The 57,671-nt window shown below is 44.2% G+C and carries 58 protein-coding genes (2 of these 58 cut by a window edge); 29 read left to right on the plus strand and 29 right to left on the minus strand.

The window, feature by feature from the left end; all coding sequences use genetic code 11:
* From BUC50_RS01135 to BUC50_RS01265, 27 genes are all read left to right on the plus strand, one after another.
* Positions 1–1,190, plus strand: the 3' portion of a protein-coding gene (locus tag BUC50_RS01135) for a UDP-N-acetylmuramoyl-L-alanyl-D-glutamate--2,6-diaminopimelate ligase (RefSeq protein WP_013048213.1). The gene continues 313 nt to the left of window position 1, outside the view; the window shows 1,190 of its 1,503 coding nt (coding positions 314–1,503); its start codon lies off the left edge, out of view; its stop codon occupies positions 1,188–1,190.
* A gap of 1 nt (position 1,191) precedes the next feature.
* Positions 1,192–2,598 carry a UDP-N-acetylmuramoyl-tripeptide--D-alanyl-D-alanine ligase gene (locus BUC50_RS01140; protein ID WP_013048214.1) on the plus strand — a complete coding sequence of 469 codons (1,407 nt, stop codon included), beginning with the start codon at positions 1,192–1,194 and terminating at the stop codon, positions 2,596–2,598.
* Positions 2,595–3,542 (plus strand): phospho-N-acetylmuramoyl-pentapeptide-transferase, encoded by a 948-nt coding sequence (gene mraY / locus BUC50_RS01145; RefSeq protein WP_013048215.1) that lies wholly within the window; start codon positions 2,595–2,597, stop codon positions 3,540–3,542. Before BUC50_RS01140 ends, mraY begins: the two co-directional genes overlap by 4 nt.
* Positions 3,543–3,574: 32 nt before the next feature.
* On the plus strand, positions 3,575–4,948 hold the full coding sequence (gene murD, locus BUC50_RS01150; RefSeq protein WP_286677055.1) for a UDP-N-acetylmuramoyl-L-alanine--D-glutamate ligase: 1,374 nt from the start codon (positions 3,575–3,577) through the stop codon (positions 4,946–4,948).
* Positions 4,945–6,045, plus strand: a complete 1,101-nt coding sequence (locus tag BUC50_RS01155; protein ID WP_013048217.1) for an FtsW/RodA/SpoVE family cell cycle protein — start codon at positions 4,945–4,947, stop codon at positions 6,043–6,045. Before murD ends, BUC50_RS01155 begins: the two co-directional genes overlap by 4 nt.
* Positions 6,042–7,130 (plus strand): UDP-N-acetylglucosamine--N-acetylmuramyl-(pentapeptide) pyrophosphoryl-undecaprenol N-acetylglucosamine transferase, encoded by a 1,089-nt coding sequence (locus BUC50_RS01160; RefSeq protein WP_013048218.1) that lies wholly within the window; start codon positions 6,042–6,044, stop codon positions 7,128–7,130. The genes BUC50_RS01155 and BUC50_RS01160 overlap by 4 nt, the downstream gene beginning before the upstream one ends.
* The gene (gene murC, locus BUC50_RS01165) at positions 7,131–8,546 is read left to right on the plus strand and encodes a UDP-N-acetylmuramate--L-alanine ligase (RefSeq protein WP_013048219.1); all 1,416 of its coding nucleotides are present in this window, start codon (positions 7,131–7,133) and stop codon (positions 8,544–8,546) included. It abuts the gene before it with no gap.
* Between the two features lie 3 nt (positions 8,547–8,549).
* The gene (gene murB / locus BUC50_RS01170; RefSeq protein WP_013048220.1) at positions 8,550–9,449 is read left to right on the plus strand and encodes a UDP-N-acetylmuramate dehydrogenase; all 900 of its coding nucleotides are present in this window, start codon (positions 8,550–8,552) and stop codon (positions 9,447–9,449) included.
* Positions 9,450–9,479: 30 nt separating this feature from the next.
* On the plus strand, positions 9,480–10,250 hold the full coding sequence (locus BUC50_RS01175; RefSeq protein WP_013048221.1) for a hypothetical protein: 771 nt from the start codon (positions 9,480–9,482) through the stop codon (positions 10,248–10,250).
* Positions 10,251–10,284: 34 nt separating this feature from the next.
* Complete coding sequence (ftsA, locus tag BUC50_RS01180; protein ID WP_013048222.1) at positions 10,285–11,601, plus strand: cell division protein FtsA; 1,317 nt, start codon at positions 10,285–10,287, stop codon at positions 11,599–11,601.
* A 22-nt stretch (positions 11,602–11,623) separates the two neighbouring features.
* Positions 11,624–12,787, plus strand: a complete 1,164-nt coding sequence (gene ftsZ, locus BUC50_RS01185) for a cell division protein FtsZ (protein WP_013048223.1) — start codon at positions 11,624–11,626, stop codon at positions 12,785–12,787.
* 107 nt (positions 12,788–12,894) lie between these two features.
* Complete coding sequence (locus BUC50_RS01190; RefSeq protein WP_013048224.1) at positions 12,895–13,566, plus strand: SPOR domain-containing protein; 672 nt, start codon at positions 12,895–12,897, stop codon at positions 13,564–13,566.
* 15 nt (positions 13,567–13,581) lie between these two features.
* A complete protein-coding gene (locus BUC50_RS01195) occupies positions 13,582–14,808 on the plus strand; it encodes a molybdopterin molybdotransferase MoeA (RefSeq protein WP_013048225.1) in 1,227 nt (408 codons plus the stop codon).
* Positions 14,802–16,709: a substrate-binding domain-containing protein gene (locus tag BUC50_RS01200; RefSeq protein WP_213700981.1), complete on the plus strand. Its 1,908-nt coding sequence runs from the start codon at positions 14,802–14,804 to the stop codon at positions 16,707–16,709. The genes BUC50_RS01195 and BUC50_RS01200 overlap by 7 nt, the downstream gene beginning before the upstream one ends.
* Positions 16,697–17,674, plus strand: a complete 978-nt coding sequence (moaA, locus tag BUC50_RS01205) for a GTP 3',8-cyclase MoaA (RefSeq protein WP_013048227.1) — start codon at positions 16,697–16,699, stop codon at positions 17,672–17,674. The genes BUC50_RS01200 and moaA overlap by 13 nt, the downstream gene beginning before the upstream one ends.
* Positions 17,675–17,680: 6 nt before the next feature.
* Positions 17,681–18,172 carry a cyclic pyranopterin monophosphate synthase MoaC gene (gene moaC, locus BUC50_RS01210; RefSeq protein WP_013048228.1) on the plus strand — a complete coding sequence of 164 codons (492 nt, stop codon included), beginning with the start codon at positions 17,681–17,683 and terminating at the stop codon, positions 18,170–18,172.
* Positions 18,169–18,984 carry a MogA/MoaB family molybdenum cofactor biosynthesis protein gene (locus tag BUC50_RS01215; RefSeq protein WP_041459334.1) on the plus strand — a complete coding sequence of 272 codons (816 nt, stop codon included), beginning with the start codon at positions 18,169–18,171 and terminating at the stop codon, positions 18,982–18,984. Before moaC ends, BUC50_RS01215 begins: the two co-directional genes overlap by 4 nt.
* Positions 18,974–19,864: an RNase adapter RapZ gene (gene rapZ / locus BUC50_RS01220; RefSeq protein WP_013048230.1), complete on the plus strand. Its 891-nt coding sequence runs from the start codon at positions 18,974–18,976 to the stop codon at positions 19,862–19,864. The genes BUC50_RS01215 and rapZ overlap by 11 nt, the downstream gene beginning before the upstream one ends.
* Entirely contained in the window at positions 19,864–20,976 is a 1,113-nt protein-coding gene (locus tag BUC50_RS01225; RefSeq protein ID WP_013048231.1) for a gluconeogenesis factor YvcK family protein, read from the plus strand. Before rapZ ends, BUC50_RS01225 begins: the two co-directional genes overlap by 1 nt.
* Positions 20,977–20,983: 7 nt before the next feature.
* Positions 20,984–21,880 (plus strand): DNA-binding protein WhiA, encoded by an 897-nt coding sequence (gene whiA, locus BUC50_RS01230; protein WP_013048232.1) that lies wholly within the window; start codon positions 20,984–20,986, stop codon positions 21,878–21,880.
* Positions 21,881–21,946: 66 nt separating this feature from the next.
* Entirely contained in the window at positions 21,947–22,966 is a 1,020-nt protein-coding gene (gene gap, locus BUC50_RS01235; RefSeq protein WP_013048233.1) for a type I glyceraldehyde-3-phosphate dehydrogenase, read from the plus strand.
* A 3-nt stretch (positions 22,967–22,969) separates the two neighbouring features.
* On the plus strand, positions 22,970–24,163 hold the full coding sequence (locus BUC50_RS01240; RefSeq protein ID WP_013048234.1) for a phosphoglycerate kinase: 1,194 nt from the start codon (positions 22,970–22,972) through the stop codon (positions 24,161–24,163).
* 102 nt (positions 24,164–24,265) lie between these two features.
* Positions 24,266–25,078 carry a triose-phosphate isomerase gene (gene tpiA, locus BUC50_RS01245; RefSeq protein ID WP_013048235.1) on the plus strand — a complete coding sequence of 271 codons (813 nt, stop codon included), beginning with the start codon at positions 24,266–24,268 and terminating at the stop codon, positions 25,076–25,078.
* Positions 25,079–25,550: 472 nt separating this feature from the next.
* Positions 25,551–25,778 carry a FeoA family protein gene (locus tag BUC50_RS01250; protein WP_244392450.1) on the plus strand — a complete coding sequence of 76 codons (228 nt, stop codon included), beginning with the start codon at positions 25,551–25,553 and terminating at the stop codon, positions 25,776–25,778.
* Entirely contained in the window at positions 25,775–28,054 is a 2,280-nt protein-coding gene (gene feoB, locus BUC50_RS01255) for a ferrous iron transport protein B (RefSeq protein ID WP_286677056.1), read from the plus strand. The genes BUC50_RS01250 and feoB overlap by 4 nt, the downstream gene beginning before the upstream one ends.
* Before the next feature lie 234 nt (positions 28,055–28,288).
* A complete protein-coding gene (locus BUC50_RS01260; protein WP_013048236.1) occupies positions 28,289–28,615 on the plus strand; it encodes a hypothetical protein in 327 nt (108 codons plus the stop codon).
* A 131-nt stretch (positions 28,616–28,746) separates the two neighbouring features.
* Complete coding sequence (locus BUC50_RS01265; RefSeq protein ID WP_052292801.1) at positions 28,747–29,556, plus strand: DUF4198 domain-containing protein; 810 nt, start codon at positions 28,747–28,749, stop codon at positions 29,554–29,556.
* A gap of 374 nt (positions 29,557–29,930) precedes the next feature.
* On the opposite strand, the gene rsfS is transcribed toward BUC50_RS01265, so the two are convergent.
* From rsfS to xseB, 13 genes are all read right to left on the minus strand, one after another.
* Positions 29,931–30,290 carry a ribosome silencing factor gene (rsfS, locus tag BUC50_RS01270; protein WP_013048238.1) on the minus strand — a complete coding sequence of 120 codons (360 nt, stop codon included), beginning with the start codon at positions 30,288–30,290 and terminating at the stop codon, positions 29,931–29,933.
* A 19-nt stretch (positions 30,291–30,309) separates the two neighbouring features.
* Entirely contained in the window at positions 30,310–31,584 is a 1,275-nt protein-coding gene (locus BUC50_RS01275) for an LCP family protein (RefSeq protein ID WP_013048239.1), read from the minus strand.
* A 5-nt stretch (positions 31,585–31,589) separates the two neighbouring features.
* Positions 31,590–32,237, minus strand: coding sequence for a nicotinate-nucleotide adenylyltransferase (nadD, locus tag BUC50_RS01280; RefSeq protein WP_013048240.1), 648 nt, complete (start codon positions 32,235–32,237; stop codon positions 31,590–31,592).
* 19 nt (positions 32,238–32,256) lie between these two features.
* The gene (obgE, locus tag BUC50_RS01285) at positions 32,257–33,573 is read right to left on the minus strand and encodes a GTPase ObgE (protein WP_286677057.1); all 1,317 of its coding nucleotides are present in this window, start codon (positions 33,571–33,573) and stop codon (positions 32,257–32,259) included.
* 110 nt (positions 33,574–33,683) lie between these two features.
* Positions 33,684–33,965 carry a 50S ribosomal protein L27 gene (rpmA, locus tag BUC50_RS01290; RefSeq protein WP_013048242.1) on the minus strand — a complete coding sequence of 94 codons (282 nt, stop codon included), beginning with the start codon at positions 33,963–33,965 and terminating at the stop codon, positions 33,684–33,686.
* Positions 33,965–34,291 carry a ribosomal-processing cysteine protease Prp gene (locus tag BUC50_RS01295; RefSeq protein WP_013048243.1) on the minus strand — a complete coding sequence of 109 codons (327 nt, stop codon included), beginning with the start codon at positions 34,289–34,291 and terminating at the stop codon, positions 33,965–33,967. The genes rpmA and BUC50_RS01295 overlap by 1 nt, the downstream gene beginning before the upstream one ends.
* 26 nt (positions 34,292–34,317) lie before the next feature.
* A complete protein-coding gene (rplU, locus tag BUC50_RS01300; protein WP_013048244.1) occupies positions 34,318–34,629 on the minus strand; it encodes a 50S ribosomal protein L21 in 312 nt (103 codons plus the stop codon).
* 116 nt (positions 34,630–34,745) lie between these two features.
* Positions 34,746–36,398, minus strand: a complete 1,653-nt coding sequence (locus BUC50_RS01305) for a DNA repair protein RecN (RefSeq protein ID WP_286677058.1) — start codon at positions 36,396–36,398, stop codon at positions 34,746–34,748.
* Positions 36,399–36,403: 5 nt separating this feature from the next.
* Positions 36,404–37,285: an NAD(+)/NADH kinase gene (locus tag BUC50_RS01310; RefSeq protein ID WP_013048246.1), complete on the minus strand. Its 882-nt coding sequence runs from the start codon at positions 37,283–37,285 to the stop codon at positions 36,404–36,406.
* Between the two features lie 20 nt (positions 37,286–37,305).
* Entirely contained in the window at positions 37,306–38,127 is an 822-nt protein-coding gene (locus BUC50_RS01315) for a TlyA family RNA methyltransferase (protein ID WP_338009586.1), read from the minus strand.
* A complete protein-coding gene (gene dxs, locus BUC50_RS01320; RefSeq protein ID WP_013048248.1) occupies positions 38,090–39,955 on the minus strand; it encodes a 1-deoxy-D-xylulose-5-phosphate synthase in 1,866 nt (621 codons plus the stop codon). The genes BUC50_RS01315 and dxs overlap by 38 nt, the downstream gene beginning before the upstream one ends.
* Before the next feature lie 30 nt (positions 39,956–39,985).
* Positions 39,986–40,888 (minus strand): polyprenyl synthetase family protein, encoded by a 903-nt coding sequence (locus BUC50_RS01325; protein ID WP_013048249.1) that lies wholly within the window; start codon positions 40,886–40,888, stop codon positions 39,986–39,988.
* On the minus strand, positions 40,878–41,102 hold the full coding sequence (xseB, locus tag BUC50_RS01330; protein ID WP_013048250.1) for an exodeoxyribonuclease VII small subunit: 225 nt from the start codon (positions 41,100–41,102) through the stop codon (positions 40,878–40,880). The genes BUC50_RS01325 and xseB overlap by 11 nt, the downstream gene beginning before the upstream one ends.
* Positions 41,103–41,205: 103 nt before the next feature.
* On the opposite strand from xseB, the gene rpmB reads away from it, so the two are divergent.
* Positions 41,206–41,400 (plus strand): 50S ribosomal protein L28, encoded by a 195-nt coding sequence (rpmB, locus tag BUC50_RS01335; protein ID WP_013048251.1) that lies wholly within the window; start codon positions 41,206–41,208, stop codon positions 41,398–41,400.
* Between the two features lie 13 nt (positions 41,401–41,413).
* Here rpmB and BUC50_RS01340 read toward each other — a convergent pair whose 3' ends face one another.
* From BUC50_RS01340 to nadE, 15 genes are read right to left on the minus strand one after another with little or no spacing between them, the layout of a single operon-like run.
* Positions 41,414–42,151: a thiamine diphosphokinase gene (locus tag BUC50_RS01340; protein ID WP_013048252.1), complete on the minus strand. Its 738-nt coding sequence runs from the start codon at positions 42,149–42,151 to the stop codon at positions 41,414–41,416.
* A complete protein-coding gene (locus BUC50_RS01345; RefSeq protein ID WP_013048253.1) occupies positions 42,138–44,501 on the minus strand; it encodes an FtsK/SpoIIIE family DNA translocase in 2,364 nt (787 codons plus the stop codon). Before BUC50_RS01345 ends, BUC50_RS01340 begins: the two co-directional genes overlap by 14 nt.
* Entirely contained in the window at positions 44,488–45,870 is a 1,383-nt protein-coding gene (locus tag BUC50_RS01350) for a TldD/PmbA family protein (RefSeq protein ID WP_013048254.1), read from the minus strand. Before BUC50_RS01350 ends, BUC50_RS01345 begins: the two co-directional genes overlap by 14 nt.
* Positions 45,867–46,145, minus strand: coding sequence for a hypothetical protein (locus tag BUC50_RS01355; protein ID WP_041459336.1), 279 nt, complete (start codon positions 46,143–46,145; stop codon positions 45,867–45,869). The genes BUC50_RS01350 and BUC50_RS01355 overlap by 4 nt, the downstream gene beginning before the upstream one ends.
* On the minus strand, positions 46,142–47,146 hold the full coding sequence (gene mltG, locus BUC50_RS01360) for an endolytic transglycosylase MltG (RefSeq protein ID WP_013048255.1): 1,005 nt from the start codon (positions 47,144–47,146) through the stop codon (positions 46,142–46,144). Before mltG ends, BUC50_RS01355 begins: the two co-directional genes overlap by 4 nt.
* Positions 47,147–47,162: 16 nt before the next feature.
* Complete coding sequence (amrS, locus tag BUC50_RS01365) at positions 47,163–48,152, minus strand: AmmeMemoRadiSam system radical SAM enzyme (RefSeq protein ID WP_013048256.1); 990 nt, start codon at positions 48,150–48,152, stop codon at positions 47,163–47,165.
* A 2-nt stretch (positions 48,153–48,154) separates the two neighbouring features.
* Complete coding sequence (gene amrA / locus BUC50_RS01370; protein WP_013048257.1) at positions 48,155–49,462, minus strand: AmmeMemoRadiSam system protein A; 1,308 nt, start codon at positions 49,460–49,462, stop codon at positions 48,155–48,157.
* 21 nt (positions 49,463–49,483) lie between these two features.
* Positions 49,484–50,533, minus strand: coding sequence for a tRNA preQ1(34) S-adenosylmethionine ribosyltransferase-isomerase QueA (queA, locus tag BUC50_RS01375; protein WP_273311858.1), 1,050 nt, complete (start codon positions 50,531–50,533; stop codon positions 49,484–49,486).
* Positions 50,534–50,550: 17 nt separating this feature from the next.
* Positions 50,551–51,981, minus strand: a complete 1,431-nt coding sequence (locus BUC50_RS01380) for a SpoIID/LytB domain-containing protein (RefSeq protein ID WP_013048259.1) — start codon at positions 51,979–51,981, stop codon at positions 50,551–50,553.
* Between the two features lie 32 nt (positions 51,982–52,013).
* On the minus strand, positions 52,014–52,238 hold the full coding sequence (locus tag BUC50_RS01385) for a DUF2905 domain-containing protein (RefSeq protein ID WP_013048260.1): 225 nt from the start codon (positions 52,236–52,238) through the stop codon (positions 52,014–52,016).
* A complete protein-coding gene (ruvB, locus tag BUC50_RS01390) occupies positions 52,226–53,284 on the minus strand; it encodes a Holliday junction branch migration DNA helicase RuvB (RefSeq protein WP_013048261.1) in 1,059 nt (352 codons plus the stop codon). Before ruvB ends, BUC50_RS01385 begins: the two co-directional genes overlap by 13 nt.
* 10 nt (positions 53,285–53,294) lie before the next feature.
* A complete protein-coding gene (gene ruvA / locus BUC50_RS01395) occupies positions 53,295–53,900 on the minus strand; it encodes a Holliday junction branch migration protein RuvA (RefSeq protein ID WP_013048262.1) in 606 nt (201 codons plus the stop codon).
* The gene (ruvC, locus tag BUC50_RS01400) at positions 53,894–54,418 is read right to left on the minus strand and encodes a crossover junction endodeoxyribonuclease RuvC (RefSeq protein ID WP_013048263.1); all 525 of its coding nucleotides are present in this window, start codon (positions 54,416–54,418) and stop codon (positions 53,894–53,896) included. The genes ruvA and ruvC overlap by 7 nt, the downstream gene beginning before the upstream one ends.
* Positions 54,411–55,160, minus strand: a complete 750-nt coding sequence (locus BUC50_RS01405; RefSeq protein ID WP_013048264.1) for a YebC/PmpR family DNA-binding transcriptional regulator — start codon at positions 55,158–55,160, stop codon at positions 54,411–54,413. Before BUC50_RS01405 ends, ruvC begins: the two co-directional genes overlap by 8 nt.
* A gap of 33 nt (positions 55,161–55,193) precedes the next feature.
* Positions 55,194–55,940, minus strand: a complete 747-nt coding sequence (nadE, locus tag BUC50_RS01410; RefSeq protein ID WP_013048265.1) for an NAD(+) synthase — start codon at positions 55,938–55,940, stop codon at positions 55,194–55,196.
* 208 nt (positions 55,941–56,148) lie between these two features.
* Between nadE and nikR the strand changes: the two genes are divergently transcribed.
* Positions 56,149–56,556: a nickel-responsive transcriptional regulator NikR gene (gene nikR / locus BUC50_RS01415; protein ID WP_013048266.1), complete on the plus strand. Its 408-nt coding sequence runs from the start codon at positions 56,149–56,151 to the stop codon at positions 56,554–56,556.
* Positions 56,557–56,848: 292 nt separating this feature from the next.
* Here the strand turns inward: nikR and argF are convergent, their stop codons facing one another.
* Positions 56,849–57,671 carry the 3' portion of an ornithine carbamoyltransferase gene (gene argF, locus BUC50_RS01420; RefSeq protein ID WP_213700243.1) on the minus strand. 128 nt of this gene lie beyond the right edge of the window, so only the last 823 of its 951 coding nucleotides appear in the window; its start codon lies beyond the right edge, outside the window; the stop codon is at positions 56,849–56,851.

A 57,671-nucleotide genomic window follows, 5' to 3' on the forward strand; every position in this document is an offset into this window, starting at 1 on the left:
CTAAACAAGTTTCTTTATACGGCATTACTGGTACTAATGGTAAAACTACGTCTTCATATATGATCCGAAGCATACTTGAAGAAGCTGGTGAAAAGTGCGGATTGATGGGGACTATTGTCTATGCAGATGGGGAAAAGGAGCAGGAGGCAGATCGGACAACCCCTGAAAGCTGTGACGTTCAAAGACTTATTGCCCGCATGAAAAGAAATGGCTGTACAAGCGTTATTATGGAAGCCTCTTCCCACGGGGCAAACCAGGGGCGCTTAAATGGTTGTCTTTTCCAAGGGATGGTCTTTACCAATTTAACCCCAGAACATCTTGATTACCATAAAGATATGGAGCATTATTTTGAGGCAAAGAAAAAGCTCTTCGAAGAGTATGTTTCAGAAAATTGGTGTGGGGCAGTGAATAGTGACGATGAATATGGTAGAAGGCTGCTCAGAATCTATGGAAAGAAATGCCTTTCTTTTGGTCTAGACTCCACAAGACACCACGACGTGCAACTTCAGAATTTTTATATGACACTATCGGAGCTTTCTATGAAAGTGCAGTTTTTCAACTCAGACCCCATAGATATTACTTTGCCTTTAACAGGACGTTTCAATATATACAATGCTTTAGGCGCTATGGCTATTTGCTATAAAATGGGAGTAGCCCCCCTTGTTATAAAGAAAGGGCTAGAGTCTATGCCCCAGGTTCCTGGCCGATTGGAAAAGTACTTTTTTGAGAACGAAGTTTGTGGAGTGGTGGACTATGCGCACACACCAGATGCTTTAGAAAATGTCCTCTCTGCCCTGAGAGAGGTTTGCCATGGTAAAATTATTTCTGTTTTTGGCCATGGAGGCGAAAGGTACCAGGCCAACCGCCCGCTTTTAGGGCAAGTTGCAGCCAGGCTAGCCGATATAATTATTGTAACCATGGATAATTCGCGGAGTGAGGATCCTGCTAAAATAGCGGAAGCAATAGAACAGGGCATAGCAAGTGTTGTTGAAGCTCCACCCCATTACCGCATTTTAGATCGGAATGAAGCAGTTCGGACCGCTCTCTCCATGGCTAAGCCCGGTGACGTGGTTGTCGTGACAGGTAAAGGGCCCGAACGTTTTATTGTTATGGATAATAACAAAATAGAATACAATGACTCGCATGCTATTCAGCAGTGGGCCCTAGATGTGGGATTGAGGTGGAGATAAAGTGAAATGGCAGTTATGGAAAGTTTCTGATCTGGCGGAATCTATCGGTGCTTCGTGGTGGGGAGAAGACATTATCCTTCCAGACTTTTTTACTGCCGACAGCAGAGAAGTTCGGCCGGGAGCTGCTTTTGTAGCGATACGCGGCAATGCTGAAGATGGGCACGATTATATTAAGGATGCTTTACATCAGGGGGCTTCTCTCATCATTGCTGAAAAAGGACGGATCCCCCAAGGACTGTCAATTCGGGATAGAGCAGTTATTGAAGTGAATGACTCTGTTGTGGATTTAGCACGCATGGCTTCGGCTTATCTTTCTGCGTGTTTGCCAGATGAAGTGATAGCTATTACAGGAAGTGTGGGCAAAACTACCACAAGAGAAGTATTAAAGAAATGCTTTGAGGGAATGCCACTTGTTTTCGGTGCTGAGAAAAGTTTTAACACTCTCATCGGATGCTCTCTTACAATCCTTGCGATGCCGGCAGGGACGAATGTCCTCATACTGGAGATGGGAACAAATAAACCTGGGGAAATAGAAGAGATGGTTCAGTATTTTCCTCCAACAAGGTGCATTATTACAGAAGTAAGCTCTGCCCATCTGGAAGGTTTGGTAACATTGGAAGGAGTTATAGCAGCCAAAATGGAGATTACCAGGTCTCCTCATTTAAAAACCCTCATTTTTAATGCTGATAATGAAAACCTCGCCAATGCAGCAGGACAAGTTTATGGAACCTGCAAGAAGATTGGAGTAGGAGTTCGAAAGGGCGAAGTTCGAATTTGCCAATCTACTTTTGATTTGGTAGAAAATCTGCCACGCCTAAAAACTACAATTCGATGGGAAGATGGCGTTATTTCAGATCTGTATTGCGGCCTATGGGGAACCCATAATTCCCTTTCTCTAGTTTACGCTTTAACCCTTTATAGGGAGTTGGGGTACCCTCTTGAAGAGGCATTGAGAAACCTGGAGACCATGACTTCACTTCCAGGCAGAGGAAGGGTCTTTTCAACAAGAGCTGGAGCGGTCATCATTGATGATTCATATAATGCCAATCCCTCTTCCATGAAAGCATCTTTGAACACCTTTTCCACTGTAGAGGTCAAGGGGCGCAAATTGGCGATCCTTGGCAGTATGAAAGAGTTAGGGAAGGAAGAAAGCGTACTTCATGAAGAAATATTAAGGAGCACTCATTTTTTAGATGCTCTTTTCCTAGTAGGAGAAGAATGGAAAGTGCCGCTGGAGAAAATGCCAGAACATGAACGGAGTAAAATAGTTATTGTATCAAAAGTGCAATCCTTTGCTGTAGAACTGGCTAAAATGATAAGGTCTGGGGATGGGGTGCTCATCAAAGGGTCCCATAGCCACCATCTGGAAAAAGTCGTATTAATTCTTATGGAGGGGCAAGAGTCGTGAATTCGCTTTTTCTCTTCGGTGTTGTTTTTCTATGTGCATTTTTCTTAGAAAGAGATTGGATAGAACGTTCTAATTGCTGGAATATGACCCAGGTACAAAAGGAATATGGGCCACAAAATCATATTGAAACGAAAAGCAAAACGCCTTCTATGGGTGGGGTTATGTTTATATTAGCTTCTCTTATAACCCTTATAGTCATAGTTGTGATGGGATGGGCCGCTTTTTGGGATGTCTTTATAATATGGCTTTTGCCCTGGGGGGCTGCCTTAATAGGATTTGCTGACGACTGGATCAAATTTAAGAGCCGCAGCAGTGAGGGGTTCCCGAGTCTTGTTAAGCTTGTCATTCAGATTATTATTGTTGTCCCCTGGGCTATTCTAATGTCATGGAAGCAGGGAGTGAGCCTTTGTCCAGGAGTTCTGCTTCCATGGTGGTTTGCCGTTCCTTTTTTAGCTATCCTAACTATCGGAATGCTTAACGCTGTAAATGTAACTGATGGGCTTGATGGGCTGGCTATTGGCGCTACGATCATTTCTCTTGTAATGTTTTTAACATGGTTTCCTGGAAATTCGGCTGTACGGGGTTGCGCACTTGGCACTCTCTCTATGAGTCTGGCTTTCCTTTGGTATAATGCCTACCCTGCAGCAGTTTTTATGGGTGATGTGGGATCCCATTTTTTGGCAGGAATGCTTGTTTCTCTATGTGTCTTTAGTGATTTTATAATTGCTGTTATCCCATTAGGTTTTTTGTTTGGTATAGAAATACTTTCAGTATCCATACAACTTGTAGCTATACATAAATTTAAAAGAAAGGTCTTTAAGATGAGTCCCCTTCATCATCATTTTGAACTTTCGGGATGGAGCGAAATCCAGATCGTAACACGCTTCTGGCTTATTCATGGACTTGGCGCATGGGCCTTAATTTACATTTTTTTACAGTGGTGAGCTGAAGAATTCGCTTGAAAGAAGGCATGGTTATGAAGGAAAGCAACCAGGATATAGCCGGGAAAAAGATTACAATTCTTGGTGCTGGAGTAAGTGGAAAGGGGCTTGCGATATTAGCAAAAACCCTTGGAGCCCATGTCTTTGTGACAGAAAAAAAGGACACTCTTTCTCCCGAAGTAGAAGAGGCTTTTAAATTACAGGACATTCAGTGGGAAGTTGGAGGGAATAGCTTAAGAGCACTAGATGCGGATTGTATTGTTGTCAGTTCAGGTATTTCTCCTCAAGCTTCCGTCGTTAAAAAGGCTCAGGGTAGAGGAATACCGGTAATTGGAGAAATTGATTTTGTTGCTCCCCATATAAAAGGGAAAGTTATTGGGGTAACGGGGAGTAATGGAAAAAGCACGACCACAATGCTTATTGGTCATCTTCTGAAAAAATACGGATACAAGACGGCTGTGGCTGGAAATATCGGAAACCCTCTTTCTTTGCATGCCAGTCAGAATTTGGATTTTATAGTGATTGAATTGAGCAGTTTCCAACTTTACTGGGCCCATCTCCTAAAAAGCCACGTAGCTATAGTGACTAATTTGGCACCTGATCATATAGATTGGCATGGTTCTTTCACGAATTATTTGAAAGCAAAGGCGCGTCTTGTCCGTTTGCAGGAACCGGGGCATTGGGCCGTGGTTCAAAACAGAGACGTCGACGCTCTTCAACTCTCGGGCAAATCGGCTGTTGCTTCTCTTTATTGGGAAGGGCAGGAGCCGGTTCATAAGACAGATGCCTATATTTGCATGGGAGAACAGGAAGCCTGGCTTTCCTACAACAAAAAAGAATTACTTTTTGATTATAGAGATGTGGATCTTATCGGGCGGCATAACCTTGAAAATTTAGCTATGACTGCTTCTGCTCTCATTCTCGGGGGCGTTCCTTGTTCGAACCTTACAAAACAACTTTCGGATTTTATACCTCTTCCTCATCGGTGCACTTTTGTGGCTGAAATTAATGGCGTTCGTTATATTGATGATTCAAAAGGGACGAATGTGGCGGCAAGTGCAACTGCCTTAACTTCAATACATGGCCCCAAGGTTGTTATTCTTGGCGGTCAGGGGAAAGGAGAGGATTACTCTCCCCTTGCGGAAGCGGTAAAAAAAGAAGCCAGAGTCGCTATTGTTCTTGGGGCAGAAAAGAAGCCTATCGTTACTGCTCTTGAGGGGGCAGGCTTTGCGCGGCATATTGAAGTTGATTCCATGGAAGATGCTGTGAAAGCAGCGATGGCTCTTTCTCTTCCAGGCGAAACCGTCCTTCTTTCGCCAGCGTGCACAAGTTGGGATATGTACCCCAGTTATAAGAAGAGGGGGGAACATTTCCGGCACCTTGTCAATAAATACGGAGGATTGTTGTGAGCGAGAAGGCACAGCGCGTGGATCCTCTTCTTTGGATCATTCCTCTTGTGCTGAACTGTTTGGGAATCGTTATGATAGTATCTCTCACTTCGCCACAATCTATGGAATCGTGGGGATCTCCTTTTATTATTGGGTTCAAACAGGTTCAGTGGAGCTTTTTAGGGCTTTGTGCCATGTTTATCATGTACTTGCTTCCCATTTCACTATGGAAGAAAGTGAGCGGCCCTCTCTGGGTGTTTGGTTTCCTCCTCTCCTTTAGCACTCTAATACCGGGACTGGGAATAGAGGCAGGGGGAGCAAAACGCTGGATAGATGTAGGAGCCCTTCAATTTCAACCTTTAGAGCTTTTACTCTTGGCTACGGTTATTCATTTATCTAAATGCCTCACTCGATCAGAGCTTTCTTCATCTAGGAAGTTTTGGACTATAACAATGGCAATGATTTTTTTCTCTGCCCTGCCTCTTCTAATGCAGCCGGACATAGGAGGAATGCTTCTTCTGGCTGTGATTTGTATGGGAATCCAAGTGGAAAATCAAGGATGGTGCTACCCTTTGATTATTGGTATTGGGGGTATATCTCTCCTTTTCCCCATATTAATAAAAGAAAGCTATCGTCTTCGTAGATATGTAGCATTTCTTGATCCATGGAAAGAGCCCCTTGACAGTGGTTTCCAGGTTATACAGGGCCTTGTCGCCTTTGCGAACGGCGGACTTATTGGAGTTGGAATAGGGAAAGGCCTTCAGAAAATGAACTATCTTCCGGCAGCACATACGGACTATATATTTGCTGCAATAGGTGAGGAGTTTGGATTTATTGGAACTGGTCTAGTGGTTTTCCTTTTTACTATCTGGGTTGTTAGGTGTTACAAAATATACAGACAGGCGCAAGACCCCTTTATGAGAACCCTTTTATGGGGGCTTGTGATATCAGTACTAGTTCCTTTCTTCATTAATGTAGGAGGAGTTTTGAAATTAATGCCACTTACTGGAATGCCCTTGCCTTTTATAAGTTACGGGGGGAGCTCTCTGTTAATGATGTGGGTACGAGCCGGTCTCATTGTTCGTATAACAAAAGAGATTGCAGGTGCACAGTCATGAAAAAATTGTTTTTTGTAGCGGGAGGAACAGGAGGACACATTTTTCCAGCTATTTCTCTTGGGCAATGGATCGAAGAAAGAGAAATGAAGAACGTAAAAATAGAATATATCTGTGGTTCAAGGCCCCTGGAATGGGAAATATTCAGTCAGAATAACATTGCCCCAACGGTATTGCCCATAGAAGGCTCTCCCCTTGGGGTTTTAAAAGCAGGGAAGGTCATTCGCCGATTGGGGAGTCTTTTTTCCGCTTTTTTGCAGTCCGTTTCCCTGATCAGGGAAGATCGTCCCGATGTTTGTGTCCTTTTTGGCGGATATGTTTCTTTTCCACCTATGCTAGCGTGTTTATTACATAGGATACCGCTGGTTATTCATGAGCAAAATTCTGTAGCCGGGAAAGTAACTCGTTTAGCAAAGAAATTTGGTATTCCCGTGCTCTCTGGATGGCAAGAGTGCCGCCCTTTAGAAAAGGATCAATTTAATTATGTTGGAATTCCAATTCGTAAGTTTAAAAAGGTTGACCGTATAGAAGCTTGGGGTAAACTATATACAGGGGTTGATTTTCCAAAGGGCGCTATTGTTGGGGTGCTTAGTGGGTCATTAACGAGCTCGCCACTTTTTAAAACTATATGTGAATTGGCATCTGCGCCTGATCTCAAAAACGTTACTTTTCTAGTAGTGGGAGGAAAAGGACGATGTCCCGATATAAATACTCTTATAGCTGTTGAAAGACAGTGGGATATGTCTATAATCTATTCGGTTGTCGATGCTGTTATAGCGCGAGCAGGGGCTTCTACCTTATCCGAACTCATGGTTCTTAACATCCCATCGCTTATTGTCCCCTGGCGTGGCGCTTCTGATGGTCACCAAGTGCGGAATGCCGTGCTATTTGAGAAAGAAACTATGGGAAATTTCGTATGGGATGAGCAGGCCTCTGTATTTGAATTAAAACACCATCTCATTGATTGTGTTTCGAAAGTCGATAATGGTACGAAGCTTGACGAGAGATCTCAGAGGGGATTTGAAGATCGTAGTTGTGAAAGGATCTGGGATGTTCTAATCTCGTTAATGCGAAGGGAGAGTCTGTGATTGGACTTAATAATATCAAACTTAAAGGGAATTAACAGAATTCACCTCATGGGTATAGGCGGGGCAGGCATGAGCGGACTCGCCCTCTTGCTGAAAGATCTTGGATACGATGTAAGTGGGTGCGATGTGAATTGGACGTCATATGTGGATAAAGTAATTCAGGATAATATTGGCTTTGTTCTTCATCACGGTAAAGAGCATCTTGATGATTTTTCCCCAGACCTAATTGTTTATAGCAGTGCTATTCCAGAAGATAACGAGGAGCTCCTTCATGCCAAAAGGAGGGGTATCCCCACAGCTAAAAGAGGAGAAGTGCTGAGCTGGATATTCGATTCCCAATATGGGATTGGCATCGCTGGAACTCACGGCAAAACCACAACCTCATCCATGATCGCTCTCATCCTTGAGCAGTCCGGGTTGAGCCCTACATTAGCTATAGGTGGCGAACTTTGCGATATAGGAGTGAACGCTAAACTTGGAGAGGGTCCCTATATGGTTGCAGAACTTGATGAAAGCGACGGTTCTTTTGAAGGGTTTCATCCCAACATAGCTGTTTTAACAAATGCTGATTGGGATCATGTGAACCATTATCCTACTTTTGATAGTGTAATTGAAGCCTTTGGTAGGTTCTTAGTTAATCCTAAAGATGACGGTGTAGTTGTCCTTTGCGGTGAAGATGTGGGATTGACAAGGATACTTGATGAAAATCATCTTAAAAATGAAGTAATCACCTATGGTTGGGGCAGTGCCTGGGATTGGGGCGCTTATAACGTTGAACATGTCCCTGGCGGCGGAGTTTCCTTTTCTGTGGCAAAAAATGGGAAGTTTGTAGACGAAGTTAAACTTTCAGTTTCTGGAGATCACAATATAATGAATGCGCTGGCAGCTTGTGTAGTAGCAGATCGTCTTGAAGTTCCCTTCCCTTTGATTAAAAAGACCCTGAAAACTTTCCGGGGGGCAAAACGACGGTTACAGTATATTGGTTCTACAAATGGTATGGACATTTATGATGACTACGGTCACCATCCACGGGAAATAGCGGCGACTCTGAACACTCTATCCCAAATGTTTCCAGAAAGACGACTTAATGTTGTTTTTCAGCCCCATCGCTTTTCCCGTACAGCCGCTATGTACAAGGATTTTGCAGATGTTCTGCTCCTGGCGGATAGGCTTTTTCTATTACCAGTCTATGGGGCAGATGAGGAACCCATAGAAGGTATTGATTCCAATCTTATTTACTCCGAACTGCAGCTTCGCCAGTACAAGAACTGTATTCTTTGCTCCGATATGTATGATGCTGTCGCCCTTCTCAAAGAATCTATGGAAGAGGGAGACGTTGTCGTTACGGTAGGGGCGGGAGATGTTTCCGCGGTAGGTGAGATGCTTGTTGAAGTGAAGGAGAAACGGGTGGTTTAAGAAATGACCCCCTGCAATGTCGCATTATTGAAACGAAGTATAGCGGGACCTGTGAGAGAACATTTTCCTCTTTCGCCCCTTACAACCTTTGGTGTGGGGGGTAGTGCTGATGTTTGTATCTGGCCTGCTTCTACACAAGATCTTGTGACTCTTGTAAAAATGAAAGAGGATACTTCGCTCAATATTATAGGAGGAGGAAGCAATCTTATAATTTCAGATGGCGACATAAAGGGTTTCGTCCTTTGTACAAAATACCTATCATCCTTTTCTCTTTTTAGAAAGAACAATGAGGTAGACATAGAAGTTGGGACCGGAGTTTCTCTAGGAGTCCTTGTTTCTTTCGGGTTACGCTATGGTTTTAGCGGAATGGAGTTTGGTATCGGGATTCCTGGAACTGTAGGCGGCGCTATCATAGGAAATGCAGGTGTTCAAGGAGAAACTGTTTCAGATGTAATACAATGGGTTGAAGTTGTAGATGAGAGTGGAGAGGTGCTTCGTTTTAAGAAAGAAGAATTGCCCTGGGGCTACCGACGATCAGTTCTTCAGGAAAGAAACTATATAGTGACAGCGTGTGGTTTGCGTTTACAGGCAAAAGATCCATATTGGGTGAAAGAAAAGGCTGATAATTTTTTGCAAAAAAGAAAATCCCAGCCTCGTGGTTTTAAAAGTGCCGGATGTATTTTCAAAAATCCTGACGGCGAGAGTGCCGGGAAGCTGTTAGATGAATGCGGCTGCAAGGGACTTCGAGTAGGCGGTGCCATAGTATCTGAGGCCCATGCCAACTTCATTCTCAATATGGGTGATGCTAAGGCAGCGGACATCTGGGCTCTGATAGAAGAGTGCCGAAGAAGAGTGTTTGAGAAGACGGGGTATGTTCTAGAGCTTGAAGTGAGGGGCTTTTGAACATGAAGTGGAAAGTAGAGGAGGTTGCATGTGAAACGCTTGCTATTACTCCTTTTTTTGATATTGGGGATAGTGTATTGCGTCGAATCCAATTTTTTATTGCTATCTTCACAACGTATGGAATTACATCTTCCTGACCCCTATTCTGAACAAGTGTTCTGGAGTCATTTCAGTTCGGATTATTTACGTTTCTGTCCCGCTGTCTTTTTCTGCCGGGATAAGGTAAAAGAGAAGATTGAACGGGAAATTCCTGTTGATTTATCAATAAAGTTTCGTTCTTTTAGGGATATACAGGTATCCGCACAACCCCTGGATGTTTGGATCGTTTTGGTGCAAAAAGGGACACGCTGGTACATGTCAAGAGATGGCAGAATATGGGATGGAGATAGCGTCGCAAGCAAGTACATCTATGGAAATAATGTGGATATTGACGTTCCAGTATGGAATTTAAAAGATAGTCTTCCAATTCCTATAGATGGCGCAGGAGAGCCAGGCCGAGTTATCTTTCAAAGTGCTTTGCCTCTCAGTTCTCTCAAAAACTGGGTCGAAGAAATCAGAAAAAATAACTGGGGTGCGCCAATCAAGAAAGTTGAGCTTGGAAGAAAAGCAGGTAGCTACAGCTTCACAATTGAAGTAAAATGGGAAAAACGTTTTATAAGTATTTATCTTGATGAGGATACAGAGAGGTGGCCAGTTATATCACAGGCATTACCAAAGGTTATGAAAGATCTGCCTTCTGGCAATGAAATTGTAGAGATAGACGCGACCTATGGGAATAAGATAGTGGTTAAAACGCTATGAATTTGATCGATCGTAGGAAGGGAGCGGGAATAAAGTGTACACAGAGCCAGAAATAATAGTGGGGCTGGATCTAGGTACCAGTAAAATAGCAGTTGTTGTAGCGGAAAGGGATTCCCGTTTCCAGGATGCCCAGATTATAGGTATTGGCTCAGCTCCTTCTTTGGGTATCCGCAAGGGACTTATTGTAAACCTGGAACAGGCGGTGCAAGCTGTACGGATGGCAGTACAGGATGCTGAAAAAATGGTTGGTTTCGAAATCGACGAGGCGACTGTGGCTTTTAGTGGCATTGACGCTACAAGTATAACGTCGAGAGGTATGGTTTCCTTGGGGCGAGTACCTCGACAAGTAGGCATCCAGGACATTGAGCGTGTTATTGAAGCGGCCCAGAGTGAGCTTTCGGTTCCTTCAAATCGCGTGACTCTCCATACCATCCCAGTAAAATACTCCCTTGATGGAAACAGCGGTATAGATGATCCCCTTGGAATGACGGGAATACGTCTGGAAATTGAACTGCAGTCAGTGATCGTACCTACATCTGTTATACAGAATATTATTAATTGTGTTGAGAGCGCAGGATTGAATGTCAACGGACTTGTGATTAAATCTCTGGCTAGCGCCCTTGGTTCCCTTACGGATGAAGAAACACGTACCGGTGCGGTTTCCCTCTGCGTTGGAGGAGGCACAACCGGAGTGGCTCTCTTTTCTGACGGACGTCCTGTCCGACTTACAGTTATCCCCATTGGCGGAGACCATATAACTAATGATCTAGCTTATGTGCTTAAAATTCCTATCAGCAAAGCTGAAAACATCAAACATCAGATTTCTCTTATTCTCGATGAAAATGATGATACGGTAGAAGTTGAAGCGCGGGGACGAACAAAGCTTCTTGAGGTTTCAGAGGCTGTTGATGTGGTTTCTTGCCGTCTTGAAGAGCTTTTTGTTGATCATGTGTTAAAGACCTTTTCCGACCAGAATGTTCATATGTTTCCAGCGGGGATTGTACTTTCGGGCGGTGTAGCTAAAACAGGCGGGATTGAAACTTTCACTACTGAAGTGATGAATTTGCCAGTTCGTATTGCTGATCCCCTTGATAGTTTTCAAATGCCTCCTGGGCGGAATGATTGTGAGTACACCACTTCTTCCGGAATCATTAGATATATTATGAATAAAGAGCGGAACCCCTATCGGTATATCGAAGCGCCAATTGAGGTTCTTCGATCAGGAGGAATGTCTGCCTACATGGCAGCAAAAAGAGGAGGACAACAGAGAAACACTAAAAGCGCAAGCGGGGGGGAAGGCTTTCGCCATTTCCTCGAGATGGTGAAGAAATCGATTAAAGAACTTTTCTGATGTATTGTGGGGTGGATGCGGAATGGAGCATGTTTTTCAGATAGACAATGCGACACGGCCTCATCGGGAAAATATTAAAGTTATTGGGGTTGGAGGCGGTGGCGGTAATGCTTTAAATCACATTATCCGAAATGGCATTGAGGGTGTGGAATGCATTGCTGCTAATACAGATATGGCAGCTCTCGGGCTTTCTGAAACGAAAACAAGAGTCATTTTGGGAAGAGAACTTACTCGAGGGCTTGGTGCTGGTGCTGACCCAGACGTGGGATCAGAGGCAGCGAAAGAGTCTATAGAAGAGATACGACAGCTCATTTCAGGCGCAGACATGGTTTTCCTTACAGCCGGCATGGGGGGCGGAACGGGAACAGGTGCGACTCCTGTTATCGCAGAAATAGCAAAGGAGTCAGGAGCTCTTGTTGTTGCGGTAGTAACGAACCCTTTCTCTTTTGAAGGGAAGAGAAGAAGGAATTATGCTAACGATGGCACGGCAATCCTTAAAGAGAAAGTAGATGCTCTTCTTGTGGTAGAAAACGATCGTCTCCTTGAAATTGCGGATAAAAAAACAGGTCTGACAGAAGCCTTTAAGCTTGCAGATGAAGTGTTACGTCAGGCGGTTCAGGGAGTGACAGATCTTATCTTAAAGCCCAGCCTTATAAACGTTGACTTCGCTGACGTGAGGACTGTCATGAAAAATGCAGGTTCCGCTATTATGGGGATTGGTGAGGGACATGGGGATAATAGGGCTGAAACTGCGGCAAAAGCTGCTATTAATAGTCCGCTTATGGCCACTCCTATGGATGGCGCAAAGGGAATACTCTTTAATATAACTGGCAGCAGTGATATTGGTATCCACGAAATCCAGCTGGCAGCAGAAGTGATAAAGGGAACTGCAGATGAAGATGCCACAGTAATCTGGGGGCACACCATTGATGAATCTATGGAAGATCGGATGAAAATAACTGTCATTGCGACAGGATTCTCTTCTGAAAAAGATCGACGTCCCCCAGCAAGAACAGCGAAAGCGGTAAGTACCAGTAAAACAACTTTGCGTTCTCCAGGTGTTGTCTTAGAGGAGGCCGAAGTTGTTTCAGCTCCAGAAGAAGATTTATTTACCATGAGCGGCGTTCCCAAAAACACCTATGATGTTCCTTCAATTATCAGAAGGTCGTCACGTTCCTCAAAATAACCCTCGTCAAAGGGAATTTTATTTAAACACAACAACGGGCGGGGGCCGTTTTAAGATGGCTCTTGCCCGTTTCTTCTTGTAGAACTGAAAAAACAGGAGGTTTTCCCATGTCAGCACGTGAGAATCGCAGGCAGAGAGACAAAAAACCGATGCTTCCCTTTGGAGACCTGATGCTTCCTATTATTGGACTCATAGCTGTAGGTCTCTTAATTGTGGGCATCAAATTCTTTTTTCTTTCAGAGCCTTCTCGGGAACAACATAAGCCGGTTATAGTTCATGAAAAAACGACTACGACGGCGGCCCCATCTTCAACAGTCGCATCTACAGCTGATGAGCCCCCTAAAGCCGCACCTGACAAAGCTGAAAATGCTGTTCCAGTGGCGGGATCTACAGCTCCAACTGCTCCCCAGGTTGCAGCACCTGTTACCCCCCAGACCGCATCGGAAGGCGGAACGCAGAAACCTGCTGCTGTAACTGCTGAAAGCGCAAAAGTGGTCATGGCTGCTCCAGCTCATGATGGGAAACTCATAACTGGGGGAGTGGAGAATAGTGCCTGGGGTGTCCAGATAGGCTCTTTTAAGAGCAATGAATCGGCGAACCGCTTAAAGGAAAAAGTTGAAAAAGAAGGGTATAAGGCCTTTGTGTCCAAGGCTCTTGTCAGCAACAGCACTTTTTACAGAGTGACAGTCTGGGCTGGAAATGAAAGAGGTGAAGCTGACAAACAGGCAAATCAATTAAAGCAGGCAGGCCATCCTGTTCTTGTCGTTCGTCTGCGATAGAAAAGGAGAAAGGAAATGTCCGGTTTTGTTGAAAATTTAACAGATCGGTTAGAAAGTATCCTTAAAGTATCTGAGGTCCTACGTTTCCCGTGGGACCTTTCTTTTGACCTTCAAAATATTGAGCAGTGTCTAGGTGGTTTCCTTGCCGAAGATATAATATCTTCGATAGAATCTCCTCCTTTCACAAGAAGTTTGCGGGATGGTTATGCGGTCCTAAGTGAAGACATTTCAGGGGCAACTTCTTCTTATCCAGTTTATCTGAATTTGATTGGTGAAATTCCTATGGGAAAGGTGCCGGACAAGGTTCTTAATCCAGGGGAAACGATGGCTATCCATACAGGAGGAATTTTGCCAAAGGGCGCTGATAGTGTAGTTATGCTCGAAGATACAGCAACAAGCGGCCCTTGGATAGAGGTTCGCAAAGGGGCGCAGAGGGGAGAAAATGTAATTTATAAAGGGGAAGAAATTTCCTTGGGAGAAAAAGTGCTTTGTCGCGGCGACAGAGTATCTTTTAAAACCCTGGGCATTCTTGCTACCATGGGGCAAATCCTAGTGCCTTGTCTGAACCTTAAAATAGGCATATTTAGCACGGGGGACGAAATAATGGAGGCTAAAACAGATCCATTGCCCCCCGGGTGCATTCGAGATGTAAATAGCTGGGTACTTTGGTCTTTTCTCAAAGATCAGGGGTATGATGTGACATCTTTAGGAATTATACGAGATACAAAAGAGGCTTTACAGAACGCTTTATATGAAGCTCTTCATGCATTTGACGTGATCCTCATTAGTGGAGGTTCTTCAGTGAGTGTCAGGGATTATTGTTCTGAAGTGCTCGAAACGTTGGCAACACCAGGATTAATTGTACGAGGGGTTCGAATGTCGCCAGGCAAGCCTGTTTTAATAGCAGGCTCATTAAAAGAGAAGAAATTAGTAATGGGACTCCCAGGTCACCCTCTTTCCTGTATGGTAGCGGCAAAAGTTCTGCTTATTCCCCTTCTTGACCTCATTGCAGGAAGAATATCCAAGAAAAGCGCATTTTCCTTAGAGACAACAACTGATATCATAGGGTGTACAGGTATAGAAAAATTTTATCCCGCAGCGCTGCGGGATAATCGGGTTGTTCCCATCCTGGCTAAATCAGGGTATGTAGGAGCCCTAAACCATTCAGATGGACTTATTCGTTTGGGTGAGGAGGTAGAAACAGTTCGCCAGGGAGAAAGGGTGGAGTTTATACCATGGTGAAAAAATGGAGGGAACATGTTTCCATTGAAGAAGCATGGTTGGTTTTTAGACAGAATTTCTCTTCTCTTCACAAAAAGAGCAATGTCCCCGTAGATGAATGTACAGATCTAATTCTAGCAGAGGATGTTTTTTCGAAGAGGAATGTACCTCATTTTAGCGCCTCAGCTGTGGATGGTTACGCTCTTTCTACTAAAAAGACAGCAAATGCGTCTTCGGCAACGCCAGTGTTTCTTGATAGAGAGGAATACCAGTGGATTAATACCGGGATGGCTGTGTCTCTCGAATATGACGGAGTCTTAATGGTTGAGGATTCCTCTGTGAAAGACGGGAAATTAGCCGTATATAAAACTCTTTCAATGGGAGATAATATTCGTCCAGTAGGGGAAGATGTGACATGTGGACAAATAATAGCTCGTGCCGGAGACAAAATTTCTCCTGCATTAGCGGCACTCTTTCTTGCGTCGGGGTATTCTTTCGTTCCTGTGTGGAGCAAACCTAGAACACTGTATATTCCAACTGGTGATGAAATAGTTTCTGGCAAGACATGGTTAAGTGAGGGAGCAGTCTGCGGAAAGGTAGTAGAGAGCAATTCTACCATGTTGAAAGCTTATTTCCACCGTTGGGGATTCCCCCTCGATGTAACAGGTCCACTGCCAGATGACCCTCAAATCATCCGCAAAAGCATTCTCAATGGGGCGGAGGATTATGACCTTCTTCTTGTAGGGGCAGGTTCCGCCAAAGGAGAAAAGGACTATACATCGACTATCCTTTCTGAAGAAGGCACCATGCTTTTCCACTGGCTTTTGATGAAACCAGGGCGTCCAGCAATGGCAGCGAAGGTGAAGGGAAAACCTGTGGTAGATCTTCCTGGATTTCCAATGTCAACAGCTGTTGTTTTATGGACCCTTGTTTTGCCCCTCCTCCAGCTTTTAGCAGAAGGGAATTTCGATGAAGCCACAGTTCTTAAACAGGCTATGGGTGCGGAAACAGAAGAAACAATGAAGCTTCTGACTCCCTGTTCGTCTGTACCCGGCCGAAATGAATGGCTGCGGATAAAGGCAATAGCCTTGCAGGGAGAGAAAAGGGTATTTCCTCTCTCGTCAGGCTCTAGTACCATGTGGACCATGTCCGAGGCAGATGGTTTTGCCCTTTTGCCCAGGCCTGTGGCAGAGTGTCCGGCTGGAACGAACTTAAAAGTATGGCTGACTCGCAAAATAGATTGGACTCGCCGTCTTCTTTTCCAAGGATCGAATGACCCCGCTTTTGAACGTCTGGGATCCTATGTGCATAAAAGGGGTGGTGAGCTTATCTATCGTTCAGTTGGGAGTCTTGGCGGTTTGTCTGCATTGGCAAGGGGCGAGTGTCATATTGCGGCTTGCCACCTTCTTGATCCAGAAAAAGGATCGTATAACAACACATACATTGAAAAACTTTCTAACGGGAAGCAGTGGAAACGTCGCTTGCTCTTTTACAGAAAACAGGGGATCCTTGTGGCACCTGGTAATCCCCTTCATGTTTTAACTATTGAAGACCTGGCAGAAAAAGGAGTTAGATTTATAAATCGTCAACCAGGGGCGGGCACTCGTGTGCTCCTCGATGTTCTTTTGCAAGAAAAGGGGATAGCTGTTTCTGATGTTAATGGATATTCAATTCAGGCTACTACCCATTTCGATGCCGCAAATCGTATTGCTTCGGGGGTAGCAGATGCTGCACTGGGCATTAAGGCTGCTGCTGATGCTCTCGGCCTTGATTTTATTCCTATAACAGAAGAGCCTTACGAGCTTGTTTACCCCCAGGAATATGAAGATCATCCATGCATTCAGGCTCTTATGGATGCCCTGGACGATCCAGAGTGGAGGCGGGACGTAGATAAGTTAGGGGGATATCGATGGAACTCCTGAAGGATTCCTTCGGTCGAATCCTGCATTACATTCGTATTTCAGTAACAGATCGCTGTAACTTCAGATGTCAGTACTGCATGCCTCGTGAAGGCATTAAGTGGATCGACCATAGAAATATCCTTCGATATGAAGACTTATTATTCCTTTGTAATGTCCTTGCCAATATGGGAGCAGGCAAGCTTCGTTTTACTGGCGGGGAGCCTTTTGTAAGAAAGGGGTTTCCTTTATTCCTTAAAAAAGTGCGAGAGGAATTCCCGCAGGCGGCCCTTTCCGTTACTACCAATGGGTCAATGCTTGCATCTGTAGCAGATGATATTTTATCCCTTAAACTTGAAAGTATAAATATAAGTCTTGATACCCTGGACCCGCAAAAATTTAAACTCATAACAGGCACCGGCAACGTTCAGGATGTTATTCGGGGAATCAGGTCAGTAGCCATTCATAGCGACACTATAGTGAAACTCAACACCGTATTGATAAATGGGTTTAACGAAGATGAGATAGGCGATCTTTTATTATTTGCAGAGAGGGAAGGAGTATTGCTTCGTCTCATAGAGTTTATGCCCCTTCATGGGGATGTTTGGAATTACAACCGTTTTATTTCCGCAGATGACATCCTTTCATCCCTTCCGGATGCAAACAGTTGGCGGGACGACACCTCAGAAAGTAAAGATAATGCAGGTCCTGCCCGCTATCTAGTGAATACTCTGACAGGGCAACGTCTTGGAGTTATAGCTGCGGTAACCCATCATTTTTGCGATACATGCAATCGTCTCCGCATAACGTCTACAGGGCAAGTTCTACCATGTCTTTTTAGCCAAAAGGGGGTTAACATTAGCAATGCATTACGAGAACGGGATGAAGAAATGGTAAAAAAGGGTATTATAGAGGCAATTAAGATGAAACCCCGACGATGGCTTGATATGGAGTCGGGAGATGAACATATGTCTCGGATTGGAGGGTAATTTGACATGGAGCCATTTTCCCACCTTGATGACCTTGGACACCCGCGAATGGTCGATGTTGGCGGAAAAGAAAGGACTGCACGCGAGGCTCTTGCCGAGGGAGTGGTTTTATTGCCTCAAACTATTCGAGACGCCCTTTTTTCGGGAACCACAGATAAGGGAGATGTAATGAAAGTTGCGGAAGTTGCAGGAATAATGGCTGCAAAAAAAGCTTCGGAACTTATCCCCCTCTGTCATAATATAAGTCTTGACAAGGTAGAGATCCACTGTGAGCTGTTGCCTAAAGAAAACAGGATTAAGATAACGTGCAATGCGGCTTCGAAAGGTGTAACTGGAGTAGAAATGGAAGCTCTTACTGGCGTAATGGCAGCAGCCCTCACAGTTTATGATATGTGTAAAGGCATAGATAAGGGTATGGTGATACAAAATGTGCGATTGCTTCATAAAATTGGGGGCAAAAGTGGAGATTATAGGGTTTCAGAGGAGGAGCATGAATGAAACTTCTCGGTATTTTGAGTAATGAGGATCGGCGTGAGTATGGAATATGCTATGTCAACAAGCGAGGAGATGGTCAATCTTCTGTTAATGGGAACCTGGCCACTCTTTTCATAGTAAAGCCAGGAGATATGCCTGCTTATGAAGGTGCGGCCTGTATCTTACGGGTCTCCCTTCTTAAAGATCTGGAGATAGGGAATTTGTTGGCCTTTGCAGAAAGTGACGTGTTGCTTCGTATAGAAAGACAACACGCCCCTTCTCAGTGGGAACTTTCTGTGCAGCAAAGTGGTTTTATTTCTGTATCTTCGGAAATAGAAACATGGAGATCACTGCGTGTTGGTGTTTTAACGGTGAGTGATAAAGCAAGTCAGGGTTTAAGGGATGACACTGCTGGTCCTGCTTTATCCAGAGCGGTAATTCTCATTGGCGGCATCGTAGAGGAACAGTCCATTGTTCCCGATGAAAAGGAAACCATAGAAAAAAAGCTCCGCCACTGGGTCGACCAGAAGGATCTTCATCTTATTCTGGTGACAGGAGGTACGGGTCTATCAGAGCGAGATGTAACGCCAGAAGCTCTGGAGGCCGTAGCCCATAGGAAAATCCCGGGAATAGGGGAGTTTATGCGAAGTCGTACGGTTTACTATACACCTCGGTCTATTCTTTCCAGGGGGCTTGCTGTAACAAGAGGGAAAAGCCTGATTATTGCTGTTCCTGGAAGTCAGAAGGGGGCTCTTGAGTGCTTTGAGGCCGTTGTCCCAGTGCTGAGACACGGCGTTGAAATACTACGAGATTGGGAGAAGGAATGTGGACATTAAGAATAACAGAGTTCGCCGGTGTCTTATTATTACGGGGATGTCAGGAGCCGGAAAATCGACGGTATTGAACATCCTGGAAGATCAGGGGCTATTTGCCGTTGATAATATCCCTCCAGCATTGTTGCCGCAGCTTCTGGAGCTCCTTTCCCAACACCGGGCGGCAGTGCAGGAAGGACTTGCAGCCGTTGTCGACGTTAGGGGGGGACGGCTTCTTAATGACCTTTTTTCTGTCGTTGATTCTCTTAAAGGGACCATCCCTCTTGTACAGGTTCTTTTTCTGGATTCCTCTGATGAAAGCCTAGTACGGCGTTTTGAAACAACAAGAAGGAGACATCCGCTGGGAGACCATATACCTGTTCTCGAGGGCATCCAGAAAGAAAGAGCCTTATTGGCTCCAGTGAGGGAATATGCTGATGTGGTACTTGATACATCTGGGCTCTCCATACGAGGTCTCAAAGATCGTCTCATAGCTGAATTTATACGGACTGAAGCTACTGCGTCCGTAGTATTCTCGTCCTTTGGTTTCAAATACGGGATTCCACAGGATAGTGATTTCATGCTGGATGTGCGATTTTTAGTGAACCCTCACTATGTTCCTCTACTCAGCCATCTAACGGGAAAGGATCCCGATGTCCAAAGCTATATTTCAACCCCTGAGGAAACACGCCTATTTCTTGCCCGTTGTTATGAGTTTTTGGATTTTCTCATTCCTGTCTACCTTTCATCAGGGAAATCACCCTTTCATATAGCTGTGGGTTGCACCGGTGGCCAGCATCGCTCAGTAGCAGTGGTGGAGTGGCTTTCTGAATATTATAGTAAAAAGGGCGTGCGGTGTGTGGTAAGGCACAGGGATATAGAACGAGGCCAGGTGGGAGAGTAATGGATTGGCGCATAGCATATCTCCTAGGATTAATCACAGCTTTTCTAACCTTGTTTGTTCTCTCTTTTAAAAATAGGAAAGTAAGTCTTTTTCGTCCTTCTCCTAAAAAAGATGTTATGGCAAAGGTAGTAGAGTATAGACTGTCCATGGGGCCTCACATTGTAGCTGTTGGCGGTGGAACGGGACTTTCTACCTTGCTTTTGGGGCTTAAATCTTTCACAAGAAACATTACAGCAGTAGTGGCTGTCACAGATGAGGGAGGAAGTTCCGGCCGTTTGCGGCAGGAATGGGGCGTTCTCCCCCCAGGGGATGTTCGAAACTGTATTGTTGCCCTGGCAGAAAATGATAATGCCCTTCGCAATATTCTTGATTTTAGATTCGATAGAGGAGATCTTTCCGGCCATAGCCTTGGGAACCTCATTCTTTTGGCAGTTACAGAGCTTTCCGGCGACTTCCGTGTTGCCGTAGAAGAAATGAATCATCTTCTCGCCATTCGAGGTAAGGTTTTACCGGTAACAACTGAAGCGGTTTCCCTTATAGCTGAAACAGTGGACGGGCAGCTATGCCGTGGGGAACTGCAAATTTCTTCCTGCGGAAAAAATTTGAAGGATATATGGCTTGAGCCACAAGACGCCCGGCCACTTACTGATGTGATACGGGCCATAGAGGAAGCAGATCTTATTGTTATGGGGCCAGGAAGTCTTTTTACCAGTGTATTACCGAACTTGCTTTTGCCGAAAGTTGCCCAGAAAATTCAGGAATCGCCTCTTCCCAGAGTTTACGTTGCCAATCTTATGTCTCAGCCAGGAGAAACAGATGGAATGAATATACTGCACCACTTAGAATGGGTCGAAAGAGCGGTGAAGGCAGTTCCGGATTATGTGGTGGTCAATAACGGGTCGATACCGGAAGCCCTTCTTCAGGCCTATCTCAATGAAGGAGCGGTTCCATTATATTTAGATGAATCTCAACGGGAAAGGATTCTGGAAAAAGGCTGTCATATTATTGAAGGAAATTACGTTAAGGTCTATGAAGAATCTGTGGTCCGCCATGATGGGCAGGCCCTTTCAGAAACTCTTATGAGAATATGCAGAGATTTGAAAGAAGTGTAACCACGCCATGAAGAGCATTAGTGAAACGATGTGGGACGAATGGGTTTTCTCTCCTGTTTCCAGTACAAATGCAGATTCAGAAGTAGCAGGAGTCCTTTGGGGACTTATGCCTGCGTCACCTGAATTTTTAACAAAGGAACGATTAGTTATCCTTTCAGGGCGGCGACTATGGGTATTCCGGCGTTTAAGAAGAATCTGGTCCCATTCCCGATGGGGGCAGAGAGTTGAACTGCCAACGATCCTTAACGTTCCAGCCAGTTTTAAGGGAAACGTAACTCTTTCCATTCCCCAAACACTAATAGCTGAAGTTGTTGTCTGGGGAGAAAACGCTAAAAGAAAAAATGATTGGGCATGGCTGCGGGGAGTATGGGGAAATTGCGGCTCTTTATATGTGCCTAAAAGCGGATATTACCTTGCCTTCCGCTTCAGGTTCTATAGATTGATGGACATGGTCTTATCCCTTTTGAAAAACAATCATTTCCCCATGGGCAAGCGTATGGTGGACGAACAATATGAATTGCTTTTACGAGATCAAGAGAAAATTGTTACATTGCTAAGCAACTTTAAACTTTTTGATACATCTTTGAAATTAGAGGAAAAGGCCATTGTTCGGGCTATGCGTGACAGAGCGAATAGACTTGTGAATTGCGATGCTTCCAACATACGAAAAACTCTTGAGGCTGCTGAGTGGCAGCTCGAAATAGCAAAAGTCTTTCAGAACGAAAAGGTCTGGGCGACTTTGCCAGAACCTTTGAAAGAGCTTATAGAAACACGGATGCAATATCCTAGCGCTACTTTGACAGAGTTGGGACAATTACTTTCAAAACCAGTAAGTAAAAGTACTGTCAAATACCGTTGGCAAAAGCTAAAGGAAATGGCTGAGCAATTGCCTCACGGTATATAATAAGTTTCGAGAAATAATATTTTATTAGAATTTATTACAATGTATATATAGAAAGGGTGCTGCATAATGAAGAAGGTTAGAGTTGCTATCAATGGTTTTGGCCGCATTGGAAGACTTGCTTTACGTGCTATGTATCAATATGACCAGGAGGGTCTTTTTGAGATAGTGGCGACAAATAGCCGTACAACCCCCGAACAGAGGGCTTATATGTTTAAATACGATTCCATCCACCGCCGTTTCCCCGGCGAGGTTCAGGTTGATGGAGACGATCTCATCGTCAATGGCAACAGGGTAAAAGTTCTAGCCCATAAGGATCCTTCTGAATTAAACTGGGGCGATCTTGGAGTTGACATCGTGATAGAGTCTTCAGGCATCTTTAAGGATCTCGAAGGAGCTCAGACACATTTAAAAGCGGGAGCGAAGAAAGTTGTTATAACAGCGCCGGGAAGTGGAGAAGGGATCCCTACTTTTGTCATGGGCGTTAATGAAGGTCTTTATGACCCTGAAAAGGATCATGTGGTCTCAAATGCATCATGTACTACAAACTGTCTCGCTCCTGTGGCGAAGATCCTCAACGAAGAGTTCGGTATAGCCCGAGGCCTTATGACAACTACCCATGCCTATACAAATGATCAGAAATTGATGGATTCTTCCCATAAGAAACTCCACCGCGGCCGAGCTGCAGCTCTCTCCATGGTTCCCACATCTACTGGAGCAGCTAAAGCGATTGGACTTGTCATTCCCGAGCTCAAAGGCAAGTTGAACGGTATAGCCCTTCGTGTTCCCACTCCTGACGTTTCAGTTGTAGACCTTGTTGCTGAACTTAACAAAGAAGTATCAGCCCAGGAAGTAAACGAGGCGGTGAAAAAACGAGCAGCAGGCGACATGAACCATTATGTGGTGTATGAAGAAGACGATCTGGTCTCCTCTGATTTTATCGGAGATCAGCACTCTTCTATCTTTGCAGCCCGGCATACCATGTCTATTGGCAACATGGTAAAAATCTTGGTCTGGTACGATAACGAGTGGGGCTACACCTGCCGTTGTATTGATCTTGTAAACTATATGATCAAGAAAGGGCTGTAAGGAATGAAGCTACGAGAATTCTCTCGTCAAGATGTAGAAAATAAAAAGGTACTCATGCGGGTAGACTTCAATGTTCCTTTAAAAGATGGGATAGTTACTGACGTGACAAGAATTAATGCTCACGTTGCCACTATTCGCCAGCTTCTTGATTGGGGAGCAAAAGTTACCCTTGTTTCTCACTTAGGACGCCCGAAGGGTAAAAGGGTTGATTCCCTGTCTTTAAGCCATGTTGTAGAAAAGATTGAGAGTGCCTTGGGATGCCCTGTGACTTTTGTAGATGACGTCATTGGAGAGAAAGTAAAAAACGCGGTAGACTCTGCCCCTGCTGGTACGGTCATTCTTTTGGAGAACTCCCGGTTTTACCTAGAAGAGGAAAAGAACGATTCTGATTTTGCAAAAAAACTCGCACATCCCTTTGAGGTATTTGTAATGGACGCTTTTAGCGCTTCTCATAGGGCTCATGCTTCAACAAGAGGTGTAATGGAATACCTTCCCTCCTTTTCCGGGCATCTCATATCCAGAGAGATTGAAATGCTCAGTGCTGTAAGCGAGGCCCCTGAGAAACCTTTTGTATTGATTCTTGGTGGAGCGAAAGTATCAGATAAGATAAAAGTAATTGACCACCTTCTCACCAAAGTGTCGGCAATTCTTATTGGCGGCGGCATGGCCTATACTTTCCTTGCCGTTCAGGGTAAAAATATCGGACATTCCCTCTATGAAGAGGACAAGGCAGATTTTGCTCGTCAAATGCTGAATAAGGCCAAAGAGATAGGCGTAGATATTGTACTTCCAGTGGATACAGCTGTGGCTGATTCTTTAGAAAGTGACGCTCCCAGAAAAGAGGTTTCTGTAAATGAGATTTCTCCTTCTGATATGGGGCTTGATATTGGCAAAGAAACAGCCGCTTTGTTTGCTTCATATATTGAAAAGGCCAAAACGATCCTTTGGAACGGTCCCATGGGCGTATTCGAAAACCCTGTTCTTGCAGAAGGAACCCGTCTTGTTGCAGAAGCGGTAGAAAAATGTACAAAAAATGGTGGCGTAACCGTAGTGGGTGGCGGGGATACGGCCTCAGCTGTCAAGAAATTAGGATTTTCAGAAAAGGTAACCCACGTTTCGACCGGGGGCGGCGCAAGCCTGGAATTTTGTGAAGGGAAAATATTGCCCGGCATTGAACCTCTATTAGAAACACAATAAGCGAAGGCCAGATAAAAGATAGATCGCAACTAGAGGAGACGGGAAGCCAAAAGCTCCCGTCTCAATTTTAAAAGAAGATCAAAAAGGAAGGAGTTTTTTCCTGTGAAAAAGATATTTCTTTTTGGAAACTGGAAAATGAACAACGGCCTGGAAGAAACGAAAATATTCTTTAAAGATCTCACCGCGCAGATATGTGAGGACGCAGTCATTTGTGACCAGCTGGAAAGAAGTTTTTTAGAGGTTTGTATTTTCCCACCTTTTACTTCACTGTATGTAGGCGCAGAAATTCTTGCTCAAAACGTTAAAAAAGGGATTTTTCTCGGGGGACAAAATGGCTTTTATGAAGATAAAGGGGCGTTTACTGGCGAAATTTCACTCCCAATGCTTAAAGAAACGGGATGTAGTCATGTCCTCATTGGCCACAGTGAGCGAAGGCACATAATGGGTGAAACAGACGACCTTATTCATAAAAAATTGCAGGCGGCTCTCCATCATGGTTTAACACCTGTTCTTTGTTTTGGAGAGACTCTTTCGGAGAGGGAGTCCGATTTAACCTTTGAAGTAATAGAGCGGCAAATTCTTAAGGCCGTCAATGGCCTTACAAAAGAAGAGATCAAAAAAACAATTTGGGCATACGAACCTGTTTGGGCCATAGGCACAGGCCGTACAGCCAGCCCTGAAAATGCAGAAGAAGCATGTTCCTATGCCCGCACACTTTTATGTAATTACGGTAATATTGACATTGAAGGGGAGGGACATCGAGACGTCCATATACTTTATGGCGGCAGTGTAAAAGCAGCAAATGTTGCGAGCCTTCTTGAAGAACCTGATATTGATGGAGCCCTTATTGGCGGAGCGTCCATTACAGCAGATTCTATGCTTGAAATTATTCACGAATCACTTCATAGAGGATAAAAAATAATTCACAAATCTTTTATAAATACGATTGGTTAATGTAGGCCCAGAATTTTATTCTGGGCCTACATTGTTTCCCTCCGGCATGTTTGACCAATCAAACATGCCGGAGTATAATTCTTTATGTTTGATAGATAAAACATTAAGGCGGTGTTTACGTTGCTGCTTTTAAATTCTACATACTTGCCTCAGTGCAATCTCAGGTAGGCTCTACGAATATATAAAAGGAATGCGGGTATGTATTCTTCACACAACATTGACATAGTATGAGAAAGAAATTGTGCATTGTCTTCAGAATTAAAAATCTCATATATTATTTATCCTGTAAACAATCACAAAATTAACTTTTTGGGCCATCAAATGTGTATGAATGTGAAGAACTTATAGGTTAGGAGGAACATTTTATGCGAGTTGGCATTTTTTATGGAAGTTTTATTGGTCACATAGAACATTTACGACAGGTCTTGAAGGCATGATTACTTTGAATGAATTACGGCCTGGCGAGCATGGAGTAATTCGTAAAAACAGAGCTCGGGGCGTAATAGGGCAACGGTTAATGGATCTCGGTTTTTTCCCAGGAGTGGAAGTGCATGTCATTCGTAACGCACCTCTTGTCGATCCTGTAGAAATAAAAGTAGATGGACATCACGTTACTATTCGGCATGAGGAGGCAAGATTTGTGGAGGTAGAGAAGCAATGAGTCATGAAAAAATGCATATTGCTTTAGCTGGCCAGCCAAATTGCGGTAAATCGACAATCTTTAACATGCTTACTGGCGGGCGGCAGTTTGTCGCAAATTATCCAGGCGCAACTGTATCTATAAAAACAGGTTCATTTACTTGGCAAAACCGGAAAACACTTCTAACTGACTTGCCTGGCACATATAGCCTTTCCTCCTATTCAGAAGAAGAGCGCATTGCAAGGGATTATATTTTAGAACAGACTCCCTCTCTTGTCGTGAATGTTGTCGATGCTTCAAATTTAAAACGGCACCTTTATCTTACGTTTCAGCTTTTAGAAATAGGAGCCCCGATCCTGATCGCCCTTAATATGGTTGATGTTGCTGAAAAGAGAGGGCTTAAGATTGATGCTGATGCCTTCGCGAAAGCATTGAATATTCCTGTTGTTACAACAGTTGGCAATAAGGGGCAAGGTAAAAAAGAGTTAAAAGATAGCATCCTTGAAGCTTCAAGCACAGTGCGAAAACAAGAGAGTAAAGATGTTTTTGAAGTGGATTACGGAGTTCTTGCTCCCTATCTTGATGACCTTTCATTGAGGCTTGAAGAAGCTATCAGAGAAAGCTTCTTCAAGGTGCCTTTTAGATGGCTGGCAATAAAGTTGCTTGAAGAAGATGAGGTAGCAAAAAAAATAGTATTAAATAACTGCTCTGATCCCGAAAAAGTGTTGACCTTTGTGGAAAGTGTTGTTGAGGACTTTGAAAAAAAACACGATGACACTCCAAGAGGATTTATTGCCTTCAGACGACATATTGCTGCCGAAAAAATAGAAAAGAGTTGTGTTATAAGAACGAAGGAAGTTTCTGTTACATTAACAGACAGAATCGACAGGCTTGTATGCAGCAGAATTTGGGGTCCTCTTATTCTGGCCGGCATTATTTACCTTTTGTATGAGTTGTCTATTGTACAGGGATATAAACTGACAAACTATATGATACCTTTTCTCGAAGGATTTCGTAATGCTGTAGAGGTATTTCTTCCCACGGGCAGTTTTTTCCAGGAACCGCTCATACGCATCCTTGTATTAAATGTAATTACGAGTATAAATTCCGTGCTAATTTATATTCCTATTTTCTTAGTGCTTTTTGCGCTGATCGCAGTTCTCGAAGACGTGGGGTACATGCCGAGAATGGCTTTTATTCTAGACAAACTTTTTAGACGTTTTGGATTACATGGGCAATCGACTTTGCCTCTTATCCTGGGTGGCGTTTTTGTAGGCGGATGTGCTGTTCCTGGTGTCATGGCAACTCGTGTTATAGCTGATGAAAAAGCAAGGCTGGCTACAATTCTTGTTGTACCTCTAATGAATTGTTTGGCCAAGGTTCCCCTCTATACACTGCTTGTCAGTATTTATTTCGCGAAAGAAAAAGCTACAGCCATGTTCTTCATTTCAACGATTACTATTATTTTAGCTCTTTCTGTAGCCAAAATTTTAACGTTGACTTTGCTTAAAAACAGACCCAGCTCACCCTTTGTGCTCGAAATGCCGCCTTATCATATTCCCACTGTACGTGGTGTTGTTGTGAGATCTGTGGAAAGAACCTGGTTGTTTGTAAAAAAAGTTATCACAATCATTATGATCGTCGCCGTTGTAGTTTTCTTTTTGACAAATTATCCTTCTCTAAATGAAGAGCGAAAAAGTGACTATAGAAATCGGGCAGAACAGATAAACGTTTCTTTTCTTTCTCGAATTGAAGGGACGCCCTTTTATGAACAGCTTCGTTCTGAATCAAATATTGTTCGTTATCTTGCTGTTGAAGAGCGCTATAAAAATCAGAAACGGGTACTTTTAAATGCCTCTGATGCAAGAAAAGAAAAATTTGAAAAAAAATTTGAAGAACGTTATCCAGATGCCTATCCCTTGTTAAATGCAAAGGGAAAAGGAGGCAAAGCTTTTAGCAAAGCCTTTAAACAGATGAAACGAGACAGGGCTATTTTATTGATGGAAATGAAAGATGAAACGTTGCATAAGAGTTTTCTGGGCATAACGGGAAAAGCCTTAGAGCCAATAACACGTTTTGCTGGCTTTAACTGGAAAGTCAACGTAGCTCTTTTAAGTTCCCTGGCGGCAAAAGAGAGCAGTGTTGCTACTCTTGGGATGCTTTATCAACCGCGAGAGGAAGGACAAACTCTTGAAGAAAGCATGAAAGAGCAAGAAGCAGGATTTACTTCTCTTCATGCCTTGGCGTTAATGATTTTTATGGCCATGTATCCGCCATGTATTGCAGCCCTTCTCTGAAGCTGGTGGGTGGAAATGGGCGTTTATCGCTTTAGGATATCCCATCATATTAGGCACTGTTTTGGCAACTATTGTTTACACGGGAGGAATGTTTTTAGGCCTAACAGGGAAACAAGCGATGTTTGTTTTTTATGGGCTGGTTTTATTGACAGCGTTCCTCTTGGGGAAAATAAAAGGAACAGTTTTTGATGAATATACTGATGAAGGTTTATTGGGGAAGGAGGTGATTGACGCATGAGACGAAAAATATTAGCAGCTTTAATAATGGCATTGTTTGCGTCGTTTGTAATGAGTACGGGAGCTTTGGCACACACTCCTATGTGCTATTGCTACTTGAATGGAGACGGAACAATTACATGTGAAGGCGGGTTTTCCGATGGTTCGTCTGCAACAGGAGTAAAAATGACGGTCCAGGATAGTGATGGAGAAGTTCTTATAGAAGGAAAAATGGATGAGTTGAGTGAGTTCTGTTTTGAAAAGCCAGACGTTCCTTTTGTTGTAGTTTTTGACGCAGGTCCAGGTCACATTGTTGAAGTAAAAGGTGAGGATATCACAGACTGAAAAAAGCGCTACCAAGGAAACGGCGCTCGTTTCCTTGGTAGCGGCCACTTGAAAATGAGTAAAACCGTGCATAGAACACCAAAGATTATATCGTTAATAGTTGTGATTGACAAAGCAAAGGAGAGAAAATGATGATGATAAAGAATGCAACCAAAGCACTTTTAACAGGTATCATGGTTTGTGTTTTTGCTCTTCCGGCCTTTGCGCACTTTCAAATGGTGTATACTTCCGAGAGTGCCCTTGAAAAAGGCGGGGATATTGATCTTAAACTAGTGTTTACCCATCCCTTTGAAGCTGGCCATACTATGAAAATGGAGCAGCCTGAAGCATTTTATGTGGTTCACAAAGAAAAAAAGACAAATTTGCTCAAAGAAACTAAACAGATTACCTGGACAAGCCTTACTAATAGTGAAAAAGCTTTTGAACGGTCTTACAAGCTTAGAGGTATGGGAGATTTTGTATTTTGTCTCATCCCAGCTCCTTATTTCGAAGCACAGGAGGATGCCTACATCCAGCAAATGACAAAAGTTGTAGTTAATGTTGCCGGAATTCCTACGGATTGGGATGGAGAAATGGGACTTCCGGCTGAAATAGTTCCCCTTGACAAACCCTATGCACTTTGGACAGGAAATGTATTTAGAGGTATTGTCAAAAGCGAAGGCAATCCCGTTCCTTTTGCCGAAATTGAAGTTGAATATTTAAATCATGAACCACTTATGGATAAAAACAGTTTTGCAAAAGAAGCCCATGTAGAAGCTCCACAGGATGCATTTGTTACGATGACGATTAAAGCCGATGCAAATGGTTGTTTCACCTTCGGCATTCCTCGTAAAGGCTGGTGGGGATTTGCGGCCCTCGGTGTAGGGCCTAAGAATACACATGAAGGCAAGGAGTTAAGTCAAGATGCTGTTATCTGGGTTCAGGCCAGAGATATGAAGTAACATAAAGCATAGTTTCAATCTATCCCCTCTATTCCTTCTAACAACAAGCCGAGCACGAAGAAAAGTGCAATTTTGTGCTTGGCTTGTTGTTTAAGTATAAATAGAGAGAAATAATTGGCAAAAAGGGCCTATTTAGCGAAAATGTCAAAAGTTTAAAAAGCGTACCGATTATGACTTTAAAACGACCTTTTACGCAACATAAGATACATTATATGACACTATCTAAAACTACACTCCTTTACTTCTCTCCTCATTTAGCTCTTGTTAAAAATAATAAAAAAGAGATCCGCAGGTAGTTTACGGATCTCTTTGCTCTTTGAGCTTCAATTTCTACTTATAATTCTTTTAAGAAAAAAATTGAGCTTTAAATTTTATTAGTCAAGATATTCGTATGAATAAGAAGGACAATCTCCCCAGACCTTTTCTAAATGATAAAATTCTCGTCCCTTGCGGCTAAATATATGAATAACAATGTTTCCCGCATCTATCAGGCACCACTGGGTGCTGTTGCGTCCTTCTATAATCGATGACACCCCTTTTTTGTCGAGTGCTTCTTCTGTCGCGTTTAGCAGGGTTCCCATATGAATATCTGAATTGGCCGTCACGAGTATAAAGGTATCTGATATGGTTGATTTTTCCCCAAGATCCATCAGGGTAATATCTAGGCCCCTTTTATCGGCCAGAGCGTCAAGTAAAAACATATATTGGTTCACTAACTCCTTTTTATCACTCATTCGCGGATGATCCCTCCCTTTACTGTTTTGTTGTAATGTTCTTTACTCTATTTAATATTGTATCCTTATCGTGTCCAAGTACAAGCGTTACGTGGGCTATTGTTTCGTTTACTTGTACAAGCTGATTCGAAATACCACAGATCTCTTTGAGTATATTTGCGTTTTGCTGTGCTTCATCGCCCTTTTTGGTCGGGTATTGTATGCTTGAATAATGGTAGTCATAATGTTTGGCATTTCCTACATAGGCGACGTCAATTCCGGCTTTTTGGAAATAGGAAGATGCTGTCTTGCCTAGTCCCGCTTGCCCGTCTCCGTTAAGAATAGCTATAGGCATGTTCAGCTTTTTTACAAGTTCCATTAAGTTCTGTTCTTCTACTGTCTGTATAGCTGCTGTTTGAGTTGCGGCTTCTTCTGCGGCACTTTCTTCTCCAGGCAACGGGCCGCTGAGTAACGTTGATGCCGCAGCGAGGTCTCCAAGCCAGTAGCTTACATTAGATATATAAGCGGCTTTTCCTGGCAATGTAAAAAATGCCATATTTTGAGTATTTATATCTCTGAGATAGGAAGTCAACTGTACTGCCTGGGTCATTGTCATGTTCGTATTGACGAGATTAAGGATCTCCTTTGCGAAGTCTGGCAGCTTTGGCAGCATCTCTGGTGATTGTACCTTCTTCATGACTGCTTTGATAAATTGCTGTTGTCGCTGCACTCTTCCAATATCTCCCAAGGCATCATTTCTAAAACGTACATATTCAAGGGCTGTCTTTCCGTTCATTTGTCGCAGTCCTTTAGGTATATTGATGAAAAGTTTTCCTGCCTTATCCTGATAGTATAGTCTTTTTTCCACGTTGATCTCTACTCCACCAATCATGTCAACTATTTTAGGGAAGCTTTCATAGTTGACCAGTACATGATAATTAATTGGAAGACCAAGATAATTGATAATGGTTTGCCGTAACAGGTCAGTTCCACCGTAAGCATAGGCGTGATTGAGTTTTTGCCAGCCATGCCCCGGGATTTGTACTCGTGTATCTCTTGGGAGAGACATGAAACGAACAATTTTATCGTCTATGTCAATGGTCGCAAGTCCAATGGTATCAGAGCGATGTCCTCCTTCCACATCATCAATGCCTACTACGAGAACATTTATATTCCCAGTTTCCTTGTCATAGGAAATACTTTCTTTTATATGTTCTGGTTGAGGGGCAACAATGTTTTGCAGTCGAAAGAAAACACCTGCTCCTATTGAAAGTACAGCTAAAGTGGCAATTAACGCGATTTTGGTGATTTTCATTCCACTCACCGCCCAATCCTTTTGTATAGACCTTTTTTATAGATATACCGTTCTACAAGCTCCGGCACTAAATAGCGTATGTTTTTTCCGCTTTCAATGCGTTTCCTAATTTCTGTGCTGGAAATGGAAAGAAGAGGCGTTTCAAGAGGTATAACATGTCCTTTAAACTCTTCTGGCAATAGATCAGGAAGTAACCCCAATTTTTCTGTTTGGTAGCCTGGTCTATTAACTGCAACAATCTTGCATAACGTAGGAAGAGTCTTGTATTCTTTCCATGTAGTGATGTTTAGCACGGCATCAAGGCCAGTAATAAAGAAAAACTGAACGCTATCCGGTGCGTACCAATGGCGCATCTCCCGCAACGTGTCTACTGTATGGCTAGACTCTTTGCGGTCAATTTCAATCCTCGACAGTTTGAAATGAGGATTGGCAAGCGTTGCCAATAGTGTCATAGTATAGCGATCTTCCGCTAAGGAAACGCCCTTCATGCGTTTATGTGGTGGATCTCCGGTAGGGACAAATATTACCTCATCAAGACCCAACGCAAAAAAGGTTTCTTCCGCTGCCAGAAGATGTCCATAATGGATGGGATCGAATGTCCCACCCATTATTCCTATTTTTCTAGTTCGAATCACATGTCCGTCCAAATTCACAAGCATTGTCCTCCCGCTTTTACTCTTGAACCTGTTCGGGTTGGTATTCGAATTCTATTTCCCCTATAACCACTGTATCTCCTTCTTTGGCACCTTCTTTTTCCAAAAGCTCTTCAATACGATATTTTTTGAGAAGCCTTGCGAAATGATACAACGCGTCGTCCTGTTCAAAATCGTAACGCTTCAGTATTTTTTCCAGTCCTTCATGGATGACTCTGAATCCAGCGTCATCTTCAAGTTTGACAACACGGGCCTTTTCAAATCTTCTTCTTGAAGTTGCAGTTCTTTCTTCTGGGTGTTCCAGAGTTTCAAATAGACGTATCTCGCTGTGAGGCCTGGTATGTTCTCTGCACAGTGCTACGATATTTCCCATAAACTCGGCTATCCCTTCGCCAGTAATGGCACTTGTGTTGTAATAGGGGATATTCCTGGCTTTCATAAAAGACTCTATAGCTGGGGCATTTTCACGGCCTCGCTCTATATCTATCTTGTTGCCCACCACCATATAAGGCCTTTCTAGAAGACTTTCCTTATAGGCTTTAAATTCACTGCAAATGACTTCCCATTGGTAAAGCACATCCTCTGGGGTGCCCACACTTAGGTCAAGAACATGAATAAGAACACGGGTCCGCTCTATATGGCGGAGAAAATATATACCCAGCCCTTTATTCTCGTGCGCGCCTTCTATTAGTCCAGGCACATCTGCGACTACAATTCGATCGTCATCTACCGCAAGGATCCCTAGATTAGGAGAAAGTGTTGTAAAGGGGTATCCAGCTATCTTAGGCCGCGCATTGGAAATTGCGGCCAAAAGACTTGATTTCCCTGCATTAGGAAGGCCTACTAATCCGACATCTGCAATGAGTTTGAGTTCAAGCCGCAGGTTTCTTTCTTCTCCTTCATCGCCTTTTTCTGAGAATCTTGGAACCCTTCTCATAGAGGTTGCAAAATGCATATTCCCTCTGCCTCCCTTGCCTCCCTTTGCTGCTACTACCTGGTCGCCAGGTTCTACAAGGTCGGCGAGTGGTTCGCCAGTATTCTCATCGTATACTATAGTACCACAGGGGACGAGAATAATAAGGTCTTTGCCTGTCTTACCGACTTTCTTTTGTCCTTGTCCAGGTTCACCATGTTCTGCTCTAAATTTCTTTTCAAATTCGAAGTCAGCTAAGGTATGAATGCCCTCTACTGCTTTGAGAATGATATTCCCACCGTTGCCGCCGTTAGCTCCATCTGGGCCGCCTTTTGGGACAAACTTCTCACGGCGAAAGCTAATGCAGCCGTTTCCGCCTCGTCCGGCTCTGACCATAATACGTACTAGATCAACAAATTTCATACTTTACCACCATCCGGTGTTCTAATGAAAAACAAGGGCCAATCTGCAAGGCCCTTGTTTTTATATACAAAATATAAACTTAAATGACATAAAATTTACCGTCATAAGGGTTACATAGTTTCTATAGAAACAAATTTTCTGTCACCTTTTGTATGATATTTCACAACTCCTGCTGAAAGAGCAAAAAGAGTGTCATCCTTACCGCGCCCCACATTCAAGCCAGGATGGACTTTTGTCCCGCGCTGACGAACAAGGATATTTCCGCCTTTCACTACTTCCCCTGCGTATTTCTTTATTCCAAGCCGTTTGCCAATGCTGTCTCGGCCGTTTGTTGTGCTTCCCTGACCCTTTTTATGAGCAAAGAACTGCAGATCAAAAAAATTGATACGCATTATTTTCGCACCTCCATAAATTTAACATAACCGGCATAACTTTCAGAAATTGTCTTTAGAGATAAAACTATTGTTTCAGCCAGCACCTGTATCTCTTTTTTTTCGGTTCTGGGCCACCATATTTTTATGGTGGCGTTTTCTTCATCCACTAAAAAAGAAGCTTTCTCGACGCAGGCCACCTCTTTGATTCCCACTGCTAAAGCTTGAACAAGTGCTGATATTCCTGCACAAACAATGTCACTTCCTGCTTTAGCGTATCCAGAGTGCCCCATTGCTTCCACTGAAACGATCTCCCCGCTTTGTCTTGTAATAGTAATAATTGTCATAACTGTGAGAGATCGTTACGCCTTATCTAGGCGTTGATGGAGTCGATTTTAACTTCTGTAAAATTCTGACGATGTCCCCTCATCCGTCGGTAATTCTTCTTGCTTTTATACTTGAAGACAAGAATCTTTGGGGCTCTTCCGTGCCGAACGACAGTAGCATTTACTGTTGCGTCAGAAAGATAAGGTGTCCCCACCTGAACTTCACTGTCATTAGATACCATAAGAATCTTATCAAAGACCAGAGATGCCCCTTCATCTACGTGAAGGCTTTCGATACGCACTACGTCTCCAGACTCTACCCTATACTGTTTCCCACCTGTTTCTACAATAGCATACATTAAGAAATGTCCTCCTCCCGCTGGGTATGTGTAGGTAGCTTTCGCTTTTAAACCTATCCCAAGCGTTATTTATACATAAGCTTTAGCATTGTACGTTTCTTCGAATAAGAAGTCAACTATTGAGATAGAAGTTTACCGGCATGCTCCTGGGCTTCAAGAAGAGTTGTGTTTCCCGAAAGCATCCTGGCAATCTCAAGTACCCGCTCGTCCTTTTCTATTTCTTTAATAAAGCTTTTATTTTCCTGTCGGGCCACTACAAAGTGTTGTTCAGCTAATGCCGCTATAGTAGCTTCATGGGTGATTAATATTACCCGGCACTTTTCTGCAAGTTGTTTGAGCTTGTATCCGGCTAAAACCGCGGCTTTCCCCCCCAGCCCAGCTTCAACCTCATCAAATACGAGGGTTCCAGGAAGTTGGCTATCAGGAAGGGCCAGTTGCAAAGCTAACAACAGCCTGCTCAACTCCCCTCCTGAGGCTATTTTCATTACCGGTCCAGGAGGCATCATTCCGCTTGCCATTAAAAACGAGATTTCATCAGCACCGGTACTTTTAATCTTGCCAAGGTCTGAGAGGGTTATTGAAAATGTTATATCCTCCATGGCCATGTCCCGGAGAGAATGGTTGACAGCCTCTTCAAGGGAACGGGCTGTTCTTTCCCTCTTCTTTCTGAGCTCAAGTGCCAGTCTGCTCGCTTCTCTTCTCAGTTTCTTTGCTTCTGCTCCACTTTGCTCTGAGCGCCGATAGCTCTCATTGAGCCATGTCAGGTTCATTTCAGCCTCTTTGCAATAGTTGGTAAGTTCTTCAAGGGTCCTGACGCCTGCCAAACGCTTAAGCTTTCGCAGCGTTCCTAATTTATTTTCAATTTCTTCCTGCTCGGCATAAAGATCCGAAAGTGATTGTTCTGATAAAAGAACGGTTAAACTTTGGGAAAGTTTCTGTAAGAAGACAAGGGCGCTGTTCCCCAGCTCTTGATATTTAGAGCCCTTTTCAGTATCAGGGGAAATAATCTGAGTCAACTCGAGGCACAGGTTCTCTATAGAGTCAGTGATGCCCTCCCCAGTTTTTCCTCCTGTTAACCACGCGAGTATCTGCTCTAGTTTGGTATGTTCATCTATGCTTTTAGATATCCTTTCAAGACGTCCCTCCCATATCGCCTCGCTGTTGGGTTCAGGAGAAATGTTCTTAAAGGACTGAAGGATCGAATTGGCATTCTCATATCGATCTATAACTTCCTTTTGTTTCTTTTCTATGGACCGCAGCTCCTTCTCTTTCAACAGAGCATTAGAAAAGACGGAACGTAATTCGTTTTTCAGACAAATTATTTCTTCGCCGCCATAACTGTCGAGTATGTCCCGTTGTCTGTCTGAATCAAGAAGCTCAAGTTGTGCGAACTGGCTTTGTATGCGCAATAGGGGTGCTGCCACTTCATTAAAAAGTGAGAGAGGAAAAAGCTTTCCCTGTATGAAGGTCTTTCCTCGTCCATTTCTTGTAAAGACTCGTTTTAAAAAGAGGTTTCCCTCTTCAGAGCTTATCTCTTCTGGTAACTGAAGGGTTCTAGGGCAGAAAAAAAGGGCAATTACTTCTGCTTCTTCCTCACCGGCCCGAATCAGCTCAGATTGGGCCCTCTTGCCACTGGCAAACTCCAGAGCCCTCACAATGCTGCTTTTCCCCGCGCCGCTTTCACCAGTAATGGCTATAAAACGCCCCTTAAAGTGTAGGTGGGCAGAATCCAGCCCTCCTATATTTCGTAACGAAAGCTCTTCGAGCACCGGCCTCACTCCTTGTTTTCGTTTCGCTCGATACCTTGTCCCCACTTCAGCTTTTCCTGTAGGAGATCAAAGTATGTTCTTTGAGGCAGTGTCACGACATTGACAACTTTATCTCGGGAAAGAGAAAGCTCGATACGGTCTCCTGGCAAAATCTCATATCCAAGCTGCCCATCCTGGGTTAGCATAAGGTCACGATGGGTTCCACGAGGGATGAGGCTGATAACGTCATTTTCTCCTACGATAACGGGACGGGCATATAAGGTGTGGGCACAGATGGGAGCAAGCACCATACAAGGAACATGGGGAGGCACAATGGGCCCTCCCGCTGAAAGAGCGTACGCGGTTGAACCTGTAGGAGTGGAAACAATAACGCCATCTGCCGGTAACATATTGAAATAACGATTGTCTATGCGGATTTCTATAGTAATGACTCTGGCAAAGGCCCCTTTGGTAAGAACGAGATCGTTGAGGGCATAGAGCGTATGCTTGCGCCGTCCTTCCCTCCAGATAATTCCCTCAAGGATACGATGCTGCTGCAGTGCGTATTCTTCACGTAAAATCTGTTCCAGGTCAGCTTCGGCTTCTTCTGGTTTCCCGCAAGCTAGAAATCCTAGGTGTCCGAGATTAATACCATATAGGGAAATAGAGTGATTGAGTATATATCGGCTTGCCCGTAGAAAGGTACCATCACCGCCAATAACCACAGCGAAGTCTATTGTGGATTTCCATACGTCGTCAGGAGTCGCTTGCACCCCCAATATGGAAGCTTCGTGGGGTGGAAAGAGAAAAACTATTCCTTTCTTTTTCCCCCATTGAACAAGACGGTTGGCCATATCGAGTGCACCTTTCTTTTGTGTGTTGACGAGCATGCCAATCTTCTTTTCCATCAATTCTCTTCCCTTTCTTCTCAATTTATAAGAGTTCTATGGCTTTCTTCTACTAGTGTATCAAAATCAATGGCATGAGAATTCCCATGCCCATTTTTTTGCAGGTAGAATAAAAACTCTATGTTTCCTTTTGGCCCTTTTATGGGAGACCATGTAGCTCCCTTAAGCCGCAATGTTGTTTGTTCTTCTATAAAAAATGCAACCTCCGTGAGAATATCTTTATGAATTTCGGGCTTTCGAACGATTCCACCCTTACCAAGGCGGTCTTTCCCTGCCTCGAACTGTGGTTTTACAAGACATATTATACTTCCTCCCTTTGAAATAAGACTGTCAACTACAGGGAGGAGGAGCTTCAATGAAATAAAGGAAGCATCAATGGTCACCATGTCCAGAGGCTCATCAAAATGCTCCCGCTGCAAATAGCGGGCGTTAGTTCGTTCCATAACGACCACTCTTGAATCGTTTCGCAATTTCCAGGCTAACTGGCCATAGCCCACATCCACTGCGTAAACTCGACGGGCCCCTCTAGCAAGAAGAACATCTGTAAAACCACCGGTAGACGCTCCCAAATCCATGCAAACCTTGCCTTTCGGATCCACAGAAAAAACCTCAAGAGCCCGTAGAAGTTTATAGGCGCCTCTGCTCACCCATTCACTCTCGTTTGTTCTTATTTCAAGAGGTGCGTCTTCCGGAAGCAAGGTTCCAGCTTTATCAATTTTTTGCTGGGACGAGAAGACCTTGCCTTCCAGAATAAGAGCCTGAGCCTTCGCCCTTGTTGCAGCCAGTTTTCTTTCTACAATAAGTTTATCGACTCTTTCTTTGAGCTTCTTCTTTATAACAATTCACCACTCTCTGATACGTTAAGCCGCAGTATTCTCTTTGAATTGCGGGTGTTCCGTGAGGAACGAAGAGATCGGGGATCCCTAAAGGGAGAACACGGGCTTTAAAAGCGAATTCTGCGCTTCTGGACGCAATGGCTTCGCCTACCCCGCCGAATTTATACCCCTCTTCCAAAATGATTACGAGGTTATCCTTTTGGAGGGTTTTGTCAAGGGTGGTCCAGTCCAGGGGTTTGGCACATCGAAGGTCCATAACAGATGGGGCTGGTACTCCTTCCTCTATGGCCCTTTCCCGGCTTTTCAGGCAGAGATCAATGGTCGCCCCCATCCCTATAAGGGTCCACTCCTTACCATCCATCAGGATTTCACTCTGAAAAGGGGATAGTGCCGGCGTTGTCTCATGACGAATTATTGCTTCCGGGGCAATTCCCCTTGAATATCGGATGATTGTTGGCTTATGGTGAGCCAGGCCGAACTGAAAGGCTTTTTCGAGATCTATCCTGTCTCTAGGAATAAGCATATTTACGTTAGGTATAGTTTTGCACCAGGCAATATCAAAAAGTCCCTGATGCGTTTCCCCGTCTTCACCGACAAGGCCTCCTCTATCCACGGCTATGACCACAGGGAGATCTTGAAGGGCGATATCGTGGGCCAGCTGATCCATAGCCCTTTGAAGAAAGGTGGAATAGATGAACACAACCGGTCTGAGCCCACCGGCCGCCATCCCGGCCGCCATGGTAAGCATATGCTCTTCGGCTATTCCCACATCAAAGAAACGGTCGGGAAAACGGAGGGCAAATTCATCGAGGCGGGTTCCATTCTTCATGGCTGCTGTGAGACAGACTATACGGGAATCCTTTTCTGCCATTGAGCATAATACTTCAGTAGCGGAAGCACTCCAGCTTGTACCTGTAGTTTTTTTTACAAATCCATTTACAGGTACTCCATGATAGGTATCAGGATGTTTTTCAGCACAGGGAAGCCCTTTCCCCTTTTTCGTCACTACATGGATCAGTACGGACTTATGATAGCTTTTTGCCATTTTAAGAACCGTTTCCATTTCCTCTATGTTATGTCCGTCAAAGGGGCCCCAATAATTGATATCAAGTTCGTCAAAGATATTGTCAGGTTTCACCAGGGATTTTATATGGTCCTTAAATTTAGCCAAAACATTTTCTATTGACTGACCCTGAGGTATAGAGGCGCAGGATTCTTTAATATATTTCTTCAAGCTGTTATATGCCTGGCTAGAGCTTAATTTGGCCAAATGAGATGCAAAGCCTCCAACACGATGGCCGATGGACATTTTGTTATCATTCAGTATGTATATCACTTTGGTATGGGCGTCTTTTGTGTAGTTTAAGGCTTCAAAGGACAATCCATTCAAAAGAGCTCCATCGCCAATGACAGCCACCACATGGTGCTTTTGGTTCTGAATATCACGGGCTTTACAGTACCCTAGGGCAGCGGATAAGGAAGTACTGCTATGTCCAACGTTGAAATGGTCACAGGGGCTTTCTTCACGCTTGGGAAAGCCGCTTATTCCACCCCATTGACGAAGGGTGGCAAACTGATCTTTTCTATCAGTGAGAATCTTATAAGCGTAGGCCTGATGTCCTACGTCGAAAATAATTCTATCTTCAAGGGGGTTGAATTGCCGCAATAGTGCCACGATAAGTTCAACGGCGCCAAGAGACGATGCTAGATGTCCCCCGTTTTTGGTTACAACTCGTATAATCTCTTCCCGTATATCCTGGCATAAAAAATCCAGGGCTCCGCGGGACATATCTTTTAGATCACGATAGTCTGTCAGTTTGTTCAAAATTCGCATGATCTTTGCAGTGTTGCCTCCTTTACGACGTCAACGACTTCGTTTGGAAAGGGAGAGAGCCAGTTTTTGGAAAAAAACTGCTGAGGAACCTAGCATAAAGAGAGATTCTGCAGCCTCTTTACTTTCTTTTAAAGCCATTTTACGAGCCTCTTCCAATCCGAACTGTGTGACAAACGTAATTTTTTGTTGCGCCGCATCTTTACCGGGAGTTTTCCCCAGTTCTTCTGGTGAAGACGTTACATCTAGTATATCGTCAACAATCTGGAACGCCAAACCCAAATGGCGTCCGTATTTTCCAAAGGCTCCCGCTATTTCTTGAGAAGCTCCTCCCAGAATAGCTCCCGTAACCAATGATGCCTGAAGAAGCACAGCTGTCTTTTGTAGAGCAATGTTGGCTACAAAGGAAAGTGACGAAGTAAAGCTTGCGGGGTCGGTATCGAGAACTTGCCCACCACATATTCCGGAAGGTCCTACTGCCTGGGCAAAAATAGAAAGCGCCTGAACTATTGAAGAAGGGGGCACTCCTCTATCCATGAGCCCTTTAAGAGAATATTCAAAGGCCCATGCCAGGAGGGCGTCACCAGCAAGAATAGCCAATGCGTCGCCATAGATCATATGGTTTGTGGGTTTTCCCCGTCTAAGAGAATCATTATCCATGGCCGGAAGATCATCGTGTATTAAAGAAGCGGTATGAACCATTTCCAGCGCTAATGCCATGGGAAGAACCTTTTCTTTTTCCCCTCCTACTGATTCTGCTGCTTTGACACATAATATGGGACGAAGTCTTTTTCCCCCTGCCTGAAGAGAGTATGTCATGGATTCCCAAAGCCGGGGGGGAATGTTTTCAGGTCTTGATGAACACAGAGAGTTAAGGTGGTCCTCAAACCATACTCGGTTTTTTTCAAGCTCTCTTTTTACCATGTCATTCATCATTGTTTTCTTTGAGCTCCATGTTCAACGGCTCTTCTTTTCCAGAGTTGGTTAGAAGAAAAATTTTTTGCTCGGCTTGTGTTAAATAGACCTGGCATTCTTTTACGAGGCTCACGCCCTGCTCAAACAGCTCCAGGGCTGCTTCAAGAGGCAGTTCATCTTTTTCTAATGTATGTACGATCTTTTGTATTTCATCTAATTTCTGACTGAAATTCATAATTGATCCCCCTTTTTTACATAGAACAATTGCTCTACCTGCCTAACCTGTGATAAAATCCACCTGTTCGAACATTATTTCCTTCGGAGGAGGCGGAAAATCAATGGCTAGAGTTTGTGAATGTTGCGGCCGCGGACCTGTTACAGGAAACGCTGTCAGCCATTCCAATCGTCATACAAGAAGACGTTGGCTTGTCAATCTGCAGAATGTGAAGGTTGATCTTGGCGCTGGCGAAACACGACGCATGAAAATTTGTACAAAATGCCTTAAATCTGGCAAAGTCAAGCGGGCTGTATAGTCAGCCCGCTTTTTTATTCTGTCCAGTAAAGATACACTGCAAGTCTTCCTTTGTCTACTGAGATTTCAACGTAATCCTCTCTGCTTTTTTCGAGCCTGTTGCTTATAGCATAAGGCCGCGCCATTTCAAGGGAAACATTTTCCAGTTCCCAGCGAGTTCCCCGAATAGATACACCTTCCACCTTTTCTTCCAAAGCGAATAGGGATATTATCTCTGGTTCGGGTCTATTAAAACAGAAAGAAACCTGCTCTGCTCCCTGAAGAATAAAGAGCGCTTCCTTGTCGTCACAGAGGCTTCGAATATGAACACCCCAGTCTTCAGCCCATAGGGCAGAAAAAATATTGCTCCAGGTATGGTCAAGACGGCCTCCCCAACATCCTGTAAGTACAACTTCCGGCGAAGAATAGGTTTCGCCTATTCTTCTAAGTGTAAGCTGAAGGTCAGTATATTCCTTATCTACAGGATATGTTTCTATATGAACCCCCATTTTTTCAGCCCATGTCCTCCCTTCTAGAGAGCTGCTGTCACTGTCTCCTACAAGGTAATGGGGCACAATGCCGGTCTTCTTGCATATGTCGATTCCCGCGTCAGCGCACCAGATTTCGTCAAAAAGCGAGGCAGTCTGCACAAGCCACTCCACTGAAGGTGCTCGCCCACCTGCTATGAGAAGGATGGTCGGAACTTTGTTAAAACGGCTTGAACGCAGCTTCCAGCCATTTAAGTGAAAAATCCCAGTTTTAGATGTGTTCATCTAAAATCTCCAGTGCCCTTTGATCATCTACAAGAATTTCACGCGGCTTAGAACCTTCAGGAGGCCCTACGATCCCAAGCTGTTCCATTGTGTCTATAAGGCGGGCGGCCCGAGTAAAACCTATACGGAGCTGCCTCTGCAGGCGGCTTGCTGAGGCGATGCCAGAGTCAAGGATAATTTGCATAGCTTCTTCGAGCAGAGGATCATCAGTAAAAGGAGAGTCGGCACCAGAGCCATCTCCACTGCTCCCCCCCTGTTCTTCTATATCAATATACTCCGGTTTACCAAAAAGAGCCTTCATATAATTGATGAATTCAAGGGATTTGCCATCTTCTATATAGGGAGATTGGAGGCGCACCGGCTTGGGGAACCTGGGGCTGACAAAAAGCATATCCCCTTTCCCTAGAAGTTTTTCTGCTCCGGAAACATCAATGATAGTTCTGGAATCCGCCTGAGATGGCAATGTAAATGCGACACGGGCTGGGATATTCGCTTTAATAAGCCCTGTAACCACATTTACAGATGGTCGCTGAGTAGCGAGCAAAAGATGGATACCTGTAGCCCTTGCCATTTGCGCAAGCCGGCAAATATAGTCTTCCACGTCTTTTTGAGCGGTAAACATCAGATCTGCAAGCTCATCCACTATTATGACTATGTGTGGGAGCCTGTCTTTGGGTATTGCTTTTTCGTTGTATCCCGCCAGATTTCGAACCCGAGCTTTTGCAAAAATGTCGTATCTCTGCTCCATCTCCCGTACTGCCCATGCCAAGGCTTGAATAGCTTTTTTAGGAGATGTCACAGGTTTGGCCAACATGTGGGGCAAATGCTCATAAATGCTGAGCTCAACCCGTTTGGGGTCGATCATAAGCAATCTGAGTTCTTCCGGTTTACGACAATAGCAAAGTCCTGCGATACAGCTATTTACAAATACGCTTTTTCCCGAACCTGTCGTTCCCGCAACAAGAAGGTGGGGCAAATCTTCCAGACCGATAATAAGGGGCCTTGAGTCGACTCGTACTCCCATTGGCAGTGGAAGGTTGTAGTCGGCTTGTTCAAAGGCTTGCGATTCAAGAATTCGTCTTAACAGTACACCTCTCCGTTTAGGGTTGGGAATCTCTATTCCTACATAGGGTTTTCCCGGAATAGGTGCTTCTACCCGTAAGGCAGGGACAGCAAGTGCTACAGCAAGATCATTTGCCAATCCTGCAATTTTACTAACTTTTATTCCTGGCGCGAGCTGTACTTGAAACTGAATGACTGTGGGGCCGATAACTATTTCTGCCAGTTCTGCCTGTACGTCAAAGTCGGCTAATGTGGATATAATAGCCTCCGCCTGCTCCTTGGCTTTTTGTTCTCCTAGATCCTGCTCTGGCGGCTCAGGAGCTCCAAAAAGTTCCAGGGGGGGCGGGAATTTCCCTGCGGTTATTTCTTCTTTCATGTCTTCTTTCTTTATATCGATTTCAGGCAACGCTTCTCCTTCTACGTCAGTAGAGTCTTCCTCTTTCAATATCATTCGAACATTTGGTGATAAGTCCACGTCTTTTTTAGTTTCGCTATCAAGATGTCCATCTTCTTTGCCATAAGTTCTCTCGAAGGAAGAAGTTCTTTCAAAAGTTGTAATGACTGGCAGATCTTCGTATTCGGCAATGTTTTCTTTATCAGTTTCTGTAGTCTCCTCAGCTTCCATAGCGGCTGTTCTTTCATCTGCTGAGGCATTTGTGTTACTTTCATTTTCAATTTGCACAGTTTTTTTAGATTCTGAAGGCCGGAGATTCGTAATGCCGCTTAGCACGGTTCGCCCGAAAGCTAAAATAGTTCTTGTTTTTATAAAACCATAAAGAACGGTAGATGTAAAAAGAGCTGCAAAGCAGAAAAGGAGAGTTCCAAAAAAACCTCCATTGACTAAAAAGAACTGTGTCAGGTTTTGTCCAAAAAAACCAGGCTTCAGTACGCCCCATACTGATGGGCCGTTTAATCGTTCCAGAAGGCCTAATACGAGCGCGCCTGCCGTAAAGAGAAAGAGTGTGGCCAACGTCTGTACTGCCAGCTGCTGGATCTTTCGATGCAACAAAATGGAAAGACAGACATAAGCGCCGAATATGAGAATAATAAGAACGGCCCCTCCCCCTCTTTGTGTAAGAATTTGTCGAATGAACAGACCGAATTCTCCTGTCCAAAAAGAGAAAAGAGACGCTATGACGTAGATATCGCCAATAAGTAAAAAGAAAAAAAACAGACGCATCCCCTTCGCCAGGCGGCGAATTCTATCCTCGCGAATTCTTTGTCGTTCTTCATTTTTTTGTTTAGGGCGTCCGCGTTTTTTCCCCTTTTTAAAGTTAAAGAGTTTCATGGTCTGTCGAGCTTCCTCCAACTGTCATCTTTTTTATAAGCAGTGATGGTTGTCCATCTGTCACTGGAACTGATTGACCAGCTTTGCCGCATGTGCCTGGAAGAAAATGCAGATCTTTTCCTACCCCTACTATATCCATAAGGGCTTCCGGCCCATTTCCTGTGAGAAGAGCACCCTTTACAGGATGGATTATGCTCCCCCTTTGAATAAGATAACCCTCCGTCACCTGAAAAACAAAATCTCCTGTTGTAGGGTTTACTTCTCCTCCACCCATCCTCTTTACATACAGGCCATAATCTATGCCTTTGATCATTTCTTCAGGTTCATTGTTTCCTGGAAGAATAAAGGTATTGCTCATGCGGGGGATAGGCGGATTTCTGTATGAACTCCGCCGTCCATTGCCTGAAAGAGGTAAATTATCTTTCTTTGATGAGACCATATCTGTCAAGTACGCCTTTAAAATCCCGTTTTCTATGAGAACTGTTCGCTTTGCCGGCATCCCTTCATCATCGATAGAATAGCTGCCATAGAGTCCTGAAATAGTGCCGTCGTCAATCATGGTCACAAGAGGGCTCGCCACTTTTTCTCCCAGTTTATTGCGATACACGGAGTAGTCCTTTTGAATAATGTCTGCTTCCAGTCCATGGCCGCAAGCTTCATGAATAAGAGTTCCGCCTGCTTCTCCGGAAAGCAAAACAGGCATTGTCCCTGCAGGGCAATCAGGAGCGTCCAGCATCAATAGAGCCTCATCGAGGGCCCTTTGAGCGAGGGCGTCTGGATCGTGGTGTTGCCAAAAGAGATCAGGAGATTCTGCCCTTGCCGCACTTTCATATCCTGTCTGTATCTGTTCCTCTTTTTCTACTACAACCTCTACACTAAAGCTTGTATAGGCCCTTTCGTCTTTTCTCAGTTCGCCTTTATCGTTAATGATAGCGATCTGACGGGATGAAAGGGTATAGTTTATGGAAACTTGAGTCACAAGAGAGCTTTTTTGCCGAAGAGCCTGGTCGATATAATGGAAAAACTTCTGGTCCGCTGGTTGGGGAGGGATTACTTCTCTTACAACTCTTTCGAGAAGGTTGTTATCCAAAGTTGTTGATGGGATGATAATCCCCATATTTAAAGCTGCTTCCTGCAGTGCGGTCAGGCCGTCTTTGAGCGTTACACCTGGCATATGGGCAAAAGATGTCAAATCATTGAATAATATCCTTGCCCCTACCCCTTCCCTGAGGGAAGTGCTAATTTCTTCCATAGTTTTATCTTCAAAAGAAGAGCTATGGAATGAAGAGGATTCAAAAAATAAATCTGCAAAATCTATGTCATGACGATGGAGTGATTCTAGTGCTTCTTTTAGCGCCAAATGGCTCATACTTCGTCTTCTTCCTCTCTTTTCTCGAATTCTTTTATCTCTTCTATCTTAACAGGAATTCCCTCTTCCGAGAGCTTTTTCATAAGTATTCTCCCTTCTTCTGCTCTTTCATAGGGGCAAAAGAACGATAGAATTCCTTTTTGAGGGTCGTCTGTACGTATAAATCCAATCCCATCGTATTCAGATACTATCCAGCTTATAAGAACTATGAATGCAGGATTTGTCGAAAGGATAAGCTGTATCATATCAGAAGGGGTATTTGCCTTTTCTTTCATTGTTTTTCGCCCCGTATCTTTCGAATGTTGGCCAAATGATCCTTGTATGTTTTAGCAAAGATATGTTCGCCGTTTTTCCTTGCTACATAATAGAGATACTCAGTTTTTTCTGGGACTAATGCCGCTTCCCATGAGGCCTTGGAAGGTACACAGATTGCAGTGGGAGGAAGTCCTAGTTTTTTATAGGTATTATAAGGGGATTCCACTTCCAGATGCTTGTAAAGCACTCGCTGAAGAACCTCCCCCTCCCTTTTCCAGGCATAGACAACTGTTGCATCGATTTGCAGAGGCATCTTTATCTTGAGCCTGTTTTGAATGACTCCTGCTATAAGTGCACGCTCTTCGTCTCTTTTAGCTTCCCGTTCAATGAGGGAGGCCAGTATTGCTAAATCTGTAACTTCCTGAGGAGAGTTGCCCTTTACACGGTCACCGAACTTTTTCCACCATAGAGCCGTTCCAGCCTGTATCAAGGCTTCAGGGGATGTTTGTGCTACATTATATGTGTCTGGAAGTAAAAAAGCAGCCCGTGTTTCTGCATCGGCAGGGAGTAATGACAGAAGAGAATTATCAAAAAACTCGTCCTTCAGAAGAAGGGAAGCCAGTTCTTTTGCTTCTGTCAATTGAAATTGCTCAGCGATGGAAAAAATATCAGATCCGGGAATTAAAGTCATTTTATCCTGAAAAGGAGTGGCTTTTCCCAACTGTCTTGCTACTTCCCATGGTGAACCTTTGCGTATGGAATACATACCAGTTTTAATTTTTCGGTCAATGCCTAACCGACTCATCCAAAATGCAAGCTCCTTCGAATTCTCTACAACACCAGCGTCCTGAAACTTGGAAGCGATTTCTCTTGCGGTTTGGCTTGGCAGCACGAGCACAGAAACAGGCTCCCCTCTCCCTAAGGGAAACTGTTCATCCCACCATTGAGGTGATTGCATGCTAATAAAAACAATATAGATAGAGACAATAAGGAATAACAGACCATCAATGAATTTATCCATGCTCTCGCTCTCCTTTTTAAGTAAGGGTAACTATATGATTTCCACACAGCGAACAGTTGCCTTTTTCATCCAGGTTTATAATGTGTGTCTTATATCCATGGCGTTCTATGACTGCTGCCCCGCAGTTGGGGCAGAGAGTGACTGCTGGAGTATCAATATTACCTAGATAAACAAAGGGCAAATATTGAGCTGCCCGTTCTTTTGCTTCATTCAACATGTTCAGAGGTGTCGCTGGGCGATGCCATTTGTAACTGGGGAAATATCTGGAAATATGCAAAACTATATTGGGGGACACGGAAGCCGCCCATTGAGCAAGAGGCTCCAGCCATAGGACATCGTTGTGAATTCCTGGAACGATGAGGCTTGTAAGTTCCACATGAACATGAGCTTCAACCATAGCTTCCACTGTTCTTTTTGCACTTCTAAGGTCGCCGCCAAGAAAGGAATACGTTTGAGGATCAAAGGCCTTTATATCAATATTTGCTCCATCTATGTATGGAAGCAGTTCTTGCAAGGGCTCTGGGTTGATCATGCCATTTGAAACAACCACTACAGAAAAGCCCTCTTTTTTAAGTTTGATAGCTGATTCGAGCACATATTCGTACCAGATAAAAGGTTCATTATATGTAAAGGCGACAGATTTTATATTTTCTTTTTTTGCAATGTCAACCAGCTCAGAAGGCAGAAGAAAAGAAAGAGAAACAGTGTCAGAACATGTGGATATCTGCCAGTTCTGACAAAATTGACAGCGCATATTACACCCGATGCTTCCTAAAGAAAGAATGGAAGTACCTGGATTCCAGTGAAAAAGAGGTTTTTTTTCTACTGGATCAATGCCTACAGAGGATACAAAACCATAGTTTAGGCTGACAAGCCCCTTGTCTTTCTGGTTCATCCGTACGCCGCAAAAGCCTTTTTGGCCATACCTTAAAGAACAGTGGTGAAAACAAAGATCGCAGACAACAGTGCCTCCTTCTTTATGCCACCAGGATGCTTCGTAAGCCATGGTCAGTCCCTTCTTTCTGGGAAGCGCTGTACCGTGAATCGATATATGGTTACATTGTCAAGAGAAAAGATTCCAGCTTTCTGGGAAGCGATGGTCAATTGCTTTTCTACACTATCCACTCCCTCAAGATCCGGCAGAAGAACCCCTTTTCTCATTCCCTTGGAAACGATGACTCCATATCGTTTAGGATCCAGGTCATTTTCTGAATCAATTTTTTCTGGCTCTGAAAGTATATCCACAGAAACGACGATATTTTTTAATTCTTCTTGTTCCACCGGCGCAAAACGGGGGTCTTCTGACGCAGCTGCAATAGCGTTTTCTATTACTTCTTCCGAAAGGGATGAATATGACGAAAGAATAGTGCCAATACACCCTCGCAGATGACCTTCTTTTGTTTTTAAAGAAACGAAGCAGGCTCCCTTCTGGTCTAGTGCTTCTTCTGGAGACCAAGACTTTTGCTCATCTTTTGTCGGTTTCCGTTTTTCTTTTACATACATTTCTATGGTTTTACGAGCTAGCCCTGGGTAGGTCTTTTGGGGGATGGCTAGAGCTACAGCATAGCCGACTCCAAAGGGCGCTTCATAAGAGAGAAGTTTTGTCGTATGGCCAGAAAGACCAAGAAAGATGAGTACTGACCGCAGGCCGCATTCCCCGGCTTCTTCAATGGTTCTCATAGGCAAACTGAGAAGAAGATCTGGATCAGAGTGTTGAATTGCGCGAACTACCTGTTCATCAAAGAATGCGCCAAGAGGTGAATATCCGGCTGGGGCGCCAGGTTTAACTCGATGAGAAAGATCGCCGCTAGCAACAAGTCCCCATTGAAGGGCGTCACGGAATTGATGAAGCATTTCCCCGACTTTAGCCGATTCCTCAAGGGTCAGCCCTATAGGATTAGCCAAAATGAGGTTGGGCAAAGAACCCCATTTTTTATAAAAAAAGTATAGGGGGACAAGGGAAGCATGATCAAGATGCCCTTTCTTTTCTTTTATGACTTCCACTGGTACACTTTGTTTGAGATAGTTGCTTATTAACTCTGTTTTTTCTTCGTTGCCGTTAATTTGCATTGAAATTTCAGGAACACCAAATAATGAAAGATCCCCTTTATAGAGCTGAGCTTCAAGAAACAAAAGTCCCCGAGTGTAAGGAGCATGGGGAGAAAGTAAAAAGAGAATATCCGGCTTCTCTTTTTCAAGCCTTTGTGTCAGATCAGACATGCCTTGAATAGTACGAACAGCTTCTTTTTCATTGCCACGCCCAACTTCCGGAATAATGATAGGCGGATGAGGAACGAGACAAGCCCATTTCCACATAGCAGCACCACCCTCCTTATCTTACTGTATCAGCATGGCATCTCCAAAAGAGAAGAAACGATACCCCATTTTCACTGCTGTTTCATAGACCTCCATAATATTGTCGTACCCCGCTAAAGCGGCTACAAGCATAAGAAGGGTACTTCTGGGAAGATGAAAGTTTGTAATAAGACCGTCAATTACTGAGAATTGGTAACCAGGATAGATAAAAAGAGAAGTGTTTTTTCTACCGTACTGGACAACGTTTTCATCATGGGTTGCCATGCTCTCCAATGTCCTTGCAACAGTAGTGCCTGAAGCGATAATCCTGCGACCCTCTTCTTTGGCTTTTCGTATGAGAGCCGCTGTTTCCTCTGGTACCTCGCAATATTCTTCATGAATTACGTGTTGACGAATGTCTTCTTCCTGAACAGGTCTGAAAGTACCTAAGCCAACATGAAGAGTAACCCAGGCAAAAGTTATGCCATGTTTATCCTCAAGATCCCTCAGCTGATTTTCTGTAAAGTGCAAACTTGCTGTGGGTGCTGCGGACGATCCGTTGCGTTTTGCAAAAACGGTTTGATAGTCTAGTGCTGTAGCCGTGGTGCTTTTTATGTAGGGCGGAAAAGGAATCTCTCCCACTTCTTCCAGCAAAGACAGCACATTACATTCTTCTGGGAATCGGACAACACGAACTCCATCAGCTAATGCTTCCTGTACCTGTACCGGTATGTCTTCCCTGACGATAACGATACTTCCTGGTCTAAGCCGCCTTCCCGGCCGAACCAGTGCTTCCCATCTTTTCCACAGTCCGTCCAGCGGCTTGAGAAGCAGTATTTCAGCTCGGGCACTGCCCTTTTCTTTAACGCCAAAGAGGCGGGCGGGAATAACTCGCGTGTCGTTTAAGACTATGACATCTCCTTCCTTCAAAAAACGATGAAGTTCGTAAAAGCGAGAATGAATCATAGTTCCGCTGTTCTTATCGAGCACAAGAAGTCTCGAATGATTGCGAGGAGAGGCAGGAGTTTGCGCAATACGACCTTCAGGAAGATCATAAGCATAAGATTCTATGTCGTAAAGGTTTGGTACCATAAACCGTCATCGCCTTCTTATCGTTGTTTAAGATTTGTACCTGGGTAGTAATGCTGAAGTATTTTAGCATATTTCCACCCCTGCTCAGCGAGACTCTTGGCTCCCCATTGTGAAAGGCCTACACCGTGCCCCCAGCCCTTGCCAGAAAAAACAAAGGTTCCCTTAGATGGTCTTCTTGAAGAGCTCTGGGCAGAAACTTTAGATGGCGCCCCGGCTGCTTTTTGTTGGGTGCCCTTCTTTAATACTTGCAAAAGATATGTCTTTTTCTTTTCTGGGTGCATAAGCATGTCTATCATTTCATTAGCGGAAAAAGCACCTTGCTGTGTCAATGTGATGAGGCTCTGCTCTTCTTCCCAAGTCATAGGGCCATTAATGTCTCCAAGGTCTTCTTTTTTTAATGACGTGGGCTGGCTCCCAGTTGAAGTATTGCGTTGAGGCCCTTGGATTGTGGAACTGCCAGTCTCCCCATTAATAGTGAAGAAGGTGCTTCTTAATTGTGTCGGGCCGACAGCCATTCGGAATTGATGTGTCTTTATCTCCTTCGTACCATGGCTCCCCTTTGCTATAAGGGTTACAGGGCGGCCAAAAGCATCCCGCTGATTCACTTGGAGATCTATGACATCTCCGACGTTTGCTCCAGTTTTATTGAGTGCTTCCTGGATTTGCTGTGAAGAGAGAGTGAGATTCCACGATGAATAGGGAGAATCATAGGAAGCGGCTTCCTTGACACCTCTCAAGTATGGAATGGAACTGCTCCATACTTCAGCAACATTGGCAGTGGCGCCCCCACTGTCTGAATGAAAGGGGGTAAGGGCTAAATCAGAACCATAAACTACGACAACGCCTTTTGTTTCTTTAATGGCCTGGTCCGTTCTGGAAGTTTCAGCATTGACTCCCCGATAGACCTGGCAGTTTGGGGTTGCCGTGAGATCAAATCCCTTACTCCCATATTTCCCCCTGTTCTTTAAAGCATAGGTTCGAGAGATGACAGCCTGAGCCTTTAAAGCCTCAAGATGCCAGGCAGGATTTGTTTCCATTTTTAGAACACCTCTCAAGTAGTCTTCTACGTCTAACACATTGACCACATTAAAGGAGTTGCCATTGCTGAGAATGCGAATAATGCCTCTGTACTCTACTTTGTTGAATTTTAAGAAGCCTTTAGAGCTTAACTCCAGAGGAAGTTTAAGAGAATGTTTGCCAATCTTAACTGTATTTTTGCTTGCGTATCCAATAGTAATATTATTGTTTGCCCGAAATTTTTTACCGTTGCCGTCTTTCAAGATGATTGGAGACTTCGCCGAAATGGTTGTCTGTGAAAGACCTATTCCCACGCCAACTCTTATGGGGTTGGGTTCTGCTTCTGCACGGGAGCTGCTTATTAGGGGGGCATCTGAAAAGCTGCCCCCAGCGAGTATTAATAAAAAGATGATCCAGATCATTCGTTTCATGGGAGAGTGGCTCCTCCTTCTCTCTTTTGTTGTTATTTCATCCACCGTCCAATAATATTCAATACAATCGTTAAAACAACGCTGACAACCAGCATAGTTGTAATAGGGGCAAAGACTGTCACGTTTTTTCGAGTATAGGTAATGTCTCCAGGCAGCTTCCCCAGTGGAATATTGAACCTGCCTAAAAAGAGGACAACAACTCCGGCGATACAAAGTATAATCCCCATAGAAATAAGAAGTTTGCCTACTCCTTGCATATGCCAGATTCCTCCTCTTGATAAAGCTCTAGTTGATCGTTTAATGTTTCAGGAGGGTTCTTGCCTAGGTAAAGATAACCATTTCGTGTGGCCTTTCTCCCTCGTGGCGTTCGTTCTATCAGCCCTTTCTGAATAAGGTAGGGTTCATAAATATCCTCGATAGTCTGACCTTCTTCGTTCAATGCGGCTGCTATTGTTGAAAGGCCAACTGGTCCCCCATCGAAAAGTTCAACAATAACCTGCAGTATCCGTCGGTCGCCGTCATCAAGGCCAAGGGTATCCAGGCCGAGCATATTCAAGGCAACAGATGCTACTGCTGTATTGATAGAAGGGGATTGACGAACCTCTGCGACGTCCCTTACCCTTTTAAGCAATCTGATAGCCACCCGCGGTGTTCCTCGAGACCTTCGCGCTATTTCATAGGCGGCTTCCTCTTCAATTTCAATTCCCAGAACCTTTGCGCCTCTTTGAACTATTTCGGAAGTTTCGTCTACATTGTAGAGAGCCAGTTGCTCTACTATGCCAAACCGCGCCCGAAGGGGCGAAGTGAGCAGTCCAAGTCGTGTTGTTGCCCCTACAAGGGTGAAGGGCGGAAGGGTCAAACAGATGTTATTGGCCAATGGCCCCTTCCCAACAATGATATGGAGGCTAAAATCCTCCATGCTTGGATAAAGAATCTCTTCAACATTTGCAGGGAGTCTATGTATCTCGTCAATAAAAAGCACATCAAAAGGTTCTAGATTCGATAAAATCGCGGCAATATCGCCAGCTTTTTCCAAAGCTGGCCCCGTGGTAACTCGGAGCTGTCCCCCCATTTCATGGGCGATGATTCCAGCCAGGGTCGTTTTCCCCAAACCTGGAGGGCCATAAAAAAGAATATGGTCAAGGGCTTCTTTTCGTTGTCGAGCCGCTTGAACATATATTGATAGCTTATCTTTAAGTTTTTGCTGTCCAACAAAATCCTGTAGACTTGATGGGCGAAGAGTGAGCTCTTCTTCAAAATCTTTTTTCTGAAGGTCGAAAAAGTTCGTTCTTTCTTCTGTCACGCTTTTCACCTCAGTTTCTTTTCAGCTCACGAAGGGCTCTTTTAAGCAGAATGTCCTCTTTTGTTGTGTCAAACTCAGATCCCATTTCTCTTTTTAGACGATTCATAACGCTATAGACCTCGTTTTGTGTAAATCCGAGAGATCGAAGGGCTGCCGCTACTGTGTTTTTAACCAATATGGACGGAACCTCTTCTTCTGCAAATTCGGCAAGCATCTCTTCCGATAAATGGCGTTTCAGTTCAAAACATAGTCGTTCAGCGGTTTTCTTCCCAACTCCAGGAACCTGAAGAAAAGTGTCTGTGTCGGAAGTTGCAACTGAGCGTATTACCTGAGTTGGAGAAAGTGTTCTCAGTACGGCCAGCCCCACTCGGCCTCCTACCCCCTTTACCGTTAATAGCTTTATAAAAACTTCCCGTTCCTGCTCACTGGAAAAGCCAAAGAGAGTCGCGCCATTTTCAGAGACCTGCAGGTAGGTTGTGAGGCGTATGGTTTCATTGTCTTCACATAGCCGAAGTGCGCTTCCTGAACAGAGTATGTCAAAACCAAGGCCGTTTACATCAAGTATAACGTTTTCTTCGCCGATATGGAGAACTTTCCCTTCGAGACTTCTCAACATAAAAATCCACCCGCTTTCGCTTTTTTGCTGTAAGAATGAAGGGCTATGCCTGTAAGGGCTATGGCTATAGCATCAGCCGCATCGTCAGGTTTTGGAATTTCCTTGAGATTCAGCATGCGCTGTACCATTCTTTGCACTTGTTTTTTATCAGCAGAGCCAAAACCGCAAACAGCAACCTTTATTTGAGATGGTTTGGGTTCATAAACAGGCAATTTATATTGAGATGCCAAAAGCAGAACTATGCCACGGGCCTGCCACACATATTCTGCAGTGGTTGTATTTCTGCCGAAAAAAAGTTTTTCCACTGACATAAAATCTGGGGAGCAGCATTGAATCCGCTCCCCAAGTTTGTTGTAAATCATTTCGAGCCGCAGAGAAATATCGGTTTTAGCGGGAGTTTCAATGCAGCCAAACTCCTCTGCGAAGAAGGAATGGCCTTCCTTTCTAACCAACGCAAATCCTAAACGGCCTAAACCAGGATCAATCCCGATACAGGAGATAGAAGCTTTATTACTCAATTTGTTCCATAATTTCGTCTGGAATGTCGAAGTTTGCATAAACATTCTGAACGTCATCATGATCTTCAAGATTTTCGAGCAGCCTCAAGATTTTTTGCGCATGCTCAACAGTATCAACAGCAACGGTGTTGTTAGGAACCATTTCAGACTCCGCGCTGGCCACTTCATACCCAGCGGCTTCAAGGGCTGCCTGTACATCACTGAGTGCGGCGGGCGAGGTATAGACAGTATATCCGCCTTCTATCTCTTCAAAATCTTCAGCTCCCGCTTCCAGGCAGGCAAGCATAATAGTTTCTTCGTCAATGTTTTCTCCTTTGACCTCGATAACGCCCTTCCTTTCAAACATCCATGCCACACAGCCTGATTCGCCAAGAGATCCGCCACCCCTTGCGAGAAGGGCTCGTACATCAGCGGCAGTACGATTGCGGTTATCGGTCAGAGCTTCAATCATCAGCGCGACACCGTTGGAACCATAGCCTTCATATGTAATCTCTTCGTAGGAAGCTCCGTCGATTTCTCCTGTACCTCTTTTTATGGCTCGTGTGATGTTGTCGTTTGGTACACTTGCGGCTTTGGCTCTATCTATAGCCGTTTTAAGACGAACATTCATCGAAGGATCTCCGCCACCTTCTTTAGCGGCAACAATAATAGCTCGTACCAATTTTTGAAAAAGATTTCCCCTCTTTGCGTCTTGGGCAGCTTTCCTATGTTTTATATTTGCCCATTTTGAATGTCCGGACACGAACAATCACCTCTTCTATAAAATTCTAATTCATTATTTTTTCGGTATAATACAAACCGGCGGCAGCTCCCGTTTGTGGGCTGAGCCGCGGTAGCGTTCTTCTATGCGTTTCCTAACTTCCTCTTTTACGTTTCCTGTTGCAATATATGAATCTATCTCATCATAGGTAAGACCCATTTCTGCTTCGTCAGTTTGTCCTTTCCAGAGGCCTGCTGAAGGGGGCTTGTAAACAATTTCCTCAGGTATCCCTAGAAATGTGGAGGTTTCTCGAACTTCTTCTTTCAAAAGATCCCCCAAAGGCCAGATGTCTGCACCTGAGTCGCCATGCTTGGTGAAGTAGCCGGCAACAATCTCTGCTTTGTTACTGGTTCCGCAGACAAGGTAACCCATTGATTGAGCAAGGGCATAAAGGGTTGTCATCCTTAGCCTCGGTTTAATGTTCGCTAGGGCTAAAGGGTTAATGTAGACATTAGTCTCTTTAAGACGTTGAACAAGGGTGTCATAGGTGGCGGTAATGTCTACTACAGTGGATGGGATGGAAAACAGTTCTATTAATTTTTCCGCATCCTGCTGGTCTTCTGAAAGGCTATGGCATGGCATTATGACTCCAAGCATATTGGTGCCAAAAGCCCTTCTTAAAAGTACAGCTACAAGGGCAGAATCTATTCCCCCGCTTAGACCAACAACACAACCCTTAGCCTTTGCCGCAGATGCTTTTTCCTCCAGCCATTTTTCTATAGCGGCAACAATTGTTTCCGGAGAGCGAACATATGTTTTCATTATAAATTCACTTTCCTTCCTTCTCCGTTTTATCTCATTCTAGCATATATAGCCCTTCATCAGAGGACAGGGACATCTGCATAAAGGGGCAAGACTACCAATTTTAACATGAAACCACCGCGTGATCACAGATTTATTCAAGAGTTAGAATCCTTTTTTATCATTTATAATGGTGTCAACCAAGACAATATGAGGGGGCTGCTTAGCATTGGAGAAACTAGTAAGGTTTGGGGTCGCTGTACCAGAGTCATTGCTGGAAGAGTTTGACCATTGGATAAAAAGGTCAGGAATGCCTAATCGATCAAATGCATTACGGCAACTCATCAGACAGTCTATTTCAAGAAACCGATGGGAAGAAGGTGCTGGGACAGTTTTTGGAACGCTCACTATTCTTTATGACCATCATTCCCATGATGTTTCTGCAGAGCTGACCAATGTTCAACACGATTTTGGGGATGTCATTGTCTGTACATCCCATGTTCATCTTGATCATGCCCATTGCCTCGAGGCCATTGTTTTACGTGGTTCTGCCAAAGAGATTCGGGAATTCGTAAAGGCTATTTCTTCTATCAAAGGTATTAATACGGCAGATCCTGTTATTACAACGACAGTGTAAATGAAAAAAGGGCGGCATCCTGCCGCCCTTCACTTATTAAATACCTCAGCCAGATGAACAGGATCCGCAAGATCCTCCGCACCCTTTTTTGCCGAGAGTTTGCCCTTCTAACAGAATGAGGATTTTCCCCCTGCACTCAGGGCACTTAATGGAAGAATCTCTGCCCTCTTGCTCAAAAACCTTTCCGCAGGAAGCACAACGAAAAACCCTCTTTGTTTGTTCCAAATCTATTCCTCCTAACCATTCATTCTCAAAGAGATCATACCCCATAGAGGTTTATTTATCAAGAGAATTACAAGTTTCCTATTGTGGCCACTATCACAGCTTTAATAGTATGGAGGCGGTTTTCAGCCTCATCAAAAACTTTTGATGCCCTTGACTCAAAAACCTCTTCTGTTACTTCTTTCTCTTTGTAAGCCGGTAAGCAATGGAGGAAAATTGTATCATTCCTTTCAGTGGCTTTCATGAGCTGAGCATTGACCTGATAAGGCCGTAGTAACGCTTCTCTCTCTGCTTGCCGGGCTTCTTCTCCCATGGAAGCCCAAACGTCGGTATAGATTGCGTGAGCTCCAATAACGGCTTCATTCGGGTCTTCTATAAGGGAAATGCTTCCTCCTGTTTTTGCTGCCATTGCCTTGCATTCAGCATAAAGTTCTCTTTCGGGGAAAAGAGTGGAGGGAGAACAAATAACAAAATGGAGTCCAAGTTTTGCGGAGCCTATCATAAGAGAATTGGCCATGTTATTCCTGCCGTCTCCAGCATATACAAGGCGAAGTCCCTGAAGATTCGTTCCAAAATTTTCTTGTAAAGTCAAAAAATCAGCAAGGATCTGGGTGGGGTGATATGTATCAGTGAGGCCGTTCCAGACGGGAACGCCAGCATAGGCAGCCAGCTCTTCAACGAAAGACTGTTTAAAACCCCTATATTCAATGCCGTCAAACATTCTTCCCAAGACGCGGGCAGTGTCCTTGACATCTTCCTTGCCGCCTAGATGGATATCGTTTTTGCCAAGGTACTCAGCGTGTCCCCCTTCATCTATACATGCTACTGTAAAAGCACAGCGGGTGCGAGTCGAAGATTTTTCGAAGAGGAGGGCAATGTTTTTCCCTTGAAGT

The sequence above is a fragment of the Aminobacterium sp. EBM-42 genome (assembly GCF_001896635.1).
Lineage (GTDB): Bacteria > Synergistota > Synergistia > Synergistales > Aminobacteriaceae > Aminobacterium > Aminobacterium colombiense.

What these genes read in the sequence shown, in the direction of transcription:
- BUC50_RS01275 (WP_013048239.1), bottom strand. Translation starts at nt 31,584, where the DNA reads ATGAAAATCACCAAAATCGCGTTAATTGCCACTTTAGCTGTACTTTCA.
- whiA (WP_013048232.1), top strand. Translation starts at nt 20,984, where the DNA reads ATGAAGAGCATTAGTGAAACGATGTGGGACGAATGGGTTTTCTCTCCT.
- BUC50_RS01200 (WP_213700981.1), top strand. Translation starts at nt 14,802, where the DNA reads ATGGTGAAAAAATGGAGGGAACATGTTTCCATTGAAGAAGCATGGTTG.
- ruvA (WP_013048262.1), bottom strand. Translation starts at nt 53,900, where the DNA reads ATGTTGAGAAGTCTCGAAGGGAAAGTTCTCCATATCGGCGAAGAAAAC.
- gap (WP_013048233.1), top strand. Translation starts at nt 21,947, where the DNA reads ATGAAGAAGGTTAGAGTTGCTATCAATGGTTTTGGCCGCATTGGAAGA.
- rpmA (WP_013048242.1), bottom strand. Translation starts at nt 33,965, where the DNA reads ATGCGTATCAATTTTTTTGATCTGCAGTTCTTTGCTCATAAAAAGGGT.
- BUC50_RS01265 (WP_052292801.1), top strand. Translation starts at nt 28,747, where the DNA reads ATGATGATAAAGAATGCAACCAAAGCACTTTTAACAGGTATCATGGTT.
- BUC50_RS01240 (WP_013048234.1), top strand. Translation starts at nt 22,970, where the DNA reads ATGAAGCTACGAGAATTCTCTCGTCAAGATGTAGAAAATAAAAAGGTA.
- xseB (WP_013048250.1), bottom strand. Translation starts at nt 41,102, where the DNA reads ATGAATTTCAGTCAGAAATTAGATGAAATACAAAAGATCGTACATACA.
- BUC50_RS01190 (WP_013048224.1), top strand. Translation starts at nt 12,895, where the DNA reads ATGTCAGCACGTGAGAATCGCAGGCAGAGAGACAAAAAACCGATGCTT.
- BUC50_RS01385 (WP_013048260.1), bottom strand. Translation starts at nt 52,238, where the DNA reads ATGCAAGGAGTAGGCAAACTTCTTATTTCTATGGGGATTATACTTTGT.
- rsfS (WP_013048238.1), bottom strand. Translation starts at nt 30,290, where the DNA reads ATGAGTGATAAAAAGGAGTTAGTGAACCAATATATGTTTTTACTTGAC.
- mltG (WP_013048255.1), bottom strand. Translation starts at nt 47,146, where the DNA reads ATGGATAAATTCATTGATGGTCTGTTATTCCTTATTGTCTCTATCTAT.
- BUC50_RS01160 (WP_013048218.1), top strand. Translation starts at nt 6,042, where the DNA reads ATGAAAAAATTGTTTTTTGTAGCGGGAGGAACAGGAGGACACATTTTT.
- rplU (WP_013048244.1), bottom strand. Translation starts at nt 34,629, where the DNA reads ATGTATGCTATTGTAGAAACAGGTGGGAAACAGTATAGGGTAGAGTCT.
- dxs (WP_013048248.1), bottom strand. Translation starts at nt 39,955, where the DNA reads ATGCGAATTTTGAACAAACTGACAGACTATCGTGATCTAAAAGATATG.
- obgE (WP_286677057.1), bottom strand. Translation starts at nt 33,573, where the DNA reads ATGAAATTTGTTGATCTAGTACGTATTATGGTCAGAGCCGGACGAGGC.
- BUC50_RS01350 (WP_013048254.1), bottom strand. Translation starts at nt 45,870, where the DNA reads ATGAGCCATTTGGCGCTAAAAGAAGCACTAGAATCACTCCATCGTCAT.
- amrA (WP_013048257.1), bottom strand. Translation starts at nt 49,462, where the DNA reads ATGTGGAAATGGGCTTGTCTCGTTCCTCATCCGCCTATCATTATTCCG.
- queA (WP_273311858.1), bottom strand. Translation starts at nt 50,533, where the DNA reads ATGGTACCAAACCTTTACGACATAGAATCTTATGCTTATGATCTTCCT.
- BUC50_RS01195 (WP_013048225.1), top strand. Translation starts at nt 13,582, where the DNA reads ATGTCCGGTTTTGTTGAAAATTTAACAGATCGGTTAGAAAGTATCCTT.
- moaC (WP_013048228.1), top strand. Translation starts at nt 17,681, where the DNA reads ATGGAGCCATTTTCCCACCTTGATGACCTTGGACACCCGCGAATGGTC.
- ftsZ (WP_013048223.1), top strand. Translation starts at nt 11,624, where the DNA reads ATGGAGCATGTTTTTCAGATAGACAATGCGACACGGCCTCATCGGGAA.
- BUC50_RS01260 (WP_013048236.1), top strand. Translation starts at nt 28,289, where the DNA reads ATGAGACGAAAAATATTAGCAGCTTTAATAATGGCATTGTTTGCGTCG.
- nadE (WP_013048265.1), bottom strand. Translation starts at nt 55,940, where the DNA reads ATGAAAACATATGTTCGCTCTCCGGAAACAATTGTTGCCGCTATAGAA.
- BUC50_RS01380 (WP_013048259.1), bottom strand. Translation starts at nt 51,981, where the DNA reads ATGAAACGAATGATCTGGATCATCTTTTTATTAATACTCGCTGGGGGC.
- moaA (WP_013048227.1), top strand. Translation starts at nt 16,697, where the DNA reads ATGGAACTCCTGAAGGATTCCTTCGGTCGAATCCTGCATTACATTCGT.
- amrS (WP_013048256.1), bottom strand. Translation starts at nt 48,152, where the DNA reads ATGGCTTACGAAGCATCCTGGTGGCATAAAGAAGGAGGCACTGTTGTC.
- BUC50_RS01310 (WP_013048246.1), bottom strand. Translation starts at nt 37,285, where the DNA reads ATGGAAAAGAAGATTGGCATGCTCGTCAACACACAAAAGAAAGGTGCA.
- rpmB (WP_013048251.1), top strand. Translation starts at nt 41,206, where the DNA reads ATGGCTAGAGTTTGTGAATGTTGCGGCCGCGGACCTGTTACAGGAAAC.
- BUC50_RS01345 (WP_013048253.1), bottom strand. Translation starts at nt 44,501, where the DNA reads ATGAAACTCTTTAACTTTAAAAAGGGGAAAAAACGCGGACGCCCTAAA.
- BUC50_RS01250 (WP_244392450.1), top strand. Translation starts at nt 25,551, where the DNA reads ATGATTACTTTGAATGAATTACGGCCTGGCGAGCATGGAGTAATTCGT.
- BUC50_RS01325 (WP_013048249.1), bottom strand. Translation starts at nt 40,888, where the DNA reads ATGATGAATGACATGGTAAAAAGAGAGCTTGAAAAAAACCGAGTATGG.
- BUC50_RS01340 (WP_013048252.1), bottom strand. Translation starts at nt 42,151, where the DNA reads ATGAACACATCTAAAACTGGGATTTTTCACTTAAATGGCTGGAAGCTG.
- BUC50_RS01215 (WP_041459334.1), top strand. Translation starts at nt 18,169, where the DNA reads ATGAAACTTCTCGGTATTTTGAGTAATGAGGATCGGCGTGAGTATGGA.
- murD (WP_286677055.1), top strand. Translation starts at nt 3,575, where the DNA reads ATGAAGGAAAGCAACCAGGATATAGCCGGGAAAAAGATTACAATTCTT.
- BUC50_RS01295 (WP_013048243.1), bottom strand. Translation starts at nt 34,291, where the DNA reads ATGACAATTATTACTATTACAAGACAAAGCGGGGAGATCGTTTCAGTG.
- BUC50_RS01355 (WP_041459336.1), bottom strand. Translation starts at nt 46,145, where the DNA reads ATGAAAGAAAAGGCAAATACCCCTTCTGATATGATACAGCTTATCCTT.
- BUC50_RS01225 (WP_013048231.1), top strand. Translation starts at nt 19,864, where the DNA reads ATGGATTGGCGCATAGCATATCTCCTAGGATTAATCACAGCTTTTCTA.
- feoB (WP_286677056.1), top strand. Translation starts at nt 25,775, where the DNA reads ATGAGTCATGAAAAAATGCATATTGCTTTAGCTGGCCAGCCAAATTGC.
- murB (WP_013048220.1), top strand. Translation starts at nt 8,550, where the DNA reads ATGACCCCCTGCAATGTCGCATTATTGAAACGAAGTATAGCGGGACCT.